36 protein-coding genes (1 of these 36 cut by a window edge) are annotated in these 51,717 nt (G+C 68.0%); 21 read left to right on the top strand and 15 right to left on the bottom strand.

What is annotated here, in order from left to right; translation table 11 throughout:
- The 3 genes from ACWPXK_RS19295 to ACWPXK_RS19305 form a co-directional block, all read left to right on the top strand.
- On the top strand, positions 1–1,096 hold the 3' portion of the coding sequence (locus ACWPXK_RS19295; RefSeq protein WP_454197525.1) for an aminotransferase-like domain-containing protein. The gene continues 311 nt to the left of window position 1, outside the view; 1,096 of the gene's 1,407 nt are visible here — the last part of the coding sequence; the start codon falls outside the window, past its left edge; the stop codon is at positions 1,094–1,096.
- 161 nt (positions 1,097–1,257) lie between these two features.
- On the top strand, positions 1,258–2,208 hold the full coding sequence (ligD, locus tag ACWPXK_RS19300) for a non-homologous end-joining DNA ligase (RefSeq protein ID WP_454197579.1): 951 nt from the start codon (positions 1,258–1,260) through the stop codon (positions 2,206–2,208).
- An 89-nt stretch (positions 2,209–2,297) separates the two neighbouring features.
- Positions 2,298–2,861, top strand: coding sequence for a putative immunity protein (locus ACWPXK_RS19305; protein WP_454197526.1), 564 nt, complete (start codon positions 2,298–2,300; stop codon positions 2,859–2,861).
- Between the two features lie 13 nt (positions 2,862–2,874).
- Here ACWPXK_RS19305 and ACWPXK_RS19310 read toward each other — a convergent pair whose 3' ends face one another.
- The 3 genes from ACWPXK_RS19310 to ACWPXK_RS19320 are packed head-to-tail and all read right to left on the bottom strand — an operon-like array spanning position 2,875 to position 7,710.
- Positions 2,875–4,560 carry a tetratricopeptide repeat protein gene (locus ACWPXK_RS19310; protein ID WP_454197527.1) on the bottom strand — a complete coding sequence of 562 codons (1,686 nt, stop codon included), beginning with the start codon at positions 4,558–4,560 and terminating at the stop codon, positions 2,875–2,877.
- Between the two features lie 49 nt (positions 4,561–4,609).
- Complete coding sequence (locus ACWPXK_RS19315; protein WP_454197528.1) at positions 4,610–6,421, bottom strand: hypothetical protein; 1,812 nt, start codon at positions 6,419–6,421, stop codon at positions 4,610–4,612.
- The gene (locus ACWPXK_RS19320) at positions 6,418–7,710 is read right to left on the bottom strand and encodes an ABC transporter substrate-binding protein (RefSeq protein WP_454197529.1); all 1,293 of its coding nucleotides are present in this window, start codon (positions 7,708–7,710) and stop codon (positions 6,418–6,420) included. Before ACWPXK_RS19320 ends, ACWPXK_RS19315 begins: the two co-directional genes overlap by 4 nt.
- Positions 7,711–7,944: 234 nt before the next feature.
- Between ACWPXK_RS19320 and ACWPXK_RS19325 the strand changes: the two genes are divergently transcribed.
- From ACWPXK_RS19325 to ACWPXK_RS19345, 5 genes are all read left to right on the top strand, one after another.
- On the top strand, positions 7,945–9,291 hold the full coding sequence (locus ACWPXK_RS19325; protein WP_454197530.1) for a cytochrome P450: 1,347 nt from the start codon (positions 7,945–7,947) through the stop codon (positions 9,289–9,291).
- Positions 9,292–9,354: 63 nt separating this feature from the next.
- Positions 9,355–10,212, top strand: a complete 858-nt coding sequence (locus tag ACWPXK_RS19330; RefSeq protein WP_454197531.1) for an SDR family NAD(P)-dependent oxidoreductase — start codon at positions 9,355–9,357, stop codon at positions 10,210–10,212.
- On the top strand, positions 10,209–11,747 hold the full coding sequence (locus tag ACWPXK_RS19335) for a flavin-containing monooxygenase (protein WP_454197532.1): 1,539 nt from the start codon (positions 10,209–10,211) through the stop codon (positions 11,745–11,747). The genes ACWPXK_RS19330 and ACWPXK_RS19335 overlap by 4 nt, the downstream gene beginning before the upstream one ends.
- Before the next feature lie 50 nt (positions 11,748–11,797).
- Positions 11,798–12,415, top strand: a complete 618-nt coding sequence (locus ACWPXK_RS19340) for a TetR/AcrR family transcriptional regulator (protein WP_454197533.1) — start codon at positions 11,798–11,800, stop codon at positions 12,413–12,415.
- A gap of 122 nt (positions 12,416–12,537) precedes the next feature.
- A complete protein-coding gene (locus ACWPXK_RS19345; RefSeq protein WP_454197534.1) occupies positions 12,538–13,419 on the top strand; it encodes an aminoglycoside 6-adenylyltransferase in 882 nt (293 codons plus the stop codon).
- Here the strand turns inward: ACWPXK_RS19345 and ACWPXK_RS19350 are convergent.
- The 8 genes from ACWPXK_RS19350 to ACWPXK_RS19385 form a co-directional block, all read right to left on the bottom strand.
- Entirely contained in the window at positions 13,370–14,371 is a 1,002-nt protein-coding gene (locus ACWPXK_RS19350) for an ABC transporter substrate-binding protein (RefSeq protein ID WP_454197535.1), read from the bottom strand. The genes ACWPXK_RS19345 and ACWPXK_RS19350 overlap by 50 nt on opposite strands.
- A gap of 16 nt (positions 14,372–14,387) precedes the next feature.
- A complete protein-coding gene (locus ACWPXK_RS19355) occupies positions 14,388–14,729 on the bottom strand; it encodes a 4Fe-4S dicluster domain-containing protein (protein ID WP_454197536.1) in 342 nt (113 codons plus the stop codon).
- Positions 14,729–16,321, bottom strand: coding sequence for an FAD-dependent oxidoreductase (locus tag ACWPXK_RS19360; protein ID WP_454197537.1), 1,593 nt, complete (start codon positions 16,319–16,321; stop codon positions 14,729–14,731). The genes ACWPXK_RS19355 and ACWPXK_RS19360 overlap by 1 nt, the downstream gene beginning before the upstream one ends.
- Positions 16,318–17,046, bottom strand: coding sequence for an ABC transporter ATP-binding protein (locus ACWPXK_RS19365; protein ID WP_454197538.1), 729 nt, complete (start codon positions 17,044–17,046; stop codon positions 16,318–16,320). The genes ACWPXK_RS19360 and ACWPXK_RS19365 overlap by 4 nt, the downstream gene beginning before the upstream one ends.
- On the bottom strand, positions 17,047–17,889 hold the full coding sequence (locus ACWPXK_RS19370; RefSeq protein ID WP_454197539.1) for an ABC transporter permease: 843 nt from the start codon (positions 17,887–17,889) through the stop codon (positions 17,047–17,049).
- A 346-nt stretch (positions 17,890–18,235) separates the two neighbouring features.
- Positions 18,236–19,147: an NAD-dependent protein deacetylase gene (locus tag ACWPXK_RS19375; RefSeq protein ID WP_454197540.1), complete on the bottom strand. Its 912-nt coding sequence runs from the start codon at positions 19,145–19,147 to the stop codon at positions 18,236–18,238.
- Positions 19,148–19,205: 58 nt separating this feature from the next.
- Positions 19,206–19,868, bottom strand: a complete 663-nt coding sequence (gene lexA, locus ACWPXK_RS19380) for a transcriptional repressor LexA (RefSeq protein ID WP_454197541.1) — start codon at positions 19,866–19,868, stop codon at positions 19,206–19,208.
- On the bottom strand, positions 19,865–20,854 hold the full coding sequence (locus ACWPXK_RS19385; RefSeq protein WP_454197542.1) for a LysR family transcriptional regulator: 990 nt from the start codon (positions 20,852–20,854) through the stop codon (positions 19,865–19,867). Before ACWPXK_RS19385 ends, lexA begins: the two co-directional genes overlap by 4 nt.
- 276 nt (positions 20,855–21,130) lie before the next feature.
- On the opposite strand from ACWPXK_RS19385, the gene ACWPXK_RS19390 reads away from it, so the two are divergent.
- The 3 genes from ACWPXK_RS19390 to ACWPXK_RS19400 all read left to right on the top strand — a co-directional run bounded on the left by ACWPXK_RS19390 (position 21,131) and on the right by ACWPXK_RS19400 (position 24,335).
- A complete protein-coding gene (locus tag ACWPXK_RS19390) occupies positions 21,131–22,369 on the top strand; it encodes an MFS transporter (protein WP_454197543.1) in 1,239 nt (412 codons plus the stop codon).
- Positions 22,370–22,777: 408 nt separating this feature from the next.
- Positions 22,778–24,100: a glycoside hydrolase family 1 protein gene (locus tag ACWPXK_RS19395; protein ID WP_454197544.1), complete on the top strand. Its 1,323-nt coding sequence runs from the start codon at positions 22,778–22,780 to the stop codon at positions 24,098–24,100.
- Between the two features lie 40 nt (positions 24,101–24,140).
- Entirely contained in the window at positions 24,141–24,335 is a 195-nt protein-coding gene (locus tag ACWPXK_RS19400; protein ID WP_454197545.1) for a hypothetical protein, read from the top strand.
- Between the two features lie 9 nt (positions 24,336–24,344).
- Here ACWPXK_RS19400 and ACWPXK_RS19405 read toward each other — a convergent pair whose 3' ends face one another.
- Positions 24,345–25,349 carry an NAD(P)H-dependent flavin oxidoreductase gene (locus tag ACWPXK_RS19405; RefSeq protein WP_454197546.1) on the bottom strand — a complete coding sequence of 335 codons (1,005 nt, stop codon included), beginning with the start codon at positions 25,347–25,349 and terminating at the stop codon, positions 24,345–24,347.
- Between the two features lie 108 nt (positions 25,350–25,457).
- Positions 25,458–26,156, bottom strand: coding sequence for a TetR/AcrR family transcriptional regulator (locus ACWPXK_RS19410; RefSeq protein ID WP_454197547.1), 699 nt, complete (start codon positions 26,154–26,156; stop codon positions 25,458–25,460).
- Between the two features lie 174 nt (positions 26,157–26,330).
- On the opposite strand from ACWPXK_RS19410, the gene ACWPXK_RS19415 reads away from it, so the two are divergent.
- From ACWPXK_RS19415 to bfr, 4 genes are all read left to right on the top strand, one after another.
- Positions 26,331–28,052: a GMC family oxidoreductase N-terminal domain-containing protein gene (locus tag ACWPXK_RS19415; protein WP_454197548.1), complete on the top strand. Its 1,722-nt coding sequence runs from the start codon at positions 26,331–26,333 to the stop codon at positions 28,050–28,052.
- Between the two features lie 317 nt (positions 28,053–28,369).
- Entirely contained in the window at positions 28,370–29,929 is a 1,560-nt protein-coding gene (locus ACWPXK_RS19420; protein ID WP_454197580.1) for a serine hydrolase, read from the top strand.
- A 259-nt stretch (positions 29,930–30,188) separates the two neighbouring features.
- Entirely contained in the window at positions 30,189–30,380 is a 192-nt protein-coding gene (locus ACWPXK_RS19425; protein WP_454197549.1) for a (2Fe-2S)-binding protein, read from the top strand.
- A 58-nt stretch (positions 30,381–30,438) separates the two neighbouring features.
- Positions 30,439–30,918 carry a bacterioferritin gene (gene bfr / locus ACWPXK_RS19430; RefSeq protein WP_454197550.1) on the top strand — a complete coding sequence of 160 codons (480 nt, stop codon included), beginning with the start codon at positions 30,439–30,441 and terminating at the stop codon, positions 30,916–30,918.
- A 439-nt stretch (positions 30,919–31,357) separates the two neighbouring features.
- Here the strand turns inward: bfr and ACWPXK_RS19435 are convergent, their stop codons facing one another.
- Entirely contained in the window at positions 31,358–31,828 is a 471-nt protein-coding gene (locus ACWPXK_RS19435; protein WP_454197551.1) for a DIP1984 family protein, read from the bottom strand.
- 222 nt (positions 31,829–32,050) lie between these two features.
- Here ACWPXK_RS19435 and mftA point away from each other — a divergent pair, with 222 nt between their 5' ends.
- From mftA to ACWPXK_RS19465, 6 genes are all read left to right on the top strand, one after another.
- Positions 32,051–32,161 carry a mycofactocin precursor MftA gene (gene mftA / locus ACWPXK_RS19440; RefSeq protein WP_454197552.1) on the top strand — a complete coding sequence of 37 codons (111 nt, stop codon included), beginning with the start codon at positions 32,051–32,053 and terminating at the stop codon, positions 32,159–32,161.
- Positions 32,151–32,480 (top strand): mycofactocin biosynthesis chaperone MftB, encoded by a 330-nt coding sequence (mftB, locus tag ACWPXK_RS19445; RefSeq protein ID WP_454197553.1) that lies wholly within the window; start codon positions 32,151–32,153, stop codon positions 32,478–32,480. The genes mftA and mftB overlap by 11 nt, the downstream gene beginning before the upstream one ends.
- Positions 32,477–33,658 carry a mycofactocin radical SAM maturase gene (mftC, locus tag ACWPXK_RS19450; protein ID WP_454197554.1) on the top strand — a complete coding sequence of 394 codons (1,182 nt, stop codon included), beginning with the start codon at positions 32,477–32,479 and terminating at the stop codon, positions 33,656–33,658. The genes mftB and mftC overlap by 4 nt, the downstream gene beginning before the upstream one ends.
- A gap of 118 nt (positions 33,659–33,776) precedes the next feature.
- The gene (mftF, locus tag ACWPXK_RS19455; protein WP_454197581.1) at positions 33,777–35,096 is read left to right on the top strand and encodes a mycofactocin biosynthesis glycosyltransferase MftF; all 1,320 of its coding nucleotides are present in this window, start codon (positions 33,777–33,779) and stop codon (positions 35,094–35,096) included.
- Positions 35,097–35,280: 184 nt separating this feature from the next.
- Positions 35,281–35,700, top strand: coding sequence for a Zn-ribbon domain-containing OB-fold protein (locus ACWPXK_RS19460; protein WP_454197555.1), 420 nt, complete (start codon positions 35,281–35,283; stop codon positions 35,698–35,700).
- Between the two features lie 90 nt (positions 35,701–35,790).
- Entirely contained in the window at positions 35,791–36,426 is a 636-nt protein-coding gene (locus tag ACWPXK_RS19465) for an MspA family porin (protein ID WP_454197556.1), read from the top strand.
- Positions 36,427–37,036: 610 nt separating this feature from the next.
- Here the strand turns inward: ACWPXK_RS19465 and ACWPXK_RS19470 are convergent.
- A partial coding sequence (locus tag ACWPXK_RS19470; RefSeq protein ID WP_454197557.1) for an amino acid adenylation domain-containing protein occupies positions 37,037–51,717 on the bottom strand: 14,681 nt, incomplete at its 5' end.

Raw genomic sequence — 51,717 nt, forward strand, 5'->3', positions numbered from 1 at the left:
TGCGCAGGAACTCCACTCCGGCTATCCCGAGGCCGAGTTGCTGCCTGGGCGGCTGGTCCGCGCGGCCCTTATCCGCGCAGCGAGAGGCGCGTCGGCGACGTCACGCCCGGCCCCTGCTGGGCTGCACGATCTCCGGACCTGGTTCGCGACCGAGTTGGTCGACCTGACGCCGGCCGGGCTTGCCGCGCCCACGGCCAACGATGTCGTCATCGTCCCGGGCAGCCAGAGTGGGCTCACCTCGATATTCCGTGCCCTGGTTGCCCCGGGCCAACCGCTGTTGATCGAGTCCCCGACGTACTGGGGCGCGATCCTCGCCGCGCATCAGGCGGGTGCGCGGCTGGTCCCGGTACCGAGCGACGCTGATGGGCCCGACCCGGATGAACTGGATCGGTCCTTCCGTGAGACTCGGGCGAGAGCCCTGTACGTCCAACCGAACTACGCGAACCCTACCGGGGCCCAGTGGTCGCCAGACCGTGCCGAGGCTGTCCTGGACCTGGTCCGTGCGCACGGTGCGTTCCTCGTCGAGGACGACTGGGCGCACGACTTCGGGATCGACACAGATCCACGGCCGGTCGCAGCCCGAGACACCGCGGGCCACGTCGTCTACATCCGTTCGCTGACCAAGAGCATGTCACCCGCAATCCGGATCGGTGCGCTCATTGCCCGTGGGCCCGTCCGCGATCGACTCCTCGCAGACCGATCCGCGGAGTCCATGTACGTGAGCGGGCTCCTCCAACAAGCGGCTCTCGAGGTCGTCACCGATCCCGGCTGGAAGACCCATCTGCGCCGGCTTCGTGTCCAACTCCGGGAACGTAGGGACCTGCTCATCGACAGTCTGCGCGAGCACGCCCCTCAGCTTCATGTCGACCACGTTCCTCAGGGTGGACTCCATCTCTGGGCCCGGCTCCCCGACGGCACGAACACCGACCGACTCGTCCGCGACTGCGAGACCGAAGGCGTGTACGTCGCATCCGGTCACGAGTGGTTCCCGGCCGAGCCTTCGGGCCCTTTCCTGCGCCTGAACTTCACCGGCCCCAACCCGAATGGATTCCCGGCAGCAGCACAGACCATCACCGCGGCGCTCGCCTCCCAGTAGTGAGGGAAGTCCACTTCCCCCGGCCCGAGGAGGCCGGACAGCAAGTGGCTTACAGGTCGAGCTCCACGTCGCTGATCGGGTAGGCCACGCAGGAGTGGGTGTAGCCGAATCGGTATATTTGCTGAATATATGCTGAACGTGTGCTGTCAGTGCCGGCGCCGATGCTGGCCGTCTCCGGGCGGCCACCGCACGAGCGCGGCCGGTGGGCATGGGAGATGAAGTGGGACGGTATCCGCGCCATCACCAGGTGCATGGACGAGGAATGCCGCTTCTACAGTCGGAACAATCGGGATCTCAGTGGGTCGTTTCCCGAGCTCACGGCTGTTCTTGTGGATCTGGGCGCGCGTGGTGAACTGTTTCTCGACGGGGAGATCGTCGCTCCTGATCCCGCGACGGGGGTTCCGTCGTTCACTCGTCTGCAACGACGGATGCACGTGGTCGCGCCGGGCACGGAATTGCTGCGCGGCTTCCCGGCACAGTATCTGGCCTTCGATTTGCTGGCCGTCGACGGGGAGTCCATCATGAACCTCCCCTACACCGAGCGCCGCGCGCATCTGGATGACCTCGCCCTCGATCGGCCCCTCGCCCGCACCCCGCCCTGCTACACCGACATCGATCCCGCCACGCTGCTGGATGTCGCCCGCGAGCACGGCTTGGAGGGAATCGTCGCCAAACGCCTCGACTCGGCGTACTACCCCGGCCGCCGCTCGCCGCTGTGGATCAAAACGCCGCTGCGCAAGACCACCGAGGCTGTCGTCGGGGGCTGGCTGCCCGGCAGCGGCCGGTTCTCCACGATGTTCGGTTCGCTGGTCCTGGGCGCCTACAACGACCAGGAACAGCTGGCCCACATCGGCAACGTCGGCACCGGATGGACCATGCACGACCGGCGATCCCTCCAAGCCCGCCTCACCGAACTATCGCGACCGGATTCGCCGTTCGATATACCGCCGCCCCGCGCCGTCGCCGCGTCCGCCCACTGGGTAGACCCTGTCCTCGTCGCCGACATCGAATATCGCGAAGCAAGCCCCGAGGGCCTCCGCCATCCCAGCTGGCGCGGCCTACGTCCCGACAAATCCCCACACGAGGCGAAACTGCCGAGTCAACCGGCCTGAGCCGCTCCCGTCTTGAAGGTTTCTCCGCACTGTCCTGCCAATATCGCGGATAAGTTTCACTGGGTGGTTCAACGATACTGTTGAACGTCATGAATGTGGCCGACGCGAATCCGATGGTCGAACTCAGCATGGCTGAACTGCGCGAGGTTACGGGCTATGCCGTGGCTTGCGCGGAGCCTGCTCTGGCGATCTTCGAGCGCGATTGTCCGGATGATTTGCGCGCACGGGCCGCGCTCGACGAGGCGCGGAGGTTCGCCGCTGGGGGCAACCGGACGAAGGCGCTGCGTGTGACCGCGTTGGCAGCGCACGGGGCCGCGCGGACAGCTCGAGAGATGGGACGGGAAGCCGCAGTCGACGCGGCGCGCGCCGCTGGTCACGCGGCGGCAGCTGCGTACCTGCATCCGCTGGCAAAAGCCACGCAGGTCTTGCACATCCTCGGATCGGCCGCCCACGCGGCTCGGGCAATCGAGCTCGATGCCGGCGACGACCATTACGTCGGCGCCGACTACATCGAGGAGGCAACAGGTTTGGCTGGTCCCATCGTGGTGAGCGTCCTGACGCGTTACCCGAACGCCCCGAGTGGTGGCGGCCGTGCGGGAGAGCTGTTGCGGAGACTGGACGCATCGTTGCGCCGGCTGGCGACCGAGCGTTGACCTGCCGACAAATCTAGATTTGGTCTTCCAGTGCAGCGGGCCACAGGTCGATGCGGGTCAACGGGGTGCGGCGGCTGGATGGGAAACCGTCGCGCACTCCGCGGCCGACGAGCATGGCCGAGCGTGCTCGCGTCGCATAGTGTTCGGCGTGGCGGGCGCCAGGGTGACGGCGGCGGGCTTCGGCGAGCCAGCCGGTTGCTTGGCGGAGGGCTTCGGTGCGGGTGAGCGGCGGGTCGGTGGGCAACAGCAGGGTGGCGTGGTCGGGGGCGGCGACGATCGCGGAGCCGAGGTGTTGCAGGCAGCGGCCGATGCCGGGGTCGTCGTCGAGGACACGGAAGGCGGTCAGGGCGAGTTGCCAGTAGCGCAGGGCGCGGCGGGGTTCGCCGCGAGCCCACCACAGCACCCCCATGGTCTCGTGCGTCTGGGCGCGTCCGTCGGGGTCCCGGCCCGTGCGGGTGAGGGATTCGGCCAGCTCGAGACGATCCCGGGCGGCGTCGAGCCGTCCCTGCCTGAGGTGCACGACGGCCAGGTTGATCAGGGTGCACACCTCGCCGGAGACATCGTCGCGGGGCAACAGCCACCACGCGGTTTCCAACTGATCGGCCACGCCGTCCAGATCCACCGGTACCGCGCCGAACCCCTTCAGCGCCTCGCGATGTTCCCAGCGAGCGGCCAGGCTCGTCGACAGCCGCCACGGACGGTAGCGTCGCGGCCGTCGGGTGAGCTGATCCGCCCGCAGCATGACGAGATCGCGGTTCAGCTCGTCGAGGCCGCGCAGCGAGGACAGATCGGCGGCCACGCCACGCTCGTGCTCCGCCGACCCGATTCGCGCGAACCACACGTCGAGGGCATCGCCGAGCCGAGCCAGGTGCGCGAGCGCGGCGGCGGGGAAACGCACTCGCGAGTTCGCGCACGCGGCCACCAGTGCACACAGGTACCGTTCCTCGGTTTCGAACCATCGGCAAGCTCCCCCGGCGAAGCGCCGCGATTCCAGCGCGATGGCCCAGCGGTCGGCTCGGTCGGCGTAGTGGTGCAGCAAGGCGGTGACCGCGGCGGCCCACTGCGGTCCGGCCGTCACGGTCGCTCGATCCGGCAGCTTGGGCACTTGTCGCACACGGAACCGCTGTGCCCCGTGCTCGGCCAGGATTCCGCGGCGTCGCAGATCCTCCAGCTGCATCGCCGCGGTGGGCGCCGAGGGTTCGCGTGCCAGCGGCAGCCTGCCCTCGGTGTCGCGGATGGCATTGAGCACGGCCAGTAGCGCGACGCTCTCGAAGTCACGTACGGGCAGGTCGCGCAACACCGTGGCGACGGGATCTCCGTCCAGTGCGGAGACCCGCCACGGTGGCCGCGGATACCGGCGCGGTGCGCGATCGGCCAGCGCGGGACCCGGTTCCACCAGACCCGCTATCAGGTCCATCTCGCGGGCGGTGCGGACCTTCACGCCGTACCCGGCGGCGAACCGGTACAGCGCATAGCTTGCCGCCATCGCGATGAACAGCACCGACAGCCAGCGCAGCGTCCCGTTGAGAAACTGCACGAGGGCGTTCTCGCCGAAGGAATTGACCACGAGGGTGCGCACCAACTCGAACAGCACCGTGTACGCCACGACCGACGCCGTGCCCAGAAAACCTTGCCATATCGACGATCTCGGCGTCGCGGTCTGTCCTATCGCTTCGGTGCGTTCGGTGTGAGCGCTCACCGGGCGGGCTCCTTCCCCATGCCGAACGATCCCGGCGCCTCGGCCTGTCTCATCGCAGCACTCCTCCGGTCAGTCCCGGCGCCAGCCAGCGCCGCCACGTCGCCAACACCAGCGTCACCGGCAACACCGCCGACACCAGCGATCCCGCGGCCAGTTGCGCGGCGTTCTCGCTGAACTGCCGCGCCTCGCCCCACAGCAGCAGCGACCACGGGCTCGCACCCGCTCCACTGATCACGAGTCCGATGAAGAAGTCGTTCCACACTTGAACGAACTCCAGCACCGCCACCGCGCCCAGCGCGGGTCCCGATGAAGCGAGCACCCGCCGCGCGATCGTGCCCGGACTGGCCAGACCATGCAGAGCATCGGCGGCGGCGCTGCCCGGCGGTGCGAGCAGGGCGCCGCGCAGGACCAGGATCGCGATCGGTAATCCCGCGGCGGCGTGCACCAGGATCAACGGAATTCGCGTCCCGGATAGCTCATTGGCCTCGATGAAACCGTCCAGCGGCCCGAGATAGATCTGCGCCGGGATCACCGCGAGCACCACCAGACCCACCACGGCCAGCCGCGCCGCGGGCCCGTGCGGACGCAGCGCGGCCAACCGATAGGCGACCGGCGCCGAGGCGGTCACTACGACAACCGTGACGATCCCCGCCACCCATGCGGTGGTCTGCAGCGAGCGCCACAGTCCGTCGTCGTTCCATACCAGGCCGATCGCGGAGAAGCCGAACCCGTCGTTCCCGTGCACGCCGGTATAGGCGAGCACGCCGATCGGAAACAGCGCCAGCACCGAGACCGTCGCGATGCCGGACGCCCGCACCGGACCCATGCCGGGCCGTCCAGTGGTCGACACCTCGTGCGCCGCATGCCATCTCGTCCGTTGTCTGCGGACATCGATCTGCAGCAGCCACGCGACCGAGCCCACGAGCACCGCCAGCGGCAGCGCGTAGGCCGCCGCGGCGCCGGTATCGCCGTCGGCGGCCAGCCGCCACCAGTGCACGGTCGCGCTGTCCACCTGATACTCCAGTGCCCCGGGCACCCCGATCAGCACGACGTCGAACACTCGCGCTGCCGCGACCCCGACTCCGAGCCCGGCGATCAGCACTACCGGCCGCAGCAACTCGTACAACCGCACTGCCAACGGCCTGCCGTCGTCGCCGTACAGGAATCCGGCGCGCGCCGGATCGGCTTCGATCGCATGGATTCCCGCCCGGAACAGTCCGGTGAGAAATCCCAGCCAGGTCCACAGGAACGCCGACGCCAGCATCGCCGCAAGCCACCACCGGTAGGCCCCGACATCCTCGATCCCCAGCCATTGCGCGCCGTGGCCGAAGATCACGCGGAACGCCACCCCCGACACGAACGCCGAGATCCCGAACGGCACGATCAGTGGCAACCACAGCCACCGCACCGCCCGGCCCCACCAGGCGATCGCCAACGCCACGCCCAGCAACACGATCCCGAATGCCACCCACAGCAACGTGCGCAGGTACGCGTCCCGCCCCTCGATGGTCATCAGGCCGCCCAGCAGCCACACTCCGCCGACCGTCCCTGGAATCGACAACAGCCACAGGGTGATTCGCTTCCACCCGGCCAGCCGGCGGCGAAGCATAACGGGCAGCAGCGCACTCACCGCGACGAGCGCGCACGCGAGCACACCGAACGGACGCGCTCGCGTGGCGATGAACACCGTCCAGCCCGTCGGAACCACCAGCAGCGCCACCGTCAGCACCGTCATCGGCAGCCCGGCCGCCCAGCCGATCCAGCGCCGCGGCCTGCCGCCGGGTACCAGCGGTCCGCGCATGCGGCGCGTGGACAGCTCGATGCGCAGTCCGTTGGCTTCGAAGTCCGGTGTCAGCGTCATCGGCGCCGCCGCTCGAAGGCGTCCAGCGCGGCGATCGCGCGATCGACGGACTCGGCCATCCGGGTCTGGGCGCCGTCCGCGACGGCGATCAGGAACTCCGTCAGCACCCGCCACAATCCTTCCCGCCCGCCTACCGCGCCGATCCGATCGGACAGGTCGAAGGCGCTGCGTGTATTCAGCTCGCGTGCCGAAGGCGCGAGCAGCGGCGAATAGTCGGCCACGGTACGCAAATTCGGTGCGAGGAACCCGCCGTAGCGCTCGATCCACGGCAGCGGCGCATGCGCACCAGCCAGCTTCGCGACGAGTTCTTGCGCGCGCCCGCTCGCCTCCCGCGTCACCACCATCACGTCACCGCCGACGATCTTCGGCCGCCCCGCCGCGGCCGTCACGGACGGGAAAGGCGCGACGCCGACCACGTCCTGAACCTTGCGTCCGGACGCCCGTACCCCGCTGCGCACGATCGGCTCGGCGAAATCCGGCGCGACGACCGCCGCGGCGCGGCGGTGCTCGAACACGTCCCGGATGGCGTCGGGGAACTGTCTGGTCAACGCGACTCCGACACCGCCGGGAAAGGCATGGCGGCGTCCCCACAGAATCCCCAGGTGCCCGAGCGCCGCCCGCACCGCGGGGTTGTCCCACTCGCGACCGGTTTTCGACGCCAAGTCGTCGTAGAACCGGGGGGATTCGGCCAGCAGCGCGTTTTCGAAGAAATCGGTCAGCACCCATCCGTCGGCGGCGGCCAGCGCGAGCAGGCGAATCGGCGACTGCGCCAGCACCTCCATCCGGTTCACCCAGTCCGACAGGGTCCATTCGGCTGGATCGCCGAGACGGTAGGTGGCGAACTGTTGCCGGTCGAACCACACCAGTGACTTGTCGGCCGCCTTGAACGGCACGCCGAAAGGTTTGCCGTCGTGGCGCAGCAAGAGTTGCCAGTGCTCGGCGTACCGTGTCCCGGCGTCGTCGGCCCACACCGTCTCGGCGATCGGCTGCAGTTCGCGTTTCTGGGCCAGGTCGCGCACCCGGCCCGCCTGCGGCAGCATCACCACGTCCGGCGCGGACCGGCCACCGGCGGTGAACGCGGTGTCGGTGTTGTCTCCGAGGGGAATCACCTCGACGTCGAAGCCGAGGTGCAATTCGTCCACCACGGCGTGGAAGGCCGCCCGTTCCACGCCGCTCCAGGACACCCCGACCCGCACCGCATCCGCGCTGCCCAACAGCAGGTCAGGCGCGCATGCGGCGGCAAGCGGGACAACCAGTCCCGCTTGCAGCACCGCTCTGCGCGTCCCCATCGACCCCCGATGTCATTGCGTGCCAATCGAAACCGATTATGCGTCACCGGCGGCGCATCGGTGGGCGAGTTCATGATCTTCGCGACCCACCGGTGCAGGACCGCCCCTCGCAGCGGCCGTTGTCCCGTCGCGCCGGAACGGGCGCACGCTCGGGGATAGTGGCCCTTGTCACATTCGGTACGTGAGCGTACCGTGGCCCTGGTACACCGGAGTACCAGCTAGGGAGGTGGGCGCATGCCCGCTGTGAGACTGCCCGATGGTCCATCCACGCCACCGATCGTGCAGAGCCTGGAGCTACTGACCGGGCGCACCCGGACGTGGCGGCGCCTGCACGAGCGCTACGGCTCGGCGTTCACCATCCACCTGCCCAGGTTCGGCCGGTCGGTCGTGCTCGCCGAGCCCGCCGAGATCAAGGCGTTGTTCACCGCCGGCACCGACCTCGTCGACAACATCGACACCAACCTCGGCGAATTCCTCGGCCCGGGTTCACTGTTCGCGCTCACCGGCGCCGAACACCGCAAGCAGCGCAAGTTGCTCACTCCGCCCTTCCACGGTCGACGACTCACCGTGTACGAGGCGCTGATCGAGGAGGAAGCCGTCCGCGAGATGGCATCGTGGCCATCGGGGCGCGAGTTCGCCACGATGGACTCGATGATGCGGATCACGCTGAACGTGATCCTGCGCGCGGTGTTCGGCGCCGAAGGCGCCGAATTCGAGCAGCTGCGCGAGCTTCTGCCGAAACTGGTTGTCGTCGGGTCGGCGCTGGCCGCGATTCCGGTGCCGAAGGGAATGCTGGGCCGCTTCGGCCCCTGGTCCCGGTTCCAGGCCTACCGCCGCCGCTACGACGAGATCGTCGGCCGGCTCATCGACCGCGCCGCCGCCGACGAACGAATCGCCGACCGCGACGACGTGCTGGCGATGATGCTGCAATCCCGCTACGACGACGGCTCCACCATGAGCCGCGGCGAGATCGCCGACGAGCTGCTCACCCTGCTCACCGCCGGTCACGAGACCACAGCGACGACCCTCACCTGGACGATCGAACGACTGCGCAGGCATCCCGACGTGCTGCGTCGCCTGGTCGCCGAAGCCGACGCGGGCGGTTCGCAACTGCGCGAGGCGACGCTGCTGGAGGTGCAACGCGTCCGGCCGGTCATCGACCTGACCGCACGCACCGTCCGGGCGGAATCGATGCAGCTGGGGCGCTGGACCCTGCCGAAGGGCCAGAACGTCATGGTCAGCATCCGGCTCATGCACGACAACGACGACCTGTTCCCGAACGCGCGCCGCTTCGACCCCGACCGATTCGTCGGTGTCCGGCCGGGCACATTCAGCTGGATTCCGTTCGGCGGCGGTCATCGCCGCTGCATCGGCGCCGCGTTCGCCACGATGGAGATGAACGTCGTCCTGCGCACTCTGCTGCGCGATTTCACGCTGGCGCCGACCGACGCCCGGGATGAGCGAGTGCACTTCCGCGGCGTCGCGCTGGTCCCCGCCAAGAAGGGCCGAGCCGTGGTGTACCGCCGGTCCGCGCGCCACACCGTGCCCGACCGCGATCGCGCCGCCGAGGTGACGGCATGACCGAGCCGACATTCGCCGACCTCATCCACGACCACATCCGCACCGCCGAACCCAGGAGCATCGATGCCCCGCACCTCTAGGCCGCTGTCCGGCCACCCGGTCATGATCACCGGCGCGGCCTCCGGGATCGGCCGCAGTCTCGCCCAGTTGCTGTCGGGCACGGGCTCACCCGTCGCGATCGCCGACATCGACGAAGCCGGACTGAAGGAGACCGCGGCGTCGCTGACCGGACCGGTGCTCACCCGCGTCCTCGACGTCCGGGATGCCGCCGACCAGCGCGCCTTCGCCGGCGAGGTCCGCGACTGGCTGACCGCGCCGCTGGCCGCGGTGTTCAACAACGCCGGTGTCGCGGTCTCCTCGTCGGTGCTCGACGCGGTCCCCGAGGACGACGAATGGTTGCGGCAGATCAATTTCGACGGCGTCGTCAACGGCACGCGAGCGTTCCTGCCCATCCTCGTCGAGCAGGATCACGGTGTCATCGTCAACACCTCGAGCGTGTTCGGGCTGCTCGGCATGCCCAATCAAAGCGCGTACTGCGCAGCGAAATTCGCGGTCAGAGGGTTCACCGACGCCCTGCGCCAAGAACTGCGCGGCACCGGGGTGTCCGCGGTGAACGTCCATCCCGGCGGCATCAGGACCAACATCGCGCGCAATGCCCGGGTCCACAAGGACCCCGAAGGCCGCGGACGAACCCACGAGCAGATGGCGGCCGAATTCGAGGCCGCGACCCTCACCACCCCGGAGAAAACGGCCGAAATCATCTGCCGCGGAGTCGAACACGGCAAATCCAGGATCCTGGTCGGGCCGGACGCCTACCTGTTCGACATCCTGGCGCGGGTGGCACCCACCCGCTACTACAGCGTGGTCGCACTACTGGAACGCCTACTGCGTACCCGGAGCACGGCAGGAGCGCAGTCATGAGCAAGCGAACAATGGACACAGCCGAACACGTCGATGTCCTGATCGTCGGCGCCGGACTGTCCGGCATCGGAGCCGCGCACCACATCCAGGCGGCGTTCCCCGACCGCACCTACGCCATCCTCGAAGCACGCGACGTCATCGGCGGCACCTGGGACCTGTTCCGCTATCCGGGCGTGCGTTCGGACTCCGACATGCACACGCTCGGTTACCGATTCCGCCCCTGGACCCAGGCCAAGGCCATCGCCGACGGGCCGTCGATCCTGCGGTACATCCGCGACACCGCCGCCGACGCCGGTATCGATCGGTTCATCCGCTTCGGCCACCGCGTAGTCGGGGCATCCTGGTCCACCACCGAGTCGCGCTGGACGGTGCGGGCCGAACACGAGGGTGCCACCCGCGTCTTCACCTGCGACTTCCTGTTCATGTGCAGCGGCTACTACCGCTACGACGAGGGCTACACACCCGAGTTCGCCGGAGTCGGCGACTTCCGCGGGAGGCTGGTGCATCCACAGCACTGGCCCGCCGACCTGGATTACGCGGGCAAGCGGGTAGTCGTCATCGGCAGCGGCGCCACCGCGGTGACCTTGGTACCGGCCATGGCCAAAACGGCCGCGCAAGTGACGATGCTGCAACGGTCGCCGACCTACATCCTGCCCGTCCCCTCCGAAGACACGGTGGCGAACCGGCTGCGGCGACTACTCGGACCGCGCCGCGCCTACACCCTCGTCCGCTGGAAGAACGTGCTGGTCAGCACCCTGATCTACCAGTTCAGCCAGCGGCGGCCACAGCAGATGCGGAAATTCCTGCGCGGCCTGACCGTGAAACAGCTGCCCGACGGCTACGACGTGGACACCCACTTCAAACCGACCTACCAGCCGTGGGATCAGCGACTGTGCCTGATACCGGACGGAGATCTGTTCCGAGCGATCCGCGCCGGACGCGCCTCGGTGGTCACCGACCGCATCGACAGATTCACCGCAACCGGGCTGCGCCTGGAATCCGGGCGCGAACTCGACGCCGACATCGTGGTCACCGCCACCGGTCTGCAGCTGCTCGCGCTTGGCGGGCTGCGGCTCACGGTCGACGGCCAAGAGATCGCACTGCCGGACACCATGGCCTACAAGGGAATGATGCTCAGCGGCGTACCCAACTTCGCGTTCACCATCGGCTACACCAACGCGTCCTGGACGCTGAAAGCCGACCTGGTCAGCGAATTCGTCTGCCGACTGCTGCGGCACATGGACGCGGGCGGCTACCACCAGATCACCCCATGGCCGGATCCGGCCGTGTCCCCCGCGCCGCTGCTGGATTTCCAGGCCGGGTATGTGCTGCGGGCCATCGACGGATTCCCCACAGCGGGCTCCCGGGCTCCGTGGCGGTTGGGCATGAGTTACGGCCACGACGTGATCACGCTGCGGTACGGCCGCATCGACGACGGCACGATCCGGTTCACCCGGCGCGGCGCACGGCCCGACGATGGCGAATCCACCGGGACCGTCGGACCGGGTCACGGCTCCGAACAGGTCACGGCGTGACACCGCAGGCGACACGCGGAGAGCCGAAAGGAGTAACTAACCTGATTCTCGTGACACATGTCGAGCCCCTGCCCCGCACCACCACCGACAACGGCTCGGAATCGGGGTTTCGCCGCCGCCTCCTCGACGGCATGGCCGTCGCGGTGCGCGAACGGGGCTATCAGGACTCGACCGTCGCCGACGTGGTCCGGCACGCCCGCACCTCGCGCCGCACCTTCTACGAGCATTTCACCAGCAAACAGGACTGCTTCATCGCCCTGCTCAGCGAGCGGAACAAGGAGACGATCCAGCAGATCGATGCCGCGGTCGACCCGCACGTGCCGTGGCGCACGCAAGTGCGCCAAGCCATCGAGGCATGGATCCGCACCGCGCAGGAGGATCCCTCGATCACGCTCAGCTGGATCCGGGTCGTCCCCGCCCTCGGCGAGGACGCCCCGCAGTTGCAGCGCGAGGTCGCCGAGGCGTTCATCGCACTGATCCAGAAGCTCACCGACACACCGGAATTCGCCGCCGCCGGACTGCGACCGCCGTCCCGTCAAGTGGCGACGATCCTGTTCGGCGGCTTCCGGGAACTCATCGCGACAACCGTGGAGGACGGCGACGACATCGGCGGCATCGTCGACGTTGCGGTCGAATCCGCGATCGCGCTCGTCGGGCCGCACGTCTAGCGCTCGCCGACCGTGTTCCGCCCCTGTCCGCGGCCGGGGCGGAAAAGGCGTGGCGACGAGATCCGGCGGCGGGGAAGATGACCGGCGATGTCCGGGCCACTGTCTTCGGAGGGATGAGACGCATGGAGGACGCCGACCTCGTCGTCGACAAGATCATCGGGTTCGCCGCCGCGCACCCAGGGATCTCGGCGGTGATCCAGACCGGGTCGCGGGCACGCGGCAGCAGAGTGGACGCGTTCTCCGATCTCGACATCGAGCTCATCGGGCCGGGCACCGCGCAACTCGTCGGCGCCGACGACTGGCTGCGCGCCATCGGCCCGGTGCTGGTGAACATCCACCTCGACAACGACGAACCGCACTGGCCGACCTGCCTGGTCGTCCTTGCCGAGGGCCGCAAGGTCGACTTCACCCTCGCCGCTCCGGCCCGCATCGAGGACATGATCGCCGACGGACTCGACGAACTGTACGAGCGCGGCTACCGCGTCTTGCTCGACAAATCCGGCACCACCGCCGCGCTCCCGCCTGCCACCGGCGGCCACCCCGTCCACCGACCCACCGCCGCCGAGATCGACACCACCCAACGCGAATTCTGGTTCGAGGCGACCCAGATCCCGATCTACGTCGCACGCGGTGACCTGTGGCACGCACTGCTGCGCGTCACCGAAATGCGCGACCTGCTGCTGACGATGGCCGAGTGGCACACCACCGCCCGCTCGCAGGGCAGAATCGACCACTGGCACGACGGCCACCACCTCGACGAGTGGCTCGACCCGCGGTTCCGCGACGATCCGGCGGCGTTCTTCCCCGGCTACACCGGCACCGAGATCCTCGCTGCGCTGCGGGCGATGACGGACACGTTCACGCGGCTGGCCGCCGAGGTCTGCCGCCAATGGGACTGTCCGGCCCTGGATCTGCGTGAGCGCGTGCTCGCCCACGCCGAACGGATCGCGGCGCTCACCCCTGCTTCGGTCGATCCGGCCGATAGAACCAGTCCGCCAAGTTGAAGTCCTCCCGGATCTTTTTCTGATCCACCAGGAACTGTTTGGTCCCGGTCAGCAACTGGATCCCGGCCGGAGAGAAGACCTCGTCCGGGATGTAGCCGGGACGTGCGGTCGCGCGCACGACCGCCTCGGGCGACTTCGACTGCGAGACCTCGTAGTTCACGTAGTCGTCCCAGTGTTGTTTCGCGTACCGGTTCGCTTCGACCAGGACCGACTGCCACGCGAGACCGAATTCCGGATGGGTGTCGAGAAAGTCCTGGCTGCTGACCGACGAACTGGTGCCCGCGAGATCGGGATGGTTGTCCTGGATCGAGTCGACCTGGTGGAAACCCTTGGCCAGGAATGCCCGGAAGAACGCCGACGGGGTGACGTCGGGCAACGCGACCGCCGCGATATCACCGCTGTCCAGCGGCGCTTCCGCATCGGTGGCGAGCAGGTGGACCAGCTGCGCCTGGATACCCTCCGCCTTCAGCGCACCCTGCAGGTAGCGGTCGATGTACGAGCCGGACTGCACGCCGACCTTCTTGCCCGCCAGATCTTCCAACGTCCGGATCGACGGATCCTTGGCCACCACCCCGGCGTTGTAGTCGACGGCGGCGATGGCAAGCAGCCGGGTCTTCAACCCGCTGCCGCGCGCGACCAGGGCGGGCGTGTCACCGTAGGTGGCGACGTCGAGACGCCCGCCCACCAGGGCCTGGTTCAGGTCGGGTCCATTGGGGAAGCTGTAGACCTCGATATTGTCGACACCCAGCGGCTTCAGCGCGGGCAGCAGCGCGCCGCGCTGATGAGCGAAGCCGAGTGGCCCGGTGAGGACGTTGCCGGTGCCGATGGTGCCGATGCGGAGTGTTTCGATCTCGGCGCGGGTGGCCGAGTCGGCGTCCTCCGATCCGCAGCCGGTGAGGATCAGCAGCAGGACGGACAACGCGGCAGGCACGATCAGCCGGAGGATGCGCATGATTCGCTTTCGTCCTTCAGAGTTCGGATAAACGCGGCGGCGGAGTGCCGTGCGGCAGACGCGGACCCACCGCGACGAGGCTGCCGGGTGTACGGCCGCGACCCCACCCGATCTCCTTGCGGTAGCGACCGATGTGGTCGTCGCGGACCGCCTCGTGATCGGCCAGCGGCGTCGCTTCGGGGTCGACGTACAGTGCGTCCGTAGGGCAGTACGCCTCGCACATGAAGCAGGTCTGGCAATCGGATTGCCGTGCGATGACCGGGATGCCGCCGTCGGTGCGGTCGAAGACGTTCGTGGGGCACACCTCCACGCACTTGTCGCAGCCGATGCAGTCGCCCGCGCGCAGGATCTCGATCATCACGCCACCGCCACAGTGCCGTCGGCCGCCGGAGCGGTCGCAGTCCACACCTCGTCGAGTCCGCCGGACAGCACGTGGTGGTGCTGCGCGGGGTCCAGATCCGGATGGTCGGCGCGCTTGCTCATGCCGCGCGTCTCGGTGCGCGCCAGCGTCGACCGGTACATCAACCGGCCCACGGCGGTGATCGCGGCGGCCTGCCGCGCTCGCACCCGCGCGTCTCCGGTGCCGCCACCCAGGCCACGGGTGGCGCGGTCCCACACGCTGTCCAATTCCGCGAGCGCGGGCCGGATGCGGTCCCCATGTCGCAGGTAGTTCTTCTCGAACGGGATCAGCTCGCGCTGCGCGGCTTCGACAACGTCCTCGGCCGAGACCGATTCCGAGGTCTCCGGACGCAAACCGGTCCGCCCCGCGCCGCGCAGAACGGAAACGGAGGCGCGAGCCGACCCCAGCGCGAACGCGGCCGCGCCACGACCGGCCCAGCTGCCCGACGACATCGCCCATGCCGAGTTGTGGCTGCCGCCGCCGGTGAACCCGCCACAGATCCGCTCACGGGTCGCGGCGTCACCGGCGGCGTACAGGCCGGGAACCGTGGTGGCGCAGTCGTCGTCGACCACGTCGATACCACCCGTTCCGCGGACGGTGCCCTCCGCCAGCAGATCCACCTCGAACCGGTCGGTGAACGGGTTGATGCCGCGCCGGTCGAACTGGAGAAAGAAGTTCGGCTGCCCGAGCCGCATCTGCGCCGCAACGGTGGCGTCGGCGCGATCGAGCTGCGCGAACACCTTCTCCCGCAACAGCGTTCGCGCGATCACCGAGCGACCCTTGGTCGACCCCGCGCCCTCGAGCACCCGCCCGTCCTCGTGGAAGAACGTCGCGTAACCGTAGTAGGCGGTCTTGGTGATCGTCGACCCCTTCGGCACGATCGCGTACGCGTTGGAGAACTCCATACCGGAGAAGCGCGCACCGACTTCGGCCGCCATCAGCGCACCGTCACCGGTGTCGACGTTCGTGCCCAGCGCCCGCGACAAGAACGCACAGCCGCCACTCGCCAGGACCACCGCACCGGCGGCGACACGATAGTCGCGGTCGGCTTGGCGCTGGTAGCCCGCGGCGCCGCGCACCACACCATCGTCATCGACCAGCAATTCCAGCGCGGGCGAGTGGTCGAGAATGCGCACCCCGACCCGCTGCACCCACGCACGCATCCGGCGCATGTACTCCGGACCTTGCACACCGGTGCGAATCTGCGCACCGGTGGCCGGGTCCACCGGAAACGGGTACCGTCCCTCCACCGCAAGACGATTCATGTTCGTGTAGGTCTGATCGAGCACCTGGTCCATCCAGTAGTGGTCGGCCAAATGCCCACCCAGCGCCTCCCGGCTGGCTTTCGCGTTCGCCCGCGCGGTCGCCTCCGGCGCGACGTACCACACACCGGTACCGGACGGGGCGGTAGCGCCGCTGGTGCCGCAGTAGCCCTTGTCCACCAACGTCACCTCCACACCGGCCTCGCGAGCGTGGATCGCGGCCCAGCAGGCGGCAGGCCCACCGCCGATCACCAAGACATCGGTGCTGATCTGCAACAGTTCGCTCATGCGTCTGCTCCTGTCGGTGCTTCGGGATTCACGCCGAGTGCGAGCAGCAGCCGGCGGCGGAGTGCGGAGAATTCAGGGTCGACAACCGAACGCGGCCGGTCGACGGTGATATCGAAGGATTCGGCGATGCGGCCCTCGCGCAGCACGAGCGCGCGATCGGCCAGCAGCAATGCCTCCTCCACGTCGTGGGTCACCAGCAGCACCGACTGCCGGTGCAGCGACCACAGACGAGCCACCAGGGCCTGGACTTTGAGCCGGGTCAGCGCGTCGAGTGCCCCGAACGGCTCGTCCAGCAGCAGCAGTTCCGGACTGCGGACCAGCGCCCTGGCCAGGGCCACTCGCTGCGCTTCACCGCCCGACAGCGTCGCGGGCCACACATCCGCCTTCGCGGTCAGCCCGACCTCCTCCAGCGCCGTGAGCGCACGCGCCTTGGTGGCCCCGTCGACGCCCAGGACGACATTGCGCCACACGGTCATCCAGGGAATGAGCCGATGCTCCTGGAACACGATCGCCTTCGATCCCGGCACCTCGAACGATCCGGTGAATCCGCGGTCCAAGCCGCCGATCCCCCGCAGCAACGTGCTCTTGCCCGACCCGCTGGCGCCCAACAGCGCGACGAACTCGCCCGGCGCAATGTCCAGATCGACCTCGCGCAGTACCGTCCGGCCGCCGAAGGCACGCGCCGCGCCGCGGATCCGGACACCGGTCCCGATGGTGACGGTCATCTACTCCCCCTCGAATCCGGTACGCCAAGACAGGAACCGGCGTTCCAGCAGGCGCACGAACACATCGGTGAGCAACCCGAGGATCGCGTAGATCACCAAGACCAGGAAGATCTGATCGGTCCGCAGGAACTCTTTGGCGTCGTTCATCAGGAAGCCCAGCCCAACCGGCGTCGTCTGCATCTCCGCGACGACCAGGGTGAGCCAGCCGATGCCGAGGGCCTGCCGCAGTCCAACGAAGATCTGCGGCAACGCGCCGGGCAGGATGATCTTCGTGGTGAGCTCGAACCGATTGAGCCCCAGCGACTCCGCCGCCTCCACCAGACGCCGGTCCACACCACGGATACCGGCCAGCACGTTCAAATAGATCGGGAAGATCGGCGCCACGATGACCAGCGCGATCTTGAACGAATCACCGATCCCGAACCAGATGATGAACACCGGCACCAACGCCAGGGTCGGCAGCATCCGCAGCGCCTGCAGCGGACCGTTGACCAGATCCTCGGCGATCCGGAACAGCCCCGCGGCCACGCCGAAGAACAATCCGAGGCCGATGCCGATCGCGAGACCGACCGCGACCCGCCGAGCGGAAGCCGCCAGATGCTGCCACAGTTCACCGGAACGGATCAGCTCCCACCCGGCCTCGAGCACCTCGGTCGGCGCGGGAGTCGTCGGACCGAGCCAGGACCGGGCGCCCAATTGCCATATGGCCAACGCGATCAGGAGACCGGAGGAAGCTCGAGCCAGGCCGAGGGCACGCCGGGCCAAGGGCGTCGGCGGGTCGATGATCGGCTCGATCGAAGGGGAAGGTGGCGCCGATGTGGTCGGATCCAACTGCAATGTCATCGGACACGGTCCTCACACGAGAAGTACTGTCCGGAACAGTAAGGCGCGCGATCCATGCGCAGAATGATTGCGATCACGACGATCCTGAACTGGTGCCTCGCGGCGGGACGTGAGCTAGATGCTGCTTTCCCTCGCCGTCACCAGGCGAGATATCCGCCGGGCCGCGCTACGTCGTCGCCCGGGCATCGAATTTGCTGAGCGGTCCGAATCAGGCGAAGTACCCGCCAGGCCCGTTGAGCCATTGGCGGAGGTCAATTGACTGGCTCCGGACAATTGCGGCGGGCTTCGCCCGGAGGACCGGAGCTAATTGCCGAGCGGTCCGGGTTGGTGCGGCACCGGGGATCGATCAGACGCGATCGGCCGGTTCAGCCGTAGCAAGCATTTCGCGCTGAGCCGTTGCCGGAAAACGGGTTTCGCCAACGCGCGCGGCGAGAGCGGGCAGGATCTCCGAGCATCCGGCGTCGAGCGCGAGCGCGGCCAGCTCGTCGCCGCGCGTACGGCCGCGATTGACGATGACAACTGGACGCCCGTGCTTGACCGCATGACGGACGAAGCGCAACCCGGACATCACCGTCAACGACGACCCGGTGACCAGCAGCGCGTCCGCCGCGTCGACCAGCTCGTAGGCCGCGGCGACCCGCTCCTTCGGCACGTTCTCCCCGAAGTACACGATGTCCGGTTTGAGCATGCCGCCGCAGCGTTCGCAGTCCACCATCCGGAAGGTTTCGGTATCGGTGACCACCGCGTCGGCATCGGGCGCCACCTCGAGACCGTTGGTCGCCGCCGCCTCGGCGAAGCCCGGATTCGCCGCCTCCAGCCGATCGGCCAGCGCCATCCTGGAGACCAACGCCGCGCAGCTCAGGCAACGCACCCGCGCATAGGTGCCGTGCAGGTCGATCACCCGCCGATGACCCGCCTTGGTGTGCAACAGGTCCACGTTCTGCGTGATCAGCCCGGTAACCACACCCATCCGCTCCAACCTCGCCAGCGCGCGATGCCCGGGATTGGGACGCGAACCGTCCATACGCCGCCACCCGACGTGGTTGCGCGCCCAGTACCGCTGCCGGAACGCCGCATCACCGACGAACTGCTGATAGGTCATCGGGTTGCGCGGCGGCGACGACGGACTGCGATAGTCCGGTATCCCGCTGTCGGTCGAGATCCCCGCACCGGTCAGCGCGACCACCCGGCGCCCGCCGAGCAACTCCACCAGCCGCTCGAACCCGGCGCCGGAATCTACCCGCGCAAAATCCGACATGCCGTTCAGGGTACGACGGCCGCCACCGGGCACCTCTCGCGCCGCCCATTCGGCCAGGTCAGACGCACCGCATCACCGAAACGACCTTCCCGAGCACGACCGCCTCGTCGCCGTCGATCACGTCGTAGGCCGGGTTGCGCGGCTCCAAGTACACATGCCCGTTGCGCCGCCGATACACCTTCACCGTCGCCTCCCCGTCGATCATCGCCGCGACGATCTCCCCGGTATGCGCCTCGTGCTGTTTGCGGACCACCACGATATCGCCGTCGCAGATGGCCGCGTCGATCATCGAATCACCGCGCACCCGAAGCCCGAACACCGTGCCGCGCCCGACAAGCTCGCGCGGCAACGTCATCACGTCGTCGCTGTGCTCCTCGGCCAGGATCGGTGCGCCCGCGGCGATATCGCCGACCACCGGCACCGCCACCGAATCCTCCGCCGTCTCCCGCCGCGCTGGGCCCGGCACGAACATCCGCACGTCGATCGGGCGCGACACGGACCGGCTTCTACGCAGAAACCCGCGCTCCTCTAGGCTTTTCAGGTGCTTGGACACCGACGACGCCGACCGCAGGCCCACCGCGTCGCCGATCTCCCGTGTGCTCGGCGGATACCCGTACCGGACCACCCAATCTCGAATCGTGGCGAGAATCCGCTGCTGTCGCGGCGGCAACGTCGAGGTGTCGAGATGCTCGAACGCGTCGAGCTGGTCGTATCCGGTCACCCCGGGAATGGTAGAGGGGCGGACCGACCAGCCACCGCACCCGGCACGTTGAACAGCGCCTGATCAGGTTCGGGAACCCAGCAGGAGGCCGCGATGTCCCGGTTGTAGTTGTCCGCCACATGCTCGATCAAGTGCGGCAATCCCGGATGCCGATTATCCGCCTCCCACAGCAGTGCCAGCGGATACGCCGGAGTGGGATCCATGATCATCAGCCGCCGCACGTTCGGATGCCATGGCGTCGGTCCGCCGTCTCCGGTGAAGGTCATCAGCGACGACGAGTCCGCGATGCGTTCGACGATCTGCGCCAAACTCTCCAAACGGCCCGTCGTGTCGATCGGAATCCCGCTGAAAGCGCTGAAGTCCCGATAGAAGTCCGCCCACTCCGACGGCACCGCCGCGCCCGGCACCCACGCCGGATGCCCGGCGATCTCGCGCAACGCGATCGTGGAGCGGCCCGCGAACGGGTGATCCTTGCCGACGAGCAGATGCAGCGGCTCCAGATACGCGGGGGCGGCGACGATGTCGGCAGGCAACCGCACGGGCCCGCCGTGAGCGCGGGCGAATGCCGCGTCCACGTGCCCGCCACGCAGCGCCTCGCGCGAGGTCGTGATGACGTTCGAGATGACGATCTCGGTGTCGGAGTGCGGATGGCGAGCAAGATAGAACTCCATCAGCTCGGTCGCGGCCGTGCGTTTACCGAGCACCGCGACCCGCAACGGCCGTGTCTCCTCCCGCACCGCGCGTACCGCGGCGTCGGCGCCCGCCAGCAGCGCCCGAGCGTGCGGCAGCAATCGGGCGCCCGCGCCGGTCGGCACAGTGCTGCCGTGCCCGCGCTCGAAAAGAGCCGCGCCCAGCTGGGACTCGAGCTTCGCGACACGTTTGGACACGGCTTGCTGGCTGATGCCGAGCACGGCGGCGGCGTACCCGAACTGCTCTTCCTCAACCACCGCGACGAACGCGCGCAGCGCCGCCATATCGAGATCCATCCGCCGCTCCATCGACAACTATCAGTTGTGGGATTCCTACTCCCTCCAAGGCAGGCCGCTCACGATCCACCACGCCCTGAGCCACCAAAAGTACAACTGAAAGGCGGCAAACCCCAGTGGGAACGGTCCATCCGCCGATTCGACACCCCCGACCTCCTCACACAACACATGGTTGTGATCTGCGCCCGGATGGTTGTTTGACCAGCCGTCCGCAGGCCGCTTTGCTCGCACGGTCGATACCGGAGTTCGATCGAGACAACCAGGAGTGCTCGGAGCATGGCCGAATGCAAGTCGTTGGGTAGGCCTTTCGGATGGCTCTGGGCCGCATACGCCGTCAGCACCTTCGGTACCTGGTTCGCCTTCGACGCGTTCACGTTGATCGCGATCCTCGTCCTGCACGCCGGCCCGGCCCAGGTGTCGGCGTTGGCCGCCGCGGGGCTCGCGGTAGGAGCCGTGGTAGCCGTACCGCTCGGTCCCTGGGTGGAGTTCCGCCGCAAGCGGCCGGTCATGGTCATGATGGACCTCACCCGGTGCGCGGCCTTGCTCAGCGTCCCGGCCACCTACGCACTCGGCCGGCTCACCTTCATCCAACTGTTGATCGTGGCGGTCGTGGTGGCCGCGGCCGATATCGCCTTCAAAGCGGCCAGTGGCGCCTATCTGAAAGCGCTGGTTCGGCCGGAGGACCTCCTCGTCGCGAACAGCCGGTTCGAGTCCACGACGTGGACCGCCACCGCGCTGGGACCACCGATCGGCGGAGCCGCGGTCGGGTTGTTCGGGCCGGTGACAGCCGTGATCGCCAACGCGATCAGCTTCCTGTTGTCCGCCATGGGCATTCGAGCGATCCGCGGAATGGAACACCCTCCCACACGAACCCGGGCACAACGTGTCGATGATCTGGTCGAAGGATGGCGGTGCATCCTGACCGATCCGGCCCTGCGCCCGATGTTCTTCCACACGATCCTCGTCAACGGACTGATTCTGGCCACCGCACCACTGCTCGCCCTGCTCATGCTCGATCGCCTCGGGTTCACCACCTGGCAGTACGCCCTCGCGTTCGGAGCGCCGTGCGTCGGCGGCCTCGTCGGTGCACGCCTCAGCCGTCGACTCGTGCCACGGTTCGGGCAGCACAAGGTCATGTACACCGCCGGGACCCTCCGTGTGTGCTGGCCGCTGGGGCTGGCCCTTATCGGCCCGGGCACAGGCGGTCTCGTCCTCGTGCTCACCCTCCAGTTCTGTCTGGTCACCTGCATCGGCGTGTTCAATCCGGTGTTCGCCACCTACCGGCTCGAGCAGACGCCGACCGACCGAATCGCCCGCATGCTTTCCGCCTGGTCGATCACGAACAACGCGAGCGTCGCGGCGTTGACGGTCTTGTGGGGTCTCCTGGCCCACGGCGTCGGCCTCCGCATCGCGATCGCGATCGCCGGTCTGCTCCTGCTGGCAACACCGCTCCTACTACCCCGCCACGAGCACATGGCACCGCACGCGCCGGAAACGACCAAAGGCAGAGCCTGAGCCGATCGCACGCCATCTCAAGGGAGCATCCGCCCGGCCATGCGTTGCCGAGCTGCGTTGGATGGCACGTCCTGCCCTCTCCTCTTGGCAGATCTGTTTGTTCGTAAGGTTCGTTGTAACCGGTGGTGTGGTTGGGTTTTATAGTTAGATGCGCATATCTACGTAACAACATGTTATCTTTGAGAGTGCCTTCGATGGCGCGCCTTTCAGCGAGGCTTGCAGCACACTTGCCCTGGAGTCCGCCCCTCCCCTCCTTCACCCCGAGAGACAGGCGTGTCCACATAACCCCCCCACTTCGATGAAAACGGACAATTGACCAGTTACCCTGTCCCCGTGGTACCCACCCCGCCCGGTCCCCCGCACCGGAGGTCCACGCGCACCCGTCACCCGTCTCGGAACAGGAGTTCGATGCGATCACACCGCCGCCGCCACGTCGTGGCCGCGCTCGCGGCAGTTACCGCGGCACTCATCGGGAGCACCACCCAAGCCTCCGCGCGGCCGGCGCCACCGGCTCAGGTGGCGCCGATGGGCCCGGACTTTCTCTGGGGCGTCGCCGCGTCGGGATACCAATCGGAGGGCCACGCCCCTGACAGCAACTGGTCCCGCTACGTCGCGTCCGGGAAAACGCCTGACCCGTATCGGGATTCGATCGACTTCTACACGCGCTACCGGTCGGATATCGCCCTGGCGGCCGACCTGGGCGTCAAGGTCTATCGGGTCGGCATCGAGTGGGCCCGCCTGCAGCCCGAGCCCGGTAGGTGGGACCCGGACGGACTGACGTTCTACGACAACGTGGTCGCCGCCATCACTGCCGCAGGCATGCGCCCGATGCTCACCATCGATCACTGGGTCTATCCGGGCTGGGCGGTCGACCGCGGCGGATGGAACAACCCGGGCATCGTGGAGGATTGGCTGGCCAACGCGCGCGCCGTCGTGGACCGCTACGCCTCGTACGACCCGCTGTGGGTGACGTTCAACGAGCCCACGGTCTATGTGGTGAACGAACTGCGCCACGGCGGAATCGCGCCGACCTCCGCGCCCGCCATGCAGGACCGAATCGCCCAGGCGCACAACAGCATCTACGACTACATTCACCGCGCGCAACCGAATGCGATGGTAACCAGTAACGTCGCCTACATACCCGGCGGCGAGGACGTGGTGAACAAGCCGCTGGTCGACAAGATCGGCACCAAACTCGATTACATCGGCATCGATTACTACTACGGCCTGTCCCCCGACAGCATCACCGGCACGATGAACTTCACGGAGCTGTGGAAGAACCCCCTGCAGCCCGAGGGCATCTACTATGCGCTGCAACACTATTCGCGCCAGTTCCCCGGCAAGCCGCTCTACATCGTCGAGAACGGCATGCCCACGGAGAACGGTATGCCGCGCGCGGATGGATACGGCCGCGCCGACTCGCTCCGCGACACCGTCTACTGGCTCCAGCGGGCCGAGGCCGACGGCATGAACCTGATCGGATACAACTACTGGAGCCTCACCGACAATTACGAGTGGGGTTCCTACACGCCGCGTTTCGGCCTCTATACCGTCGACGTGCTGACCGATCCCACCTTGACCCGCAAGCCGACCGACGCGGTAGCGGCATATTCGGCCATCACCCGGTCCGGCGGCGTCGCGCCCGACTATCGGCCCACCCGCGCGCCGAAGGACTGCTCATTGGTCGACGTACCCGCCAGCTGTATCGACCCCGTCACCGTCCCCCGGTGACATGTTCCTGATCAACAGCGCCACCGAGAGGAAGCAGAGGATGACCGACGATCCCGTCGCGGTCCTGCGCCGCTGGCACGACTCCGGCGGGGTCTGGCGGGTGGTCGGCCGCCGCTCGGGTACGGTCACCGTCGCGCTCTTCCCGTGCATCGGCGGCGAGGAGGTCGACCGGCTGACCTCCGCCGACCCCGCCCTGATCCACTTCGTCGGCGACCGCGTGAGCAGCGAGGACTGAACCCGTCGGCTAGCCATCGACCGGTCCGTCCGCGAGGTGCGCGGTCGCGCCCGACCAAAGCCGATGGAGCACCCGCGCGGCGGGTTCCACTGTCGTGACCAGACCAACGCCCTGCCCCGCGTCGATCGGCGCCACCGCCGGATCGTCCGCGGCGATCGCGGCGGCCAGCGCCGCTCGGGCGGACCGATCCGCGCCGAGCTCGTCCTCCCGGCCGGTCCACCGATCGGTGAACTCGGTTCGCAGCACCCGCGCGGGAAAGCGGGCGGGCCAAGGCAATTCCATCCCCACGTCGTACGCGCGGGTCAGGACGGTGTCCTCACCACGTGCGGCGAGTAACGCTCGCCGGTCGGCCTCCGACAGCAACGATTCCTCGCAGGCCGCGAGGCAGGTGCCCAGCCATGCTCCGGTCGCGCCCGCTCGCAGCACGGCCGCCAAGCTCGACGGTGCGCCGATTCCGCCCGCCGCGAGCACCGGAACCGACGCTACGTTCAGCACCGCTGCCAGGAGTGGCAGCAGCGTCGACGTCACGGCGCCATGACCACCGCCTTCCACACCGCGGGCCACCAGGACGCCGACACCCGCGTCCTGCGCACGCCGCGCGTCCTGCGCGCTGTACACCTGTGTTGCGGCGACGATCCCCGCGTCCGTGACGCGGGTGGCCCAGCCGAGGTCGGTGCCGAAACTCACCGAGATCAACGCGGGCCGCGCCGCGATCGCGACCTCCAGCAATTCGGGCTCCGCGGCGACCACCCAGTCGACCAGGCCGATGCCGAATGGGCCGTCGACGCCGCGGACATGCGGCAGTTCCCGTTCCAGCGCCGCGACCGATCCGGCACTGCCCATCCCGATCATGCCGAGGCCGCCCGCGGCGGTCACCGCCGCGGCGAGCCGTCCGCCCGCCACTGCGCCCATCGGTGCGTTGACCAGGGGAATCCGCGCGCCGATCCGGTGTGCCCAAGCGAGCGGGGCACGCGGTCCCGGCGTGGGAGGTAGTCGTTCGTCATGATCCGTCACGCGTTCCATCGCAACATAGCCCAATTCGAGATCGCGCTCGGTCCTCGTTGTCCGGGATGCGTCACCCGGCGATCGGTCGGTCGGGGGCTCCCCCGCACGCATGGCGGGTCAGCCGCGGTAACCGAGCATATCCAGCAGCGCATCGAGTTGGTGCTCGAACAATTCGTCGCGGTCGGCGAAGGTCTCGAGACCGTACATGTCGAAGACGTCCGCGCTCACCGCGCCGAACAAGCCGACCCAGAACGTCACGCCGCGGACCACCAGCCAGTCGGGCAGCTCGAGCTGGAACTCGGCCCGGATCCGCGCGAAACTGCCTGCCAGCGGGCCGGATACCCGCGGATCCCGGCTCGGCGCCGCAAGCTTGCCCGCCGCGTAGGCGCGGGCGAACAGGGCCTGCATGGTGGCGATCACCCGCGTACCCGGCGCGACGGTCTCCGCCGCGGGCGCGTCGTAGCCGGGCACCGGTGTGCCGAACAGCAAACCGTAGTGTGCCGGTTCGGTCAGCGCCCAGCCGCGCACGGTGCGGCCGAGGACGCGCAGCCGGTCGATCGGATCCTCCGCGGCGTCGGCCAGCGCGGCGTCCACCGCGTCGCCGAGCGCGTTGTAGCCGTCCACCACGAGCAGGGTGAGCAGTTCGTCGCGACTGCGGACGTACCGGTAGATGGCCGAGGAAACCACTCCGAGGTCGCGCGCCACAGCGCGCAGAGAGAGCGCGGCCGCGCCCTCGGTCGCCAGGTGTTCGCGCCCGATCCGGACGATGTCGTTCATGGTCTGAGCCCTGGCGCGGGCGCGGGGTGTCGTGGGCATAGCAGAAACCATGCTCGCCCGAGAGAGCGATGTCAACTATTGAGAGCATTGCTCTTTTCATGGTGGCGATTAGCGCCTATGCGGCGGGCGGAGGAGTCCAGCTCGACTTGCGAACCGTTACTTACCCGGGAGTAGTGTTAGCTCTGTCACGGGCGACACGATGAGGAGTTCCACATGGACCAGCGGACGACGGATTTCGACGTGCTGATCGTCGGTTCGGGGTTCGGCGGCAGCGTCACCGCGCTTCGGCTGGTGGAGAAGGGATACAAGGTCGGCGTACTGGAGGCGGGCCGGCGCTTCGCCGACGACGAGCTGCCCAAGACCAGCTGGGAGCTGAAGAAGTTCCTCTGGGCGCCCGCGCTCGGCTGCTACGGCATCCAGCGCATCCATCCGTTGCGCAACGTCCTCATCCTCGGCGGCGCCGGTGTCGGCGGAGGCTCGCTGAACTACGCGAACACCCTGTACGTGCCGCCGGAGCCGTTCTTCCGGGATGCCCAGTGGCGCGACATCACCGACTGGCGCGAGGAGCTGACCCCGTACTACGAGCGGGCGCAGAAGATGCTCGGCGTGGTGCGCAACCCGCACATGACGCCCGCCGACGAGGTCTTCAAGTCCGTCGCCGACGACATGGGGGTCGGCGACACGTTCGTGCAGACGCCGGTGGGCGTGTTCTTCGGTGAACCGGGCAAGACCGTGCCCGACCCGTATTTCGGCGGTGTCGGCCCCGACCGCACCGGCTGTGTCGAATGCGGCGACTGCATGGTGGGCTGCAAGTACGGCGCGAAGAACACACTGGTCAAGAACTATCTGTACCTTGCAGAAAAGGCCGGGGCCGAGGTAATTCCGATGACGACGGTCACCGCGATCCGGCCGCACCCCGACGGGACATGGGATGTGTCGACCGTCCGCACCGGCGCGTGGGTGCGCAAGAACCCGCAGACGTTCACCGCGGCGCATGTGGTGCTCGCCGCCGGAACGCGCGGCACGCAGAAGCTGCTGTTCGCCATGCGGGACAAGGGTGTGCTGCCGAATCTGTCGGACCGGCTCGGCGTGCTGACGCGCACCAACTCCGAGTCGATCGTCGGCGCGGCGACCAAGAAGGTCGCCCCGGGCGTCGACTTCACCAAGGGTGTCGCGATCACCTCCTCGATACACCCCACTCCCGACACCCATATCGAGCCGGTCCGTTACGGCAAGGGCTCCAACTCCATGGGCCTGCTGCAGACGCTCATGGTCGACGGCGGCGGCCGCATCCCGCGCTGGCTACGCTTCCTCGGCATGGTGCTGCGGCATCCGATGGACCTGCTCAGCTTCCTGAGCACCAAGAACTGGAGCGAGCGCACCATCATCTCGCTGGTCATGCAGCATCTGGACAATTCGATCACCACCTACACCAAGCGCGGATTGTTCGGCCGCAAACTCACCAGCAAGCAGGGGCACGGCGAACCCAATCCGACCTGGATCCCCGTCGGCAACGACGTGACCAGGCGGGTCGCCGAGAAGATCGGCGGCATCCCCGGCGGCAGCTGGGGCGAGGTCGTCAACATCCCGCTCACGGCCCACTTCCTCGGCGGCGCGGTGATCGGCGCCGACGCCGAGCACGGCGTGATCGACGGCTACCACCGCGCGTACGGCTACCCCACGCTCAGCGTCGTGGACGGTGCGGCGGTCTCGGCCAACCTGGGTGTGAACCCCTCGTTGACCATCACCGCACAGGCCGAGCGGGCGGCGGCGTACTGGCCGAACAAGGGCGAGGTGGACACGCGGCCTCCGATGGGCGCGGGGTATCGGCGGATCGCCCCGGTCGCGCCGGTCAAGCCGGTGGTTCCGGCGAGTTCGCCCGCGGCGCTGGTGCTTCCGATCGTCGAGATCCGGGAGACACCGGCCGCCGGATAGGAGAGGACGGCCGGTTTGCCCGACCGGGCGATTTCACGACGCGTTTCCGGGTCGAGACGCCTCGATTCCGCCTTTCGGCCGCCCGGCCGACGGCGCCCTCGAGGACGTCATCCGCACATCGCGGGTCGCCCGCCCAGCAGCGGCGGCACGAGCCGCCTGCTGTCCAGCCGACCGGGACCTGCCCATGACCGCCGGAACGGCATACCCGAACCTCACGCGCAGCAAACTCGCCTCAACTAGCCTTTAACTGGTCTTTTGTCGATACGAAAGCCAGGAGGCGATCCGTGAGCACACTCCGGCACGCACTGCTCGGTCCCATGGCGATGGCGACCGCCGTCGTTCTTGCCGTGACGGGATGCGGCGGCGACGAATCGGACCCCTCCCCCGCAACGCCGTCCACCTCGGCCATGCCCGATCAGGCTGCCGGAGTGCCGATCCCGGACGGCCGGATCGACGACGCGGTGGCCGAACTGGACGAACTCGCCGAAGGGCTGCTCGCCTCCTCCGGCATCCCCGGCATGGCGGTCGCCGTGGTGCACGGCGGAGAAGTGATATACAGCAAGGGTTTCGGTGTCCGGAACATCGTTACCAAGGAGAAGGTGGACGCGGACTCGGTCTTTCAGCTCGCGTCGGTGTCCAAGCCGATCGGCGCGACGGTCGTCGCCCGTCGGATCGCCGCCGGTGGCGTCGAGTGGGACACCCCGGTGCGCAGATTGCTGCCGTCGTTCGCGCTCGCCGATCCGTACGTCACCGAGCACGTCACCATCGGGGACCTGTACGCGCACCGCTCCGGGCTCCCCGATCACGCGGGTGACCTGCTGGAAGACCTCGGTTACGACCGTCAGCAAGTGCTCGACCGGCTGCGGCTGCTGCCGTTGGGCGCCTTCCGGGACTCCTACGAGTACACCAATTTCGGCCTGACCGCGGCCGGCGTCGCCGTGGCCTCGGCCGCGGGCACCGACTGGGAGACGTTGTCGGAGCAGACCATCTACGATCCGCTCGGGATGGATTCGACCAGCTCGCGTTACGCCGACTTCATCGCCCGCGCGAACCGCGCCCAGGGACATGTCCTGGTCGACGGCAAGTACGCGGTGGCGAACCCGCCGCGTCAGCCGGACGCGCAGTCGCCGGCGGGCGGGGTCAGCTCGTCCGTCGCCGACCTGGGCAAATGGATGGCGATGGTGCTGGCGAACGGTTCCGCGGGCGGCTCGGTGCTCGTGCCACCGGAGGATCTGCTGCCCGCCATCTCTCCGCAGGTGGTGTCGTCGCCGCCGAAAACGCCGGACGCGCGCACCGGGTTCTACGGGTTCGGCTTCAACGTCAGCGACTCGGCCGCAGGCCGGGTGACACTCGGTCATTCCGGAGCGTTCGGCCTCGGCGCGGGTACCGCGTTCACCTTGATCCCGTCCGCCGACGTCGGCATCGTGACATTGACCAACGCGGCGCCGATCGGCGTCCCGGAAACGCTGAATGCCGAGTTCGCCGACCTGGTCCAATTCGGGAAGATCCAGCAGGACTGGCACGCGTTGTACAAGAAGGCATTCCAACCGCTCAGCTCGCCGTCGGGCGCACTGGCCGGCAAACAGCCGCCGCCCGATCCGCTTCCGGCGCAACCCCTGCCGAGTTACGCGGGCACCTATGACAACGTCTACTACGGACCGGCGACGGTCAGCATCACCGGCAATTCCCTGACTCTCACCCTGGGGCCGAAGAACATGACCTTCCCGCTGAAACATTGGAGCGGGGATACTTTCGTCTTCACCCCGCCCGGCGAGAACGCCAACCCGGGCACGGTCTCCCAGGCGACCTTCGACGGCGGCAAGCTCAGGCTCGAGTATTACGACACCGATCACCTCGGCGTCTTCACCCGAGCCTGACCGTCACCGCTTCGGCGCGCGGAGAGTGCGCCGGGCCTAGGGGGTCCGCCGACCGCGCCACGCCGAGGAAAAGGACGTCGAGCAGGCCATCGCTGCCATGGTGCACGAAAGGCCGCGTACCAGTGGCCACGGCCGCCTTCGACAGTCCGCCCAACCATCGGGTTTCACAAGTGCTGGATCACCTGATATACATAGGGCAGGCTTACCTCGTTAGTAGAGGCTAACCTCATCGGAAAGGCCAGTAGTGCTGTGAGGCTTCATGTATGTGTGCATCTGTAACGCGGTGTCCGAAGCCGACGTGCACGACTGCGTTTCGGCGGGCGCCGGCACCATCAGGCAGGTGAAGAACGCTTGCGGGTGGAAACCCGGCTGCGGGAGCTGCACGTCGCGGCTGGCGGAGGTGATCGGACACGCCCGGGCCTCGGTGGGAGCCGAGCCATCGGCCGCCTGATCCGACACACCCGCCGGTCTGACGGCCACCGCGCGAGATCTGTGCCACGATCGCTCCTATGGAAGGCGACCAGGATATCCTGACGCTGCTCAACGAGCAGCTCACGGCCGAACTCACGGCGATCAACCAGTACTTCCTGCATGCCAAAATGCAGGAGAACTGGGGTCTCCCGAAGCTGGCACGGCACACTCGTCACGAGTCCATCGATGAGATGAAACACGCCGAGATCCTCACCGACCGAATTCTGTTCCTACAGGGCCTGCCCAACTACCAGAAACTCAACCCGCTGCGCATCGGACAGACCGTGCCGGAGCAACTGCGGGCCGACCTGCACATCGAGATGGAGGCGATCGAGCGGCTCCGCCGGGGCATCGACCTGATGCGTTCCCGCGGCGACGTGACCTCGGCTCGCATCTTCGAACAGATCCTGGAAGACGAAGAGCAGCACGTCGACTACTTGGAAACCGAACTCGACCTGGTGGAGAAGCTGGGCGAATCGCTGTACCTGCAGCGCTTCACCGAGGCCCCCGGGGACTGAACCGGTGAGGACTGCTTGAAAGACCGCTCGGACGACTGTACCCAGCTCTCCTGCCGAGCGGCGCCAGCGCGACGGCCGCGGCACAGGGACCGCCCTCGCCGGCGAGCTCGTGGATGCCACGGGTCAGCCGACGGCGGCGTCCAACGCCGCGGCCGTCGCGGTTTCCATCCAGACGCCGCCGCGGAACCAGCATGCGTGACTCCTCTGATACTCAGTCCGGGTGGAGTGCCCCTTACCCGCCCTCGTCATCACGGATCTGCACCTGGTGGTGTGCTGTGTGCTGTGCCCTATCACTTGTGCACGGTGCTGGGCTGCGGTGTGAGAAAGGGAATCGAACCCCTCGCACTGCCCATCGTGCGCCAAGAAAGGTGGCCGATTACCCGTCGGCCCAGCGGTTTGTGCACGCCTCCGCGACAACTACCTGCTCCACCTCTTCGGGTCAGTCCAGCAGATCGACCTCCCAGTTGGAACGCTGGATCCGCACGTCGAGTTCGCGAATCTCCCGGGCAAGCTCGTCGGCCTGCCCACGCAGCTCGGCGACAGGCAACGCGGACAGCATCTTCAGCTCCGACCGCAGCTGGCGCGCGTACCCGGACTCGTTCTTACCCGCAGCCGCATCCGCCGCAGCCGTGACCACGGAATGCCGCAGGCGCAACGCATCCCGGCGGGCCAGCGCATCCGTCAGCGTGCCATCCGGGCCGATCTGCGCGGCGGCGTTGGTGCGATTGATGCGCCGGATCAGCGTTTCGTACTCACCGAGCACATGCCCGGCCTCGACGAGCAGGGCCGCCGCGTCCTCGGCGGGCTCCTCCCCCTCCTGATAGCGGGCGCTGCTCACGATGCGAGCGCGCAGCTGCTCGATCCGACGCGCCGAATCCGCGCGCAACGCCAACGCCTCTGCCAGCTTCAAACCCCTACCTCCGCTATTGAGCGTGAAGGGTCGAGTATGGGTCATGTCTCGGGACATTGTCGCGCGGATTATCTCCACCGGTGGCGGCAATTCGAGCCGAGCTCTACCTCCGCCGCGATTGATTTGGAGCGCCGTTCGCTCATTGCCCCTTCCATTTTGACATGCTGTGTCATTATTCTCTCAGTCACACAGACGCAGTTGTCGAACCCGATGGAGGACGCCGTGAGCCAACCCACAACCGACCCGACCGCGACACGCGCCGACGACGCCGCGATCGAGGAGGACCTGCTGGTCGAGGAGGTCTCGATCGATGGCATGTGCGGTGTCTACTGACGCGCCCACCAGGGGAGCCACGGTCTTCGACCCGGCCCGGCCGTACGCGCTGGCGGCGTCGGTGACGCTGCGTCCGGAGCCGTTCGGCGCGCTGGTCTACGACTACGCCACCCGTCGGCTCTCGTTCCTCAAGACACCGCTGCTGGTCGCCGTGGTACGAGAGCTGGCCAACCAGCCGGACGTGACCGCGGCGCTCGCCGCGGCCGAGGTCCCGGCGGCCGAGTACAGCCGCTATCTCGGCGCCCTCGCCGGGCTGGCCGAGGCCGCCACCATCGTGCCCCGGCCCGCCGACCGATCTGCGAACAGGATCGAACGATGAAACTGGTCGAACATTTCAAGCACGGCCTCGACGCCCCGATCTGCCTGACCTGGGAGCTGACTTACGCGTGCAACCTGGCGTGCGCACACTGCCTGTCGTCCTCCGGTCGGCGCGACCCGGGTGAGCTGTCCACCGCCGAGGCCAAAGCGGTCATCGACGAGCTACAGCGGATGCAGGTGTTCTACGTCAATATCGGCGGCGGCGAACCTACCGTGCGGCCGGACTTCTGGGAGCTGCTCGACTACTCCGTCGCGCACAACGTCGGAGTCAAGTTCTCCACCAACGGAGTTCGCCTCACCCCCGAGCGTGCCCGGCGACTGGCCGCCACCGACTACGTGGACGTGCAGATCTCCCTTGACGGCGCGACCGCGGAGGTCAACGACGCGGTCCGCGGCTCGGGCTCCTTCGATATAGCATACCGGGCCATGACGAACCTGGCCGACGCCGGATTCGCCGGCTTCAAGATCTCGGTCGTGATGACCCGCCACAACGTGGCCCAGCTCGACGAATTCAAGGCCATCGCCGACCGATTCGGCGCACAGCTGCGCATCACCCGGCTGCGGCCGTCCGGGCGCGGCGCCGACGTATGGAACGACCTGCACCCCACCACCGACCAGCAGTTGCAGATCTACGACTGGCTGGTCGCCAACGGCGAGCAGGTGCTGACCGGCGATTCGTTCTTCCATCTCAACGCGCTCGGCTCCACCCCGCTGCCCGGGTTGAACCTGTGCGGCGCCGGCCGGGTGGTGTGCCTGATCGACCCGATCGGCGACGTGTACGCCTGCCCGTTCGCCATCCACGACCAGTTCCTCGCCGGAAATGTCCGCGACCCCGGCGGATTCGAAAGCGTCTGGCGCACCTCCGAACTGTTCACCCGGCTGCGGCAACCGCAGACCGGCGGCGCGTGCACCTCGTGTTCGGCCTACGACGCCTGCCAGGGCGGCTGCATGGCCGCGAAATTCTTCACCGGCCTGCCCCTGGACGGGCCCGACCCCGAATGCGTCAAGGGCAACGCCGAATTCGCGCTCGCCGCCGTCGGCACGCGGCCCCATCCCGACAAAGACCACTCCCGGGTCGCGGCTCCCCGCCCGGTTGGGCTCGGGATACCCTCGACCCGCGCCACCAGCACCAAACCCGATCGCGCCTGCGACACCAGCCCCTTGGCCGGGCTGCGCTGACCCGAACCGCAGAGCCGATCCGCGCTACGAAGATCCGGTGCTCATGAGACCCGCCCGTCCGCGAACGCAGGATGCGCCCGAACCCATCGCCCGAGCCGACGGTGTGTCCAGCGCCGGCATGGGCATTCGGTTGCACCTCGACGCCCGGACCCGACGGTTCCGGAACGGGCGCATACTGCTCGGAGGATCACCGACCCGGCTACTCGTACTCGGGTCCAGCGGCATTCAGCGAGTGGACGCATGGCTCGCGGGCACACCGGTCGGAGCCGATCCACGAGAACAGGCCCTGGCCCGCCGCCTGCTGGATGCCGGACTGGTGCATCCGGTGGCAGACCGGGGGACGTTCACGAACGCCGAGGTGACCGTTGTCGTCCCGGTCAAGGACGATCCCGATGGACTCCAGCGGCTGCTGGCCGCGATCGGCGATGTCGCCGATCGCATCGTCGTCGACGACGGCTCCGCCGCGCCGATAGTGAAAGCGGCTGTTCGCCATGGTGTCGCGCGGGGTCCCGCCGCTGCCCGGAATGCCGGGTGGCGCCGCGCAGGCACCCCGCTGGTCGCCTTCCTCGATTCGGACACCGTCCCGGATCCCGCCTGGCTCGACCACGTGCTGCCACTGTTCGACGACCCGGCGGTCGCCGCGGTCGCACCCCGGATCCGGTCGCTGGCCACCGGACCCGTCGGCGGGTACGAAGCGTGGCGTTCCGGTCTGGATATGGGGCCCGAACCGTCCGCCGCGCGGCCCGACGGCCGGGTGCGGTATGTACCGTCCGCCGCGTTGGTCGTGCGCCGTGATGCCCTGGTTTCTCTCGGCGGATTCGAGGAAGACCTGCGCTACGGCGAGGACGTGGACCTGGTGTGGCGACTGGTCGCCGCCGGCCATACCGTCCGCTACGAACCTGTTGCGGTGGTCCGGCACGAGCCGCGCACCACCGTGACGGCGTGGCTGCGTCAGCGGTACCACTACGGCACCTCCGCCGCCGCGCTGGCGCAGCGACATCCAGGACTGCTGCATTGCGCCCACCTACCGCGCGACTACGCCGCACAGTGTGCCGTGGCCATCGCCGGTCATCCGCTGGTCGGCGCGGCACCCGCGATCATCGCCGCGGCGGTGCGCGCGCGTCGGCTGCACCGACGCGGCATACCGGCCCGAGCGGTCGTCGACGTGACGGTCTCCGGCCAGCTCGGGCTCATCCGCCAGGTCGCCGACGCGCTGCGGCGCGTGTGGTGGCCGGTTGCCCTGCCGACTCGACGCGGCCGTGCCTTGCTCGCCGCCGCCTGGCTGGCTCCGGTCGTCAGCGCGCTGTGCAGAGGGCCGGGGCCGCGCGCGGCGTTGTTGCGGGTCCTGGACGATCTGGCCTACGGTCTGGGCGTCTGGGCAGGCTGCGCCCGCCATCGCACGATAGCTCCGCTGTTGCCCCGGCTCGGCCGACGTTGAAGCAGGTCGATGCCGCGGACCACCTCGGCCGTTCATCGCCGTATCCGGCGCAGATCCGCTGACCCAAGCTCGGCTGATCCAAAAAAAATACGTATGCCCTCGGTAATTCGACCGTCGCAGGAACACCACCGCCCGTACGACGCTGGTACCAGTCCCACCAGCAGCAATTCCGCCGAGGTGTCCCATGTATCCACACCATCAGGACCGCACAGAGAACGCCATCGACTACAGCGCACCGCGCGCGTTGATGATCCGGCGCTGCGCCACCTGCGACAAGCTGTTCGCGCCGCTGACGACCGCGTGTCCATCGTGCGCATCCTTCGACCTCGAGTGGCTGCCGTCATCCGGCGCCGGCTCGATCGTGTCCTGGCGGGTGGCGGACCGCGTCGTCCACGGCAAGCGCCGCGAACTGGTGCCATCGACGATCGCTATCGTCGAGCTCGACGAGGGCCCGTGGGTCTACACGACCCTCGAAGGCGCGGGACCACCACCGCCGAATCGGCCGGTCCGTGTGCAATTCCAGCTGCGTCCCCCCGAAGGCGGATTCCCGGTCTTCGCGATCATCTCTGATCAGCACACCGCGCTGCGAGGTCGAGCCATGTGACCGAGCTACGACGTACCCTTCCGGTGCGGCGCTGTAGCGCGGCCGAGACCGTACTATGACGTCAGACTGTTACTAGCACTAAGGATTTCGTTGAAGGGCTCGATGAAAGCGATGCTCGGCATCGCTGCTACCGCGGCGTTCGGCATGACTGCCGCCACCGCGACCGCCGATCAAATGGCGGACAAATCTCGCGTCGTCGGCACCGAGGACGGCTGGGAATTGCGGATCAGCAAGACCGCCGAAGACGTGCAACGCGTGCCCAATCTGGCCGCGACACCATTCACCCGGGAAGGGTTCGTCACGCTGTCGGCGGCAGCAGATATCAGTGGCGAGGGCCGGGAGGCGGTGAACTCGGGGACTTTGCAGCTGGGATACCAGATCGGCTGCCAAGCCGATGTCTCCAACGGGCTGACCGTGGGAATATCCGCGGCGATCGGCCCCAACGCCATGGTGACCGTCGCCCCCTCACCCGGCCTCGCGGTCGGCGGCAGCGCGCTGGCCCTGCCGAACATGTCGACAACCATCAAGCCCGGCACCATCAGCACCATCACGCTCGGCACGAAAACGCTGGCCGGGGCGCATGGTTCCATCTCCGTCGATCAGGTGCAGATCAAGATCGATGCGTGCGCGGGCGCGGTCAGCCTGCGTTCGTTCGCGATCGTATCGATATCCACCGCTACGGCCGATAATTCGGTCGCGGTCTACGGTGACCCGATATGGCTGTGATCGGGATGCGGGGATGGCGGCGTTGGATCGCGCCGGCCGGTGCGTCGTTTTCGCTGATCATCGCCGCGGCCACCGCCTCCGCTGAACCCATCGTTCCAACCGGTCCGCCGTCGGCATGCGAATCACCCGGCGCGGCAAGACCTCCCGGCTGCGACAACGCCCCGCAGTCGCGAGGCGTACCTGCGCAATCGCAGCCACCGCTGCCATTGCAGATGCTGGCTCCCCCACCTGCGCGGCCGACACCCAGCACGAATACGCCTGCTGGCGCGCTGGTTCCGCCCGCGCCAGGTCCGGGCGGACGCACACCGATCGTGCCCGCCCAGTAGCCGGCTCAGTCGCGAGTTGTTCGGCTCCGCCCGAAATGCGCTCTCGCACCGCGAGTCGATGAACGATCGCGAACGGTGCGGCCGCGCTGCTCGGCACCATCCGAGATGTACGCAGGCGTCGCCTATCGAGTTCGGGCACGGGCTCAACGCGTGTTCTCTCAGCGCCGATTCCAGCTGAGCGAGTTCCCGAGCGGTGGAGTTCGCGTGGAGAAACCCGAATGGGCCATCGCCCGGTCAGGCGCTGATGAGCGGCTGACCGGGCGTCTTCCGGTGAGGTCGAGAGTTCATTCTCGACTGGGTCGGCCGTCTCGCCACAGTTGTGTCAGGACGTCGGCGATTCGGGCGAGTCCGGTGGCGGTGGTCATCCGCCAATGCGTTGTCGATACGGCATGGTTGTGGATTGTGCCGTCGACGACCTCACTCCAGAGCGTGGCGCCGACGCAGCCGGTGGGGTCGTCCAGAGCGGCGGTGAAATACACGACGTCACCCCGGTACACCGGCGGCCGGTAGGTGCTGCGCAAGGCGACGGAGTGCACCGCCGCGTCGAGGATCCGGGTGACCCGCTCGGCGCCGAAAGAGGCGAACGGTTCGGGCAGTTCGGTGAACATCTGCGGCAGCGCCGCCCAATCCAGTTCCGCGACGTTACCCAGATCCCCGGCCGCTTCACCGAGCAAACCGCCGATCAGCTCGGCCACCGGGACCTGACCGGCGTCGCTGACCGGCGTGCCGGGCGGGTCGGCCATGTAGCTGTCCATCACCGCCAACAAGGCCACGGTTTCGCCCGCGCCTTGCAGCTGCACCGCCATCTCGTGCGCGATGACCCCGCCGAAGGACCACCCCAGCAGATGGTAGGGACCCTCCGGCTGCACCTCACGGATCAGCTCGACATACCGGGCCGCCCAGTCCTGGATCGAGTCCGGCATCACCGCCTCCGCGGTGGCCAGCACCGGGGTCTGCAAACCATAAATGGGCCGGTCCGGATCGAGGTAGGCGGCCAACCCCGCATACGACCAGGAGATTCCCGACACCGGATGCACGCAGAACAGCGGCGCCGCCGAACCCCCCGGCCGCAGCGGCAACAACATCTCGAACGCCGCCTCGCTCTCCACACCACCGCTGGCGCGGCGCGCCAGATCCGCCACCAACTCACCAGGAGTTGGCGCGGTGAACACCCGCATCACCGGCACCTTCGTGCCCAACACACCCGACAGCCGAGCGGACAGCTTCGCCGCGATCAGCGAGTTCCCACCGTGCTCGAAGAAGTTGTCGTCCATCCCGAACCGGTCCACACCCAACACCTGCGCGAACGCCGCGGCCACGATCTCCTCCACCGGGGTGGCGGGGGCGCGGAATTCCCGCGCCCGGAATTGCGGGGCGGGCAGGGCACGACGGTCGAGTTTGCCGTTCACCGTCAACGGCACGGTGTCGATCACCACGATCGCGGCGGGCACCATATAACCGGTCAGGAACTCGCCGACCTGGGTGCGGAGTTCGATCGGGTCCAGCCGCGCGCCTGGCTTGGGCCGGACATAGCCGATGAGTTGATCGCCGAGTGTGACATCGGCGCGAACCAGCGCAACAGCCTGGCTCACGCCCGGGCAGCGCAGCAACGCGGCTTCGATCTCCCCGAGTTCGATCCGGAAACCACGCAACTGCACCTGCTGATCACCCCGCCCGCTGTAAGCCAGCCCGGGCTCACCACTCGATGAGGTCCAGCGTGCCAGATCCCCCGACCGATACATCCGCGACCCCGGCGGCCCGAAGGGATTCGCCACGAACCGCGTCGCGGTCAACCCCGCCCGCCCCAAGTACCCGCGCGACAGCTGACTCCCGTCGACATAGATCTCACCGGGAGTGCCGAAAGGTGCGGGACGCAAACGGATATCCAGCACATGGGTGTCCAGCCCGGGCAGTGCCCGGCCGATGAGGCTTGCCGGGCTGTCCACCACGTGTTCATCGAGCGGCAGGAATGACACGTGCACGGTGGTTTCGGTGATGCCGTACATATTCACCAACCGCGGCGCGTCGACCGGGTGACGCTCATACCAGCTCCGCAGGTGGCGCAGATCCAGCGCCTCGCCACCGAAGATCACGTACCGCAGCGCGAATTCTCCGGTCGTGGCCGAAGCCCCTCGGTCGGCCTCCCCGAGTTGGCGGAATGCCGACGGGGTCTGGTTCAGCACCGTCACCTTCTCCCGGATGAGCAACTCCCGCAACAGCTCCGGGGATCGGGAGGTCACGTAATCGACCACCACCACACTGCCGCCGGTCGCCAGCGCGCACCACAACTCCCACACCGAGAAATCGAACGCGAACGAATGGAACACCGTCCACACATCACGCTCGTCGAACCCGAACAACGGGCGCGTATTGGTCAACAACTCCACCACATTCCGGTGGGTCACCCCGACACCCTTCGGGACACCGGTGGAGCCGGAAGTGTAGATGACATAGGCCAGGTTGCCCGCTCGCAGCGGCGCCACCCGCTCGGCGTCGGTCACCGGACCATCAGCCAACCCCGCCGCCTGCTCCAGCAACACCACCGGCAACCCGGTGTCCGGCAAAGCTGCCCGTTCCGCCGACGTGGTCAGCACGCACACCGGAGCGGCGTCCGCCAACACACCCACCAACCGCTGCGCCGGATAGGTGAGATCGATCGGCAGGTACGCCGCACCCGACATGAGCACACCCAACAGAGCGACCGGCAACTCCTCGGTCCGCGACACCGCCACCGCCACCAACGACTCCGGCCCCGCCCCCGCCGCGATCAACGCACGCGCAACCCGGTTCGCACCACGGTACAAACCATCGAAACTCAACGTCGCATCGCCGCAGCGGATGGCCACCGCATCCGGTCTGCGGCGAGCCTGCTCCCCGATCAACTCGGGCAACGTGGTAGCCGGCGCCGAAGCGTGGTACGACGTCCGTTCACCGAGCACTGTGGCGCGCTCGGACGCGCTGAGGAGATCGATGTCCCCGACCGGCGCGGCCGGATCGGCGACCACCGCGGCCAGAATTCGACCGAATCGATCCGCGAAGCCTTGCACGGTCGCGTCGTCGAAGAGGTCGCTGGCGTAGGAGAACTCCGCGTACATGCCGACGTCATGACCGGCTTCCAGCGCGAAACTGTTCTCCCGGATTGCCAGTGACAGATCGAATTTCGCGGTCCCTACCTCGAAATCGACCGCCTCCACCCGCAATCCGGGCAGTTCTAGACGCTTCTCGGGCAGATTGTCGAAGGTCAGCGACACCTGGAACAGCGGGTGCCGCGCCGTGGAGCGTTGCGGGTTGAGCAGTTCCACGAGGCGTTCGAAGGGCAGGTCCGCATGCGCGAACGCCTGCAGATCCGTGCTCCGGGTCTGCGCGAGCAGCTCCTCGAACGTCAGCCTGCCGGACACCTGTGTCCGCAGCACGAGGGTGTTGACGAACATGCCGATAATGTCGTCGAATTCCGGCTCGCCGCGCCCGGCCACCGGGGTGCCGATCGCGATGTCCTCGGTAGCGGACAGGCGCGCCAGCAGGACGGCGAAGGCCGCGTGCACGACCATGAACAGCGTCACGTGCTGTGCCCGGGCCAACGCCCGCAGCTCCCGGTACAGGTCGGCGTCGATCGTGAATCCGACGCGTCCACCGGAGAAGGACTGCACCGCGGGCCGGATGCGGTCGGCTGGCAGTGGCAGCTCGTCGGACAGCCCCGCGAGCGTCGAGCGCCAGTATTCGATCTGCTGCGAGATGGGACTGTGCGGATCGTCCTCCGAGCCGAGCACACTGCGTTGCCACAGGCCGTAATCCGCGTATTGCAGCGGGAGTGGCGACCAGTCGGGCGAGACTCCGGCCACGCGGGCGGCGTAAGCGAGCATCAGGTCACGGGTCAACGGCCCCATCGACCACCCGTCGGCACTGATGTGGTGGGCGACCAAGACCAGCACGTGGTCGGTGTCGGACAGCCGCAACAGCGCGGTGCGGAACGGAAGTTCGACGGTGACGTCGAAACCTTTCGTGACGACACCGCGGACCTCTTGGTCGACCTCGTCGGCGCCGATCTGCCTGGGCAGGAGGTCGATCGGAACATCGCCCGGGTCGAGCACCTGTTGCACCGGGCCTGCCGACGTGTGCGGGTAGCGGGTGCGCAGTATCTCGTGCCTGGCCACGAGGTCGACGACGGCCTGCCGGAGAGCGGTGACGTCGAGTGAGCCGGTCAGCCGGACCGCGACCGGGATGTTGTCGACCGCGGAGGTGGTGTCGAACTGATTGAGCAACCACATCCGTTGCTGGGCCGGCGACAACGGGAGCTGTTCCGGTCGTGGACCCGCCACCGGCGCGCGGCGGCCACCCGCGCCCGCGCGCTGTCCGGCCAGCAGCGCCAGCCCTGCCACGGTGGGCGCTTCGAACAGGAGGCGCACCGCAACCGTGGTTTCGAGTGCGGCGCCGAGGCGGGCCGCGACCTGAGTGGCCAGCAGCGAGTTGCCACCGAGTGCGAAGAAGTCGTCCTCGGCGCCCACTCGCTCGACGCCGAGCAGGTCAGCGTAGATACCGGCGACGATCTCCTCGATCGGGGTCGACGGCGCCCGGTACACCGTCGCGGCGAACTCCGGTTCGGGTAGCGCGGGACGGTCGAGTTTGCCGTTGACGGTCAACGGCAGCGCGTCGAGCACGACGAACGCGGACGGCACCATGTACGACGGCAGCACGGCACCGAGCGCCGACTTCACTCGAGCGACATCGAGATCGGCAGTGTCGCCCGCGGGCACCAGATAGGCGGCCAAGCGGTCACCGGTGCGAGCGTCGGTGCGCGCGGTCACCACCGCCTGCGCGATATCGGGCAGGGTCAGCAGCGCGGCCTCGATCTCGCCGGGTTCGACGCGAAAGCCGCGGATATTGAGCTGGAAGTCGCTGCGGCCCCGGTATTCCAGTTCACCCGCGCGGTTCCACACGGCCAAGTCGCCGGTGCGGTACATGCGCTCCCCCACGCCGAAGGGGTCGGCGACGAACCGCTCCGCGGTCAGCGTCGCCTGCCCGAAGTAGCCTCGCGCCAGCTGCACACCAGCCAGATAGATCTCCCCCACAACACCGTCCGGAACCGGTTCCAGTCGATCATCGAGGACGTACACCTGGTTGTTCCACTCGGGAACGCCGATGGGCACGGTTACCTCGTCACCGTCGGTGACCCGATGGCTGGTGACCGAGACCGCCGCCTCGGTCGGGCCATAGAGATCGAACAGTTCGGTACGCGGATGCTCACGCCGGAACCGTTGCGCGAGCGCGGCGGGAAGCGCCTCACCGATGGCCAGCACTCGCCACAGCGAGTCGGGCAGCCCCGCGGTGAGCAGCGCTTCCAGCATCGACGGCACGACGTGCAGGGTGGTCACCCATTCCCGGGCCATCAGCTCGGTGAGGTAGGCCGGGTCACGGTGTCCGTCGGGTGCGGTGATGATCAATCGCCCGCCGCATACCGCCGCCGACCAGAATTCCCACACCGACAAGTCGAACGTCGCCGCGGTCTTCAGCAACACCGCGTCGGCGGCGTCCAGACCGAATTCGATGTTCTTCCAGCGCAATTGATTGACGATCGCCTCGTGCGGCACCGCGACACCCTTCGGCCGACCGGTGGAGCCCGAGGTGAAGATCACGTACGCGGTGTGCTCCGGCCGCAACGGGATGATCCGATCGGCATCGGAGATCGGCGCCGGATCGAGCCCGGCCAGATCCAGTTCGTGCACGCGCAGCACCGGCGCGATCTCGGTGTCGAATTCGGTTCCGGCCAGCACACAGACCGGGTCGACCGCCGCCAGGATGTACCGGGTGCGTTCGGCGGGCTGCTCCGGGTCCACCGGAACGTAGGCGCCGCCCGCCTTGGCCGTGGCGTACATGGCGACCAGCAGATCCACCGAGCGCGGCAACGCCAGCACCACCCGCGACTCCGGGCCGACGCCCAGCGAGATGAGGTACCGCGCAAGGCGATTGACCCGTGCGTCGAGATCGCCGTAGGTCAGTTCGGTCGCGCCCTCGGGTGCGTCGGCGACCACGGCTACGGCATCCCGCGAGTTTGCCACGGTGGCGTCGAGCAGCGACACCAGCGTCGCCGGCAGCTCGGCCGGCCGCTGTGTGGCGTTGCGCCGCACCAAGATGTCCGCGCGCTCGGCCTGGCTCAGGATCGCCATCTCTCCGACCGCGGTCTTGGGGGCCCGCGCTACGGTTTCCAGTATCCGCGACAATCGCGCGACGATGGTCTCCGCTGTCGATGCGTCGAAGAGGTCGGCGGCGTAGGTCAGGAAACCGTTGATACCGGCCGCCGCGCCGGACTCGGCGTAGCTGTCGGCAACGATCAGGTGCAGGTCGAATTGCGATAAGCCCGTGTCCAGATCCAGCCCCGACACTGTCAGGCCGGGCAGCTCCAAGGTGGCCTCGGCCAGATTCTGGAACGAGAAGCCCACTTGGAACAGCGGATGGCGGGCGGTGGAGCGCACCGGATCGAGCACCTCGACCAGCCGCTCGAACGGCACGTCGGCGTTGGCGAACGCCTCGATGTCGGCATCCCGCTGCCGGACGAGGAGTTCGGTGAACGGCTCACCGGCGTCGATCCGGGTGCGGAAGACCAGGGTGTTGACGAACATGCCGATCAGGTCGTCCAGGACGGCCTCGCCTCGGCCGGCGATCGGGGTGCCGATGGCGATGTCGTCGGTCCGCGCGAGCCGGGCCAGCAGCACCGCGAAGGCGGTGTGGACCACCATGAACAGGGTGGCTCCATGGTCGTGGGCCAGGTCGACGAGGGCCTGATGGGTCGCGGCGTCGACGCGGACCTCCACCGTGCCGCCGGCGAACGACTGCACGGCCGGACGCGGCCGGTCGGTGGGCAGCTCCAGCTGCTCGGGCAGCCCGGCCAGGGTCCGCCGCCAGTAGGTGATCTGCTGGGCGGCGCGCGAGTCCGCGTCGGTTTCCGAACCGAGGAGTTCGTGCTGCCAGATGCTGTAGTCGGCGTACTGGACGGGCAGCGGCGTCCAGTTCGGCGCCGCACCCGCCGTGCGCGCGGCGTAAGCGACCATCAAGTCCCGGCTCAGCGGTCCCAGCGAGGATCCGTCGGCGCTGATGTGGTGCACCACCATGGCGAGCACATGCTCGACGGGCGCGGCGTGATCCGCGCTCGCGACACGGAACAGCGCCACCTCGAGGGGAACCCCGGCGGTGACGTCGAAAGTGGTCGAAAGCGCCTCCAGCACAGCTGATTCGACGTCCTCGGGCGCTACCGTCCGCACCTCGAACATGGGCACGGCCCGATCCGGTGGAAGGATCACTTGCGCGGGCCCCTGCGCGGTCTGCGGATAAACCGTCCGCAGGATCTCGTGCCGGTCCACGACGTCCGCGATTGCGGCGTGCAGTGCGGCCACATCGAGGTCTCCGGTGAGCCGCACCGCCATCGGCACGTTATAGGCCGCCGATCCGGTGTCGAACTGGTTGAGGAACCACATCCGCTGCTGGGCGGACGACAACGGGATGCGCTCGGGCCGCTGACGCGCGGTCAGCAGCCCCCGGCGACCCGAGCCCGCGTAATCGGCCAGCTGGGCAGCGAGCCGGGCGACGGTCGACGCCTCGAACAGCAACCGAACCGGCACTTGGGCGTCCAGGACGGCCCCGAGCCGCGCCGCGGCCTGCGAGGCGATCAGCGAGTTCCCGCCCATACGGAAGAAATCGTCATCCGCGCCGAGCGGCCGGGTCGCTCCCAGCAGTTCCGCGAACACGTCCGCGACGGCCTGTTCGAGCCGCCCCGACGGCGGCCGGAACGGGGCGGTGGCCAGTTGCGGCTCCGGCAGAGCCCGCCGGTCCAGCTTGCCGACCGGGGTCAACGGGATCTCGTCGAGGACGACGACGGCCGTCGGCACCATATGGGCGGGCAGCGTGCGACCGAGATCGTCCACAACTGCCTCGGTATCGATGGACACATCCGGCGCCGGCAGCACGTAGGAGACCAATATCGTTGCGCCGGAATCAGATTCGCGAGCGACCGTGACGGCAAAGTCGATGTCCGGGCGGCGGGATAGCTCCGCGTCGATCTCCCCGGGTTCGATCCGGAAGCCGCGCACCTTGACCTGGAAATCGTTGCGGCCGACATACTCGACGACCGTCTGCGCGTCGATCCGGCGGGAGCGCACGATATCCCCGGTGCGGTAGAGCCGTGCACCGGGCGGGCCGTAGGGGTCGGCGACGAAACGGGAGGCGGTGAGTGCGAGACGGTTGTGGTAGCCGCGCGCGAGCTGGTCGCCACCGAGATACAGTTCCCCGGTGATGCCTTCGGGCACCGGACGCAACCTGCCGTCCAGCACCAGCGCGCGCATGCCCCGGATCGGCCCACCGATCGTCACGGGCCCCTCAGCAGACAGCGGATCGCTGATATTGGCCATGATCGTGGTCTCGGTGGGCCCGTAGCCGTTGTAGAACTCACGGGTCCGTCTGCCGGCGATCGGCTGTACCCAGCGCCGCAGCAGCTCCGGCGGGCATGCCTCGCCCCCGGCGATCACCACTCGGAGCCGGTCGAGTCCGGCCGGGTCCATCGAGGCCAGCGCCGCGGGAGTGACGAACGCATGGGTCACCCGCTCGCGTCGCAGCAGCGCGGTCAGGTCGGCGCCGCCGTAGACAGTCGGCGCCACCACGACCATCGTCGCCGCGCCGCCGACGGCCAGCAGCAATTCCAGCACCGACGCGTCGAAGGACGGTGACGCGAAATGCAATGTGCGCGAACTACTCGTGACGCGATAGCGCTCGCGCTGCTCCGCGCAGAAACTCGGCAGCCCGGCATGGGTGACCACCACGCCCTTCGGCACACCCGTGGAGCCGGAGGTGTAGATGACGTAGGCCGGGTGCTCCGGACGCAGCGGTCGCGTCCGATCCCGGTCGGTGATCGGGTCGGTGGAGTGCCGGTCGAGTGCGTCCGCGAAGTCGGCGGTGTCGATGACCAGCCACTCGACGTCGTCGGGGAGGTCGGCGCGCACCGCGTCGACGGTCAGACCGAGCACCGCTCGCGAATCCGACACCATGTGCGCGACCCGGTCGCGGGGATAGTGCGGGTCGACCGGTACGAAGCCCGCGCCGGTCTTCGCGATGGCCCACACCGCGAGCACCGACTCCAACGACCGGGGGATACCCACCGCTACCAGGTCTTCCGGCCCGATACCCTGCGCGATCAGCGACCGCGCCAATCGGGTGGACTGCTCGTCGAGTTCGGCGTACTCCAGTTCGCCCAGTGATTCGGACTCGTCGGCGAAGATCACCGCGATTCCGTCCGGGTTCTCCTCCACCGCGGCGCTCAGCAGATCCGGCAGCAGGGCGATGGTGGCCGACTCGTTCTCGTGTGGTGGCGTGGCCGAACCCGCGGCCGTCAGCCGCCGGGCCTCTTCCGCGTCGAGGATGTCGATGTCCCACACCGCTGTCGACGGATCGACCGCCACCGCCTCGAGGATGCGTTCGAACCGCGACATGAAGGAGCGTACGGTCGGTTCGTCGAAAAGGTCGGTGGCGTAGGCGAATACGACCACCATCTCGTCGGGCGAGTTGTCGGCGGCGAGTCGTGGTTCGATGATCACCTGCAGGTCGAATTTGGCGGTGATCTCGCCGGTGTCCAGTGCGGTGACCGTCAGGTCCGGAAATTCCAGCGTGGGCTGCTCGAGGTCCTGGAACGACAGCATTACGCGGATGAGCGGATCGGCCGCCGCGCTGCGCGGGAGACCGGCTTCCTCGACGACTCGTTCGAAGGGTATGTCGGCGTTGGCGAATGCCGACAGCGCGGTTTCGCGGGTCCGGTCGACCAGGTCGTGGAAGGTTGCCGCGGGATCGACTTCGACGCGCAGGGCGAGTGTGTTGACGAACATCCCGATCAGATCGTCCAGAGCTCGTTCGCCGCGCCCCGCGATGGGCGTACCGATCACGATGTCCGTGCCGCCGGACAGCCGCCCGAGCAGCGCCGCTAGAGCGGCGTGGACCACCATGAACAACGTCGCGTTGTGGTCACGCGCGATCCGGGTCAGCTGGTCGTGAATCGGGGCCGGGATGGCGACGGCGGTCGACGCGCCGCGGGTGGTTGGCGTGGCGGGGCGCGGACGGTCCGTCGGTAGCCGCAGCGGCCCGGACAGCTGGGCCAGCTGGTCGCGCCAATACGACAACTGTCGCGCCGCAGGGGAAGACGGATCGCTGTCGGAGCCGATGGTGGCGTGCTGCCAGAGGGCGAAGTCGGCGTACTGCACCGGCAGTGGCGACCAGTCCGGCGCACCGCCGCCGGTGCGGGCGAGGTAGGCGGTCATCAAGTCGCGGGCCAGCGGTGCGAGCGACACCCCGTCGGCCGAAATATGGTGCACCACGAGGACGAACAGGTGTTCGTGGCCGGAGCTGAACAACCGCATCCGCAGCGGCGCCGACACCGTGACGTCGAAACCGGTGGACATCAGCCCGGCCACGGTGTCCATCACGTCGGTGGTGTCGTGTTCGACCACCAGACCCTCGGGCAGTACGGCATCGGCCGGCAGGATCTCCTGATACGGAATACCGTCGGAGTCGGCCGGGAAACGCGTGCGCAGCGCCTCGTGGCGTTCCAGCACGTCCGCGACCGCGAGGCGCAGCGCGGGCACGTCGAGGCTCCCGGTCAGCCGGAGGGCGAACGGCATGTTGTAGGCGGGCGAGTCCGGGTCGATGCGGTTGAGCAACCACATCCGTTGTTGTGCCAGCGACAGCGGGATGTGGTCGGGTCGGATCGAACGGACGAGTGCCGGACGGGAATCCACGCCGCCGGGAACGACCCGGGCGGCGAGTGCGGCGACCCGTGACGCCTCGAACAGGTCACGGACCGTGACGTGGGAGTTCAGTACCTCGTTGACGCGGGCGACAGCCCTGGTTGCGAGCAGCGAGTTGCCGCCGAGGGCGAAGAAGTCGTCCTCCGCGCCCACCCGGTCGACGCCGAGCAGGTCGGCGAACACCTGGGCGACCGCGTGCTCGGCGGGTGTGCGGGTGGGCCGGTACTCCGCGGCCTCGAACACCGGCTCCGGTAATGCTTTGCGGTCGAGTTTGCCGCTGGTGTTGAGCGGTAGTTCCGGCAGAACGACCACCGCGGAGGGGACCATGTATGCGGGGAGGACCGCGGAGATCGCGTGCAACAGTTGGTGTTGGTCGATGTCGTGTCCGGGTGCCGGGACCGCGTAGGCGGCCAGTTGCTCGCCCAGCGCGGAAGAGATCACGGCCGCGGCGGCTTGGCTGACCGAGGGTTGGGCCAGTAGCGCGGTTTCGATCTCGCCGAGTTCGATGCGTTGGCCGCGGAACTTCACCTGGAAATCGGTGCGCCCCACATACTCCAGCCGCTGCGCCCGACCCGCCTCGGGCTCGCGCCAGATCACCAGATCACCCGTGCGATACATCCTCGACCCGGCAGCGAACGGGTTGGCCACGAACCGTCCCGCGGTCTGCGCGGGCTGCGCGACATACCCGCGGGCGAGCTGATCACCGGCCAGATACAACTCACCCGCCACCCCCGCAGGCACCGGCCGCAACCGCGAATCCAGCACGAACACCCGGGTATTCCACTGCGGCCGACCGATCGGCACCGTGTGGGTGTCGGAACTATCGGCAGGCCAATAGGTGACCGACACCGCCGCCTCAGTCGGACCGTAGAGGTTGTGCACCCGCGCATCGGTCACCGCAGCCACCGCACGCACCGTCCGCGGCGGCAGCGCTTCGCCGATCACGAACACATCCCGCAAACTCGCCAAGCTTCCCGCGGGAGTGTGTGCGGCGAACTCGCTCAACATCGTCGGCACGAAATCGGTCACCGTCACCCCGTGCGCGGCGATGGCGGCAGCGAGGTAGGCCGGGTCACGGTGGCCGTCGTGGTCGGCGACAACAAGTTTCGCCCCCACCCGCAACGGCATGAAATAACCCCACAACGACACATCGAACGTCGTCGCGGTCTTCTGCAAATACACCTCCCCCACACCCATCGGATACTCGGCGAGCATCCACTCGATCTGATTGACGATCGCCCCATGCGAAACCGCCACACCCTTCGGACGCCCAGTCGACCCCGACGTGAAAATCACATACGCCACATGCTCCGGCAACACCCGCCGCAACAATTCCTCCGCAAAGATCGGCGCGCCCGACCGCAAACCGGTATCGAGAGTGTCCAGATACAGCACCGGTATATGCGACGGAACGGGAATGGTGTCCACGGTCGTGGTGAGCACACACACCGGCTGGGCGGTATCGAGCACATGCCCGATCCGCTCAGCCGGATGATCCGGATCCAACGGCACATACGCCCCACCCGCGGTCAGGATGGCATACATCCCGACCACCAAATCCAGCGACCGCCGCACCGCCAACCCCACCAACGACTCCGCACCCACACCATGCTCGATCAACACCCGCGCGAGCTGATTGACCCGCTCATCGAACTCACGGTAGGTCAACTGCTGATCCCTGTACACGACCGCGACAGCATCGCCGTACTCGGCTACGGCGCGGCGGTAGCCGTCCAGGAGCAACCCCGCGGCGACCGGGTGGCGGGTGTCGTTCCAGGACTCCAGGATCGCGATGCGTTCGGCGGGGTCGAGCAGGTCGATCTCCCCCACGACGCGGTCCGCCGAATCGGCGACCGCCGTGAGGATTCCGCACAACCGTCGCGCGAAGCCCGCGATCGTGGCTTCGTCGAACAGGTCGGTGGAGTAGGTGAACGCCGCCGAAATCCCCAACGGTGTCCGCTCGTCCTCGCGCGGCACCATGGTCAGTTCGAGATCGAATTTCGTCAGCGGCCACGCGAAGTCGAGCGCGGACACGTTCAGCGACGGCAGCTCCAGCGTTGTCGGCGCGAAGTTCTGGAAAGTCAGCATCACCTGGAACAACGGATGATGGGCACTCGACCGCACCGGATCCAGCAGCTCCACCAGCCGTTCGAACGGCACCTCGGCATGCCCGAATGCCTCCACATCGCGACCACGCACCTGCGCCAGCAGCTCCGCGAACGTGTGGCCGGGGTCGATTTGCGTGCGCAGGGCGAGCGTGTTGACGAACATGCCGATCAAACCCTCTACCGCCGCGTCCCCGCGACCCGCCACCGGGGTACCCACAGTGATGTCACCGGTGTTCGACAACCGCGCCAGCAGCACCGCGTACGCGGCATGCGCGACCATGAACAACGTCGCGTCGTGCCGGTTCGCCAACCTGTTCAACGCCGCATGCACCGACGCGTCGAGCTTGAACTCATACGTCGCGCCGCGACCGGAGAACACCGCCGGACGCGGCCGATCGGCGGGCAGGTCCAGCTTTTCCGGCAGGTCGGCCAACCGGTCGCGCCAGAAGCCGATCTGGCGGGCAAGGGTCGAGTCCGGATTGCTTTCCTCGCCGAGGGTTTCGCGTTGCCACAGCGTGTAATCCGCGTACTGCAACGGCAATGGCTCCCACCCCGGAGCCGCGCCTTCCACCCGAGCCGAATACGCTGTCATCAGATCCGCGGTCAACGGGATCATGGACGAACCGTCCGCGGCGATATGGTGCACCACGCACACGAGCACATGCTCGGTGTCGCTCACCCGCAACAGACGCAACCGGATCGGCGGCGCCACTGTGACATCGAAACCCTCACCCGCAACCGCCACCGTGTGCTCGAGGATCTCGGCTTCGGTGACCTCCAGCACCGGCAGCTCCGGTACCGCACCCGGCTCCGAAACCGCATGCACCCGTTGGCTACCCACGCCATCGTGCTCCGGGTAGCTGGTGCGCAGTACCTCGTGCCGCGCCACCAGATCCCCGATCGCCGCGCGCAGCGCGGCCACGTCCAGCGCACCGCTGAGCCGCACCGCCAACGGAATGTTGTTGCTCGCGCTCGCCGGGTCGAACCGGTTCAAAAACCACATCCGCTGCTGCGCATACGACAACGGCACCCGCTCCGGCCGCGGCATCGGACGCGGCGCCGCAACAGACACCTCGGTCAGCTCGTTCAGACGGCCGGCCAGTTTCGCCACCGTCGACGCCTCGAACAACAACGCGACCGGAACCCGCACACCCAGCGCGGTACCGAGCCGGGCGACGGCCTGGGTGGCGATCAGCGAATTGCCGCCGAGTTCGAAGAAATCATCATCCGCACCCACCCGATCGGTGTCGTCGCCACCCTGCGGCAGCAACAGAGCTGCGAAGGTATCCGCGACCAACTGCTCGTTCGGCGTGCCGGGCGCCCGGAATTCCCGCACGGTGAGCACCGGCTCGGGCAACGCCGCGCGATCCAGTTTCCCGACCGGCGTCAGCGGCAGTTCGTCGAGCACCATGATCGCGGCCGGAACCATATATGCCGGTAGGGTTTTCCCGGCGAACTCGGCGAGCTCGGCCGTATCCAGCGTGACCCGGCCGCCCTCGGCGCCGGTCGTGGACTCGGCGCGTGGCAGCACATACGACACCAAGGCTTTGACACCGGAGGGCAGCGTCGTGCCCAGTGTCGCGGCGTAGTCGACATCCGGATGCGCGGTCAACGCGTTGTCGATCTCGTCCAGCTCGATCCGCAAGCCCCGGATCTTCACCTGGAAATCCACCCGGCCGTGGTACTCGAGCAATCCCTCCGGAGTCCGCCGCACCAGATCACCGGTGCGATACATGCGAGCGCCCGAACCACCAGCCGACCCGGCGAACGGATTGGCGACAAACCGCTCCGCGCTCAGCCCAGGGCGCCGGAGATAACCCTCGGCAAGCGCAGGCCCGGACAGATACAACTCACCGACCACGCCGGGCGGCACCAACCGCAACCGCGCGTCCAGCACATGCACACCCATACCAGGAACCGGAGTGCCCAGATGCGTCGCGCCATCCCTGGTCAACGCTTCGGTGCCGGTGGCGAAGATGGTGGTCTCGGTGGGCCCGTACACGATGTAGAACGACCGACCGCCGCTCGCCCACCGCGCGACCAACTCCGGACCCACCCGCTCCCCACCACACAAAATCGCCC

Source organism: Nocardia sp. Marseille-Q1738 (assembly GCF_965283145.1).

Excerpts from the sequence above, each read along its gene's own strand:
- ligD (WP_454197579.1), top strand. The coding sequence starts at position 1,258 with ATGCTGGCCGTCTCCGGGCGGCCACCGCACGAGCGCGGCCGGTGGGCA.
- ACWPXK_RS19305 (WP_454197526.1), top strand. The coding sequence starts at position 2,298 with ATGAATGTGGCCGACGCGAATCCGATGGTCGAACTCAGCATGGCTGAA.
- ACWPXK_RS19315 (WP_454197528.1), bottom strand. The coding sequence starts at position 6,421 with ATGACGCTGACACCGGACTTCGAAGCCAACGGACTGCGCATCGAGCTG.
- ACWPXK_RS19320 (WP_454197529.1), bottom strand. The coding sequence starts at position 7,710 with ATGGGGACGCGCAGAGCGGTGCTGCAAGCGGGACTGGTTGTCCCGCTT.
- ACWPXK_RS19325 (WP_454197530.1), top strand. The coding sequence starts at position 7,945 with ATGCCCGCTGTGAGACTGCCCGATGGTCCATCCACGCCACCGATCGTG.
- ACWPXK_RS19330 (WP_454197531.1), top strand. The coding sequence starts at position 9,355 with ATGCCCCGCACCTCTAGGCCGCTGTCCGGCCACCCGGTCATGATCACC.
- ACWPXK_RS19335 (WP_454197532.1), top strand. The coding sequence starts at position 10,209 with ATGAGCAAGCGAACAATGGACACAGCCGAACACGTCGATGTCCTGATC.
- ACWPXK_RS19345 (WP_454197534.1), top strand. The coding sequence starts at position 12,538 with ATGGAGGACGCCGACCTCGTCGTCGACAAGATCATCGGGTTCGCCGCC.
- ACWPXK_RS19350 (WP_454197535.1), bottom strand. The coding sequence starts at position 14,371 with ATGCGCATCCTCCGGCTGATCGTGCCTGCCGCGTTGTCCGTCCTGCTG.
- ACWPXK_RS19355 (WP_454197536.1), bottom strand. The coding sequence starts at position 14,729 with ATGATCGAGATCCTGCGCGCGGGCGACTGCATCGGCTGCGACAAGTGC.
- ACWPXK_RS19360 (WP_454197537.1), bottom strand. The coding sequence starts at position 16,321 with ATGAGCGAACTGTTGCAGATCAGCACCGATGTCTTGGTGATCGGCGGT.
- ACWPXK_RS19365 (WP_454197538.1), bottom strand. The coding sequence starts at position 17,046 with ATGACCGTCACCATCGGGACCGGTGTCCGGATCCGCGGCGCGGCGCGT.
- ACWPXK_RS19370 (WP_454197539.1), bottom strand. The coding sequence starts at position 17,889 with ATGACATTGCAGTTGGATCCGACCACATCGGCGCCACCTTCCCCTTCG.
- ACWPXK_RS19375 (WP_454197540.1), bottom strand. The coding sequence starts at position 19,147 with ATGTCGGATTTTGCGCGGGTAGATTCCGGCGCCGGGTTCGAGCGGCTG.
- ACWPXK_RS19385 (WP_454197542.1), bottom strand. The coding sequence starts at position 20,854 with ATGGATCTCGATATGGCGGCGCTGCGCGCGTTCGTCGCGGTGGTTGAG.
- ACWPXK_RS19390 (WP_454197543.1), top strand. The coding sequence starts at position 21,131 with ATGGCCGAATGCAAGTCGTTGGGTAGGCCTTTCGGATGGCTCTGGGCC.
- ACWPXK_RS19395 (WP_454197544.1), top strand. The coding sequence starts at position 22,778 with ATGCGATCACACCGCCGCCGCCACGTCGTGGCCGCGCTCGCGGCAGTT.
- ACWPXK_RS19400 (WP_454197545.1), top strand. The coding sequence starts at position 24,141 with ATGACCGACGATCCCGTCGCGGTCCTGCGCCGCTGGCACGACTCCGGC.
- ACWPXK_RS19410 (WP_454197547.1), bottom strand. The coding sequence starts at position 26,156 with ATGCCCACGACACCCCGCGCCCGCGCCAGGGCTCAGACCATGAACGAC.
- ACWPXK_RS19415 (WP_454197548.1), top strand. The coding sequence starts at position 26,331 with ATGGACCAGCGGACGACGGATTTCGACGTGCTGATCGTCGGTTCGGGG.
- ACWPXK_RS19420 (WP_454197580.1), top strand. The coding sequence starts at position 28,370 with ATGGCGATGGCGACCGCCGTCGTTCTTGCCGTGACGGGATGCGGCGGC.
- ACWPXK_RS19425 (WP_454197549.1), top strand. The coding sequence starts at position 30,189 with ATGTATGTGTGCATCTGTAACGCGGTGTCCGAAGCCGACGTGCACGAC.
- bfr (WP_454197550.1), top strand. The coding sequence starts at position 30,439 with ATGGAAGGCGACCAGGATATCCTGACGCTGCTCAACGAGCAGCTCACG.
- mftC (WP_454197554.1), top strand. The coding sequence starts at position 32,477 with ATGAAACTGGTCGAACATTTCAAGCACGGCCTCGACGCCCCGATCTGC.
- mftF (WP_454197581.1), top strand. The coding sequence starts at position 33,777 with ATGGGCATTCGGTTGCACCTCGACGCCCGGACCCGACGGTTCCGGAAC.
- ACWPXK_RS19460 (WP_454197555.1), top strand. The coding sequence starts at position 35,281 with ATGTATCCACACCATCAGGACCGCACAGAGAACGCCATCGACTACAGC.